This is a genomic window from Escherichia sp. AM3, from assembly GCF_032029835.1.
GTDB lineage: Bacteria > Pseudomonadota > Gammaproteobacteria > Enterobacterales > Enterobacteriaceae > Escherichia > Escherichia coli.
The window spans coordinates 54,175-111,845 of record NZ_JAVUPQ010000005.1; the positions used below are offsets into that span (position 1 = coordinate 54,175).

Annotated in this window: 58 protein-coding genes and 1 pseudogene (2 of these 59 only partly in view); 17 read left to right on the forward strand and 42 right to left on the reverse strand. The window is 51.9% G+C overall.

Annotation, left to right across the window (positions count from 1 at the left end):
• The 3 genes in view from lolE to lolC are tightly spaced (each overlapping or abutting the next) and all read right to left on the reverse strand, a layout consistent with a single transcriptional unit that may run on beyond the window.
• Positions 1-638: the 5' portion of a lipoprotein-releasing ABC transporter permease subunit LolE gene (gene lolE, locus RTW80_RS04015; RefSeq protein WP_001251348.1), read on the reverse strand. It extends 607 nt beyond the left edge of the window; the window shows 638 of its 1,245 coding nt (coding positions 1-638); it begins with the start codon at positions 636-638; its stop codon lies off the left edge, out of view.
• Positions 638-1,339: a lipoprotein-releasing ABC transporter ATP-binding protein LolD gene (gene lolD, locus RTW80_RS04020; RefSeq protein WP_001033694.1), complete on the reverse strand. Its 702-nt coding sequence runs from the start codon at positions 1,337-1,339 to the stop codon at positions 638-640. Before lolD ends, lolE begins: the two co-directional genes overlap by 1 nt.
• On the reverse strand, positions 1,332-2,531 hold the full coding sequence (lolC, locus tag RTW80_RS04025) for a lipoprotein-releasing ABC transporter permease subunit LolC (protein ID WP_001300689.1): 1,200 nt from the start codon (positions 2,529-2,531) through the stop codon (positions 1,332-1,334). The genes lolD and lolC overlap by 8 nt, the downstream gene beginning before the upstream one ends.
• A 261-nt stretch (positions 2,532-2,792) precedes the next feature.
• On the opposite strand from lolC, the gene RTW80_RS04030 reads away from it, so the two are divergent.
• The 3 genes from RTW80_RS04030 (at position 2,793) to ldtC (ending at position 8,546) form a co-directional block, all read left to right on the forward strand.
• On the forward strand, positions 2,793-3,866 hold the full coding sequence (locus RTW80_RS04030) for an acyltransferase family protein (RefSeq protein WP_000810274.1): 1,074 nt from the start codon (positions 2,793-2,795) through the stop codon (positions 3,864-3,866).
• 127 nt (positions 3,867-3,993) lie between these two features.
• Positions 3,994-7,440, forward strand: coding sequence for a transcription-repair coupling factor (gene mfd, locus RTW80_RS04035; RefSeq protein ID WP_032247664.1), 3,447 nt, complete (start codon positions 3,994-3,996; stop codon positions 7,438-7,440).
• A 143-nt stretch (positions 7,441-7,583) separates the two neighbouring features.
• Entirely contained in the window at positions 7,584-8,546 is a 963-nt protein-coding gene (ldtC, locus tag RTW80_RS04040) for a L,D-transpeptidase LdtC (protein WP_074152929.1), read from the forward strand.
• Positions 8,547-8,628: 82 nt separating this feature from the next.
• On the opposite strand, the gene bhsA is transcribed toward ldtC, so the two are convergent.
• Positions 8,629-8,886, reverse strand: coding sequence for a multiple stress resistance protein BhsA (gene bhsA, locus RTW80_RS04045; protein WP_000800153.1), 258 nt, complete (start codon positions 8,884-8,886; stop codon positions 8,629-8,631).
• A gap of 240 nt (positions 8,887-9,126) precedes the next feature.
• Between bhsA and comR the strand changes: the two genes are divergently transcribed.
• A complete protein-coding gene (gene comR, locus RTW80_RS04050) occupies positions 9,127-9,759 on the forward strand; it encodes a TetR family copper-responsive transcriptional repressor ComR (RefSeq protein WP_000179805.1) in 633 nt (210 codons plus the stop codon).
• 61 nt (positions 9,760-9,820) lie between these two features.
• Here comR and RTW80_RS04055 read toward each other — a convergent pair whose 3' ends face one another.
• The 8 genes from RTW80_RS04055 to hinT all read right to left on the reverse strand — a co-directional run bounded on the left by RTW80_RS04055 (position 9,821) and on the right by hinT (position 16,099).
• Positions 9,821-10,360, reverse strand: a complete 540-nt coding sequence (locus RTW80_RS04055; RefSeq protein WP_001043459.1) for a glycine zipper 2TM domain-containing protein — start codon at positions 10,358-10,360, stop codon at positions 9,821-9,823.
• 226 nt (positions 10,361-10,586) lie between these two features.
• Positions 10,587-11,891, reverse strand: coding sequence for an NADH-quinone dehydrogenase (ndh, locus tag RTW80_RS04060; protein WP_000211045.1), 1,305 nt, complete (start codon positions 11,889-11,891; stop codon positions 10,587-10,589).
• A 407-nt stretch (positions 11,892-12,298) separates the two neighbouring features.
• Positions 12,299-12,841 carry an alpha/beta hydrolase YcfP gene (gene ycfP / locus RTW80_RS04065; RefSeq protein WP_000587930.1) on the reverse strand — a complete coding sequence of 181 codons (543 nt, stop codon included), beginning with the start codon at positions 12,839-12,841 and terminating at the stop codon, positions 12,299-12,301.
• A 22-nt stretch (positions 12,842-12,863) separates the two neighbouring features.
• Complete coding sequence (gene nagZ / locus RTW80_RS04070; RefSeq protein WP_063119297.1) at positions 12,864-13,889, reverse strand: beta-N-acetylhexosaminidase; 1,026 nt, start codon at positions 13,887-13,889, stop codon at positions 12,864-12,866.
• A 10-nt stretch (positions 13,890-13,899) separates the two neighbouring features.
• A complete protein-coding gene (gene thiK, locus RTW80_RS04075) occupies positions 13,900-14,724 on the reverse strand; it encodes a thiamine kinase (RefSeq protein WP_001116565.1) in 825 nt (274 codons plus the stop codon).
• A complete protein-coding gene (gene lpoB, locus RTW80_RS04080) occupies positions 14,705-15,346 on the reverse strand; it encodes a penicillin-binding protein activator LpoB (RefSeq protein ID WP_000164439.1) in 642 nt (213 codons plus the stop codon). The genes thiK and lpoB overlap by 20 nt, the downstream gene beginning before the upstream one ends.
• Positions 15,347-15,359: 13 nt before the next feature.
• Positions 15,360-15,737 (reverse strand): YcfL family protein, encoded by a 378-nt coding sequence (locus RTW80_RS04085; RefSeq protein ID WP_001225276.1) that lies wholly within the window; start codon positions 15,735-15,737, stop codon positions 15,360-15,362.
• Positions 15,738-15,739: 2 nt separating this feature from the next.
• Positions 15,740-16,099: a purine nucleoside phosphoramidase gene (hinT, locus tag RTW80_RS04090; RefSeq protein ID WP_000807125.1), complete on the reverse strand. Its 360-nt coding sequence runs from the start codon at positions 16,097-16,099 to the stop codon at positions 15,740-15,742.
• A gap of 333 nt (positions 16,100-16,432) precedes the next feature.
• On the opposite strand from hinT, the gene fhuE reads away from it, so the two are divergent.
• The gene (fhuE, locus tag RTW80_RS04095) at positions 16,433-18,622 is read left to right on the forward strand and encodes a ferric-rhodotorulic acid/ferric-coprogen receptor FhuE (protein ID WP_000953449.1); all 2,190 of its coding nucleotides are present in this window, start codon (positions 16,433-16,435) and stop codon (positions 18,620-18,622) included.
• A gap of 59 nt (positions 18,623-18,681) precedes the next feature.
• Here fhuE and ptsG read toward each other — a convergent pair whose 3' ends face one another.
• The 14 genes from ptsG to yceD all read right to left on the reverse strand — a co-directional run bounded on the left by ptsG (position 18,682) and on the right by yceD (position 31,190).
• Entirely contained in the window at positions 18,682-20,115 is a 1,434-nt protein-coding gene (gene ptsG, locus RTW80_RS04100; RefSeq protein WP_000475719.1) for a PTS glucose transporter subunit IIBC, read from the reverse strand.
• A 294-nt stretch (positions 20,116-20,409) separates the two neighbouring features.
• Positions 20,410-21,207, reverse strand: coding sequence for a metal-dependent hydrolase (locus RTW80_RS04105; protein ID WP_000480255.1), 798 nt, complete (start codon positions 21,205-21,207; stop codon positions 20,410-20,412).
• Positions 21,208-21,217: 10 nt separating this feature from the next.
• A complete protein-coding gene (gene holB, locus RTW80_RS04110) occupies positions 21,218-22,222 on the reverse strand; it encodes a DNA polymerase III subunit delta' (protein ID WP_001267920.1) in 1,005 nt (334 codons plus the stop codon).
• Positions 22,219-22,860 (reverse strand): dTMP kinase, encoded by a 642-nt coding sequence (gene tmk / locus RTW80_RS04115; RefSeq protein WP_001257000.1) that lies wholly within the window; start codon positions 22,858-22,860, stop codon positions 22,219-22,221. Before tmk ends, holB begins: the two co-directional genes overlap by 4 nt.
• A complete protein-coding gene (gene yceG / locus RTW80_RS04120) occupies positions 22,850-23,872 on the reverse strand; it encodes a cell division protein YceG (RefSeq protein ID WP_000756838.1) in 1,023 nt (340 codons plus the stop codon). Before yceG ends, tmk begins: the two co-directional genes overlap by 11 nt.
• A 2-nt stretch (positions 23,873-23,874) precedes the next feature.
• Positions 23,875-24,684 carry an aminodeoxychorismate lyase gene (gene pabC, locus RTW80_RS04125; RefSeq protein ID WP_000478709.1) on the reverse strand — a complete coding sequence of 270 codons (810 nt, stop codon included), beginning with the start codon at positions 24,682-24,684 and terminating at the stop codon, positions 23,875-23,877.
• A gap of 119 nt (positions 24,685-24,803) precedes the next feature.
• A complete protein-coding gene (fabF, locus tag RTW80_RS04130) occupies positions 24,804-26,045 on the reverse strand; it encodes a beta-ketoacyl-ACP synthase II (RefSeq protein ID WP_000044677.1) in 1,242 nt (413 codons plus the stop codon).
• Positions 26,046-26,132: 87 nt separating this feature from the next.
• Positions 26,133-26,369, reverse strand: a complete 237-nt coding sequence (gene acpP / locus RTW80_RS04135; RefSeq protein ID WP_000103754.1) for an acyl carrier protein — start codon at positions 26,367-26,369, stop codon at positions 26,133-26,135.
• Positions 26,370-26,579: 210 nt separating this feature from the next.
• Entirely contained in the window at positions 26,580-27,314 is a 735-nt protein-coding gene (gene fabG / locus RTW80_RS04140) for a 3-oxoacyl-ACP reductase FabG (protein ID WP_001008535.1), read from the reverse strand.
• 12 nt (positions 27,315-27,326) lie between these two features.
• Positions 27,327-28,256, reverse strand: a complete 930-nt coding sequence (fabD, locus tag RTW80_RS04145; RefSeq protein WP_000191372.1) for an ACP S-malonyltransferase — start codon at positions 28,254-28,256, stop codon at positions 27,327-27,329.
• Positions 28,257-28,271: 15 nt separating this feature from the next.
• The gene (fabH, locus tag RTW80_RS04150; RefSeq protein WP_000288146.1) at positions 28,272-29,225 is read right to left on the reverse strand and encodes a beta-ketoacyl-ACP synthase III; all 954 of its coding nucleotides are present in this window, start codon (positions 29,223-29,225) and stop codon (positions 28,272-28,274) included.
• 67 nt (positions 29,226-29,292) lie between these two features.
• Positions 29,293-30,363 carry a phosphate acyltransferase PlsX gene (gene plsX, locus RTW80_RS04155; protein ID WP_000197578.1) on the reverse strand — a complete coding sequence of 357 codons (1,071 nt, stop codon included), beginning with the start codon at positions 30,361-30,363 and terminating at the stop codon, positions 29,293-29,295.
• A gap of 80 nt (positions 30,364-30,443) precedes the next feature.
• The gene (gene rpmF, locus RTW80_RS04160; RefSeq protein WP_000290727.1) at positions 30,444-30,617 is read right to left on the reverse strand and encodes a 50S ribosomal protein L32; all 174 of its coding nucleotides are present in this window, start codon (positions 30,615-30,617) and stop codon (positions 30,444-30,446) included.
• Between the two features lie 51 nt (positions 30,618-30,668).
• Positions 30,669-31,190 (reverse strand): 23S rRNA accumulation protein YceD, encoded by a 522-nt coding sequence (gene yceD / locus RTW80_RS04165; RefSeq protein ID WP_001174482.1) that lies wholly within the window; start codon positions 31,188-31,190, stop codon positions 30,669-30,671.
• A gap of 198 nt (positions 31,191-31,388) precedes the next feature.
• On the opposite strand from yceD, the gene yceF reads away from it, so the two are divergent.
• Positions 31,389-31,973, forward strand: a complete 585-nt coding sequence (gene yceF / locus RTW80_RS04170; protein ID WP_001125202.1) for a 7-methyl-GTP pyrophosphatase — start codon at positions 31,389-31,391, stop codon at positions 31,971-31,973.
• Between the two features lie 111 nt (positions 31,974-32,084).
• Here the strand turns inward: yceF and rluC are convergent, their stop codons facing one another.
• Positions 32,085-33,044: a 23S rRNA pseudouridine(955/2504/2580) synthase RluC gene (gene rluC / locus RTW80_RS04175; protein ID WP_032247668.1), complete on the reverse strand. Its 960-nt coding sequence runs from the start codon at positions 33,042-33,044 to the stop codon at positions 32,085-32,087.
• Positions 33,045-33,616: 572 nt separating this feature from the next.
• Here rluC and rne point away from each other — a divergent pair.
• Complete coding sequence (rne, locus tag RTW80_RS04180; RefSeq protein WP_063119298.1) at positions 33,617-36,802, forward strand: ribonuclease E; 3,186 nt, start codon at positions 33,617-33,619, stop codon at positions 36,800-36,802.
• Between the two features lie 195 nt (positions 36,803-36,997).
• Here the strand turns inward: rne and flgL are convergent, their stop codons facing one another.
• The 11 genes from flgL to flgB form a co-directional block, all read right to left on the reverse strand.
• On the reverse strand, positions 36,998-37,951 hold the full coding sequence (gene flgL / locus RTW80_RS04185) for a flagellar hook-associated protein FlgL (RefSeq protein ID WP_001212781.1): 954 nt from the start codon (positions 37,949-37,951) through the stop codon (positions 36,998-37,000).
• Positions 37,952-37,962: 11 nt separating this feature from the next.
• Entirely contained in the window at positions 37,963-39,606 is a 1,644-nt protein-coding gene (flgK, locus tag RTW80_RS04190; protein WP_000096472.1) for a flagellar hook-associated protein FlgK, read from the reverse strand.
• A 65-nt stretch (positions 39,607-39,671) separates the two neighbouring features.
• Positions 39,672-40,613 carry a flagellar assembly peptidoglycan hydrolase FlgJ gene (gene flgJ, locus RTW80_RS04195; protein ID WP_001295441.1) on the reverse strand — a complete coding sequence of 314 codons (942 nt, stop codon included), beginning with the start codon at positions 40,611-40,613 and terminating at the stop codon, positions 39,672-39,674.
• Positions 40,613-41,710, reverse strand: coding sequence for a flagellar basal body P-ring protein FlgI (flgI, locus tag RTW80_RS04200; RefSeq protein WP_000589315.1), 1,098 nt, complete (start codon positions 41,708-41,710; stop codon positions 40,613-40,615). The genes flgJ and flgI overlap by 1 nt, the downstream gene beginning before the upstream one ends.
• An 11-nt stretch (positions 41,711-41,721) precedes the next feature.
• Entirely contained in the window at positions 41,722-42,420 is a 699-nt protein-coding gene (gene flgH, locus RTW80_RS04205) for a flagellar basal body L-ring protein FlgH (protein ID WP_001295442.1), read from the reverse strand.
• A 52-nt stretch (positions 42,421-42,472) separates the two neighbouring features.
• Positions 42,473-43,255: a flagellar basal-body rod protein FlgG gene (flgG, locus tag RTW80_RS04210; RefSeq protein WP_000625860.1), complete on the reverse strand. Its 783-nt coding sequence runs from the start codon at positions 43,253-43,255 to the stop codon at positions 42,473-42,475.
• Positions 43,256-43,426: 171 nt separating this feature from the next.
• A complete protein-coding gene (gene flgF, locus RTW80_RS04215) occupies positions 43,427-44,182 on the reverse strand; it encodes a flagellar basal-body rod protein FlgF (protein WP_000349309.1) in 756 nt (251 codons plus the stop codon).
• 19 nt (positions 44,183-44,201) lie between these two features.
• Positions 44,202-45,410: a flagellar hook protein FlgE gene (gene flgE / locus RTW80_RS04220; RefSeq protein ID WP_312718488.1), complete on the reverse strand. Its 1,209-nt coding sequence runs from the start codon at positions 45,408-45,410 to the stop codon at positions 44,202-44,204.
• 24 nt (positions 45,411-45,434) lie between these two features.
• Positions 45,435-46,130: a flagellar hook assembly protein FlgD gene (gene flgD / locus RTW80_RS04225; protein ID WP_000020484.1), complete on the reverse strand. Its 696-nt coding sequence runs from the start codon at positions 46,128-46,130 to the stop codon at positions 45,435-45,437.
• A gap of 11 nt (positions 46,131-46,141) precedes the next feature.
• The gene (gene flgC / locus RTW80_RS04230) at positions 46,142-46,546 is read right to left on the reverse strand and encodes a flagellar basal body rod protein FlgC (RefSeq protein WP_001196460.1); all 405 of its coding nucleotides are present in this window, start codon (positions 46,544-46,546) and stop codon (positions 46,142-46,144) included.
• A gap of 3 nt (positions 46,547-46,549) precedes the next feature.
• Positions 46,550-46,966: a flagellar basal body rod protein FlgB gene (flgB, locus tag RTW80_RS04235; RefSeq protein ID WP_000884702.1), complete on the reverse strand. Its 417-nt coding sequence runs from the start codon at positions 46,964-46,966 to the stop codon at positions 46,550-46,552.
• Between the two features lie 155 nt (positions 46,967-47,121).
• Here flgB and flgA point away from each other — a divergent pair, with 155 nt between their 5' ends.
• From flgA to flgN, 3 genes and pseudogenes are all read left to right on the forward strand, one after another.
• The gene (gene flgA / locus RTW80_RS04240) at positions 47,122-47,781 is read left to right on the forward strand and encodes a flagellar basal body P-ring formation chaperone FlgA (protein WP_000879704.1); all 660 of its coding nucleotides are present in this window, start codon (positions 47,122-47,124) and stop codon (positions 47,779-47,781) included.
• 75 nt (positions 47,782-47,856) lie between these two features.
• The gene (gene flgM / locus RTW80_RS04245) at positions 47,857-48,150 is read left to right on the forward strand and encodes a flagellar biosynthesis anti-sigma factor FlgM (RefSeq protein ID WP_000020880.1); all 294 of its coding nucleotides are present in this window, start codon (positions 47,857-47,859) and stop codon (positions 48,148-48,150) included.
• A 4-nt stretch (positions 48,151-48,154) separates the two neighbouring features.
• A pseudogene (flgN, locus tag RTW80_RS04250) lies at positions 48,155-48,571 on the forward strand (flagella biosynthesis chaperone FlgN).
• A 39-nt stretch (positions 48,572-48,610) separates the two neighbouring features.
• Here flgN and murJ read toward each other — a convergent pair.
• The 4 genes from murJ to rimJ form a co-directional block, all read right to left on the reverse strand.
• On the reverse strand, positions 48,611-50,146 hold the full coding sequence (gene murJ / locus RTW80_RS04255) for a murein biosynthesis integral membrane protein MurJ (RefSeq protein WP_001050672.1): 1,536 nt from the start codon (positions 50,144-50,146) through the stop codon (positions 48,611-48,613).
• 109 nt (positions 50,147-50,255) lie between these two features.
• Positions 50,256-51,179, reverse strand: a complete 924-nt coding sequence (locus tag RTW80_RS04260; protein WP_000736129.1) for a Gfo/Idh/MocA family protein — start codon at positions 51,177-51,179, stop codon at positions 50,256-50,258.
• Between the two features lies 1 nt (position 51,180).
• A complete protein-coding gene (locus RTW80_RS04265) occupies positions 51,181-51,828 on the reverse strand; it encodes a YceH family protein (RefSeq protein ID WP_000877116.1) in 648 nt (215 codons plus the stop codon).
• A 10-nt stretch (positions 51,829-51,838) separates the two neighbouring features.
• Positions 51,839-52,423 (reverse strand): ribosomal protein S5-alanine N-acetyltransferase, encoded by a 585-nt coding sequence (gene rimJ, locus RTW80_RS04270; protein ID WP_000468186.1) that lies wholly within the window; start codon positions 52,421-52,423, stop codon positions 51,839-51,841.
• A gap of 235 nt (positions 52,424-52,658) precedes the next feature.
• On the opposite strand from rimJ, the gene mdtH reads away from it, so the two are divergent.
• The 7 genes from mdtH to solA form a co-directional block, all read left to right on the forward strand.
• Positions 52,659-53,867, forward strand: coding sequence for a multidrug efflux MFS transporter MdtH (gene mdtH / locus RTW80_RS04275; protein ID WP_000092199.1), 1,209 nt, complete (start codon positions 52,659-52,661; stop codon positions 53,865-53,867).
• A gap of 63 nt (positions 53,868-53,930) precedes the next feature.
• On the forward strand, positions 53,931-54,578 hold the full coding sequence (gene grxB / locus RTW80_RS04280) for a glutaredoxin 2 (protein WP_000780912.1): 648 nt from the start codon (positions 53,931-53,933) through the stop codon (positions 54,576-54,578).
• Between the two features lie 133 nt (positions 54,579-54,711).
• A complete protein-coding gene (locus RTW80_RS04285; protein WP_001295443.1) occupies positions 54,712-55,272 on the forward strand; it encodes a lipoprotein in 561 nt (186 codons plus the stop codon).
• Positions 55,273-55,377: 105 nt separating this feature from the next.
• Complete coding sequence (gene pyrC, locus RTW80_RS04290) at positions 55,378-56,424, forward strand: dihydroorotase (protein WP_000126543.1); 1,047 nt, start codon at positions 55,378-55,380, stop codon at positions 56,422-56,424.
• A gap of 73 nt (positions 56,425-56,497) precedes the next feature.
• A complete protein-coding gene (gene dinI / locus RTW80_RS04295) occupies positions 56,498-56,743 on the forward strand; it encodes a DNA damage-inducible protein I (protein WP_001217754.1) in 246 nt (81 codons plus the stop codon).
• A 289-nt stretch (positions 56,744-57,032) separates the two neighbouring features.
• Positions 57,033-57,287: a biofilm formation regulator BssS gene (bssS, locus tag RTW80_RS04300; RefSeq protein ID WP_000414437.1), complete on the forward strand. Its 255-nt coding sequence runs from the start codon at positions 57,033-57,035 to the stop codon at positions 57,285-57,287.
• A 114-nt stretch (positions 57,288-57,401) separates the two neighbouring features.
• Positions 57,402-57,671: the beginning of an N-methyl-L-tryptophan oxidase gene (gene solA, locus RTW80_RS04305; protein ID WP_000872811.1), read on the forward strand. The gene runs 849 nt beyond the window's last position; the window shows 270 of its 1,119 coding nt (coding positions 1-270); its start codon is at positions 57,402-57,404; its stop codon lies off the right edge, out of view.

The window sequence follows — 57,671 nt, forward strand, 5'->3', positions numbered from 1 at the left end:
TGTTGGGCATCTGCCAGCGGGATCATGGCAAAACTGTGATCGAGTTGACCACTCAACTGCAAAATACCGGCAACGTGCAAACGCACACGTTTTGGCTGCATCAGTTTATGCTCGGGATTCGAGTTGGGGATCATAATCGACACCCAATCCCCCTGCTTCACTTTCAGCGCATCCGCCACGCCTTTGCCGATGATAATTTGCTGTTCGCCCGCTTTAAAATTGCGCCACGCATCGCCCTGGACAAACGAGGGTAATGCGCTCAGACGCTGTTCCTGTTGCGGGTTAACGCCCTTCACCTGGATTGCGCGAAGATTCGCGCCACTTTCCACCAGCCCGGTGAAATTGATATACGGCGCGGCAGCGGCAATACCCGGCACTTTTTGCACGTGATCCAGTGCTTCCTGCCAGTTAGTCCACGGCTGATCCACCGCCTCGATTTCACCATGCGGCACCACCGCCAGAATACGGTTGTTCAGTTCGCGTTCAAAGCCGTTCATCGCGCTTAAGCCGACGATCAATACCGCCACGCCGAGGGCAATGCCAATGGTAGAAATGACGGAGATCAGCGACACCATGCCGCCGCGCCGCCGTCCGCGACTAAAACGCAGGCCAATTAATAACGATAAAGGCATCGCCATTACTCCGCCCCCATCAGGCTCAGTTCCGCCGTCAGACGACCATCACGCATTTCTAACTGGCGGCTCATACGTTTCGCCAGTTGCAGGTCGTGAGTAACCACCAGGAAGGCGGTGCCCTGCAAGCGATTCAATTCCCCAAGCAACTGGAAGATGCTGTCGGCGTTACGCGCATCGAGGTTACCGGTAGGTTCATCCGCCAGTACCAGGCGCGGGTTATTCACCAGCGCACGGGCAATCGCCACACGCTGGCGTTCGCCGCCAGAAAGTTCAGATGGGCGGTGATTCGCACGATGATCCAGCCCCACCGCTTTTAACATCTCAAGTGCACGGCTGTTGATTTCAGCGGGCTTTTTCTTGCCAATCAGCAGCGGCATAGCCACGTTTTCCAGGGCGGTAAAATCCGGCAGCAGGTGGTGAAACTGATAAATAAAGCCCAGCTTCTGGTTGCGCAGTTCAGCTTTCGCTGCCGACGACAGTTTGCTCATTGGCTGACCATTAAAAATCACATCGCCGGAGGTTGGCGTATCCAGCCCGCCCAGCAGGTGCAGCAAGGTACTTTTACCGGAACCAGAGCTACCGACGATCGCCATCATTTCACCTTCGCCGACGCTGAAACTGACATTGTGCAGCACATCGGTTTGCACACTGCCTTCCTGATAGCGTTTGCACAGGTTGTCGCATTGCAACAGGATCTTATTCATAACGTAAAGCCTCAGCGGGTTGAGTGGCGGCAGCGCGCCATGAAGGGTAAAGCGTAGACAGCAGCGCGATAGCCATCGCCACCAGCGCAATAACAATGACCTGTAAAGGTTCGATAGCCACCGGCAGCGCCGCGCCATCAAGCAGGACGCCGATTATCGGCATCAGATTATTTAACTGGCTGGCAAGCAGGGCGCCAAGCGCCGCTCCGAGGATCGCACCGATAATCCCGGCGCTGGCCCCTTGCACCATAAAGACCATCATGATTTGTCGCGGAGTTAAGCCTTGCGTTTGCAGGATCGCTACTTCGCCCTGCTTCTCCATTACCATCAGCCCTAGTGAGGTAATAATGTTAAACGCCGCAACGGCGACAATCAGGCTCAGCAGTAAACCCATCATATTTTTTTCCATGCGTACGGCCTGGAACAACTCGCCTTTACGATCACGCCAGTCCTGCCATTTGCTGCCTTCAGGCAGTTTTTGCTGACTTAATGAGTCGACTTTCAGCGGCTCATCCAGCCACAAACGCCAGCCGGTAATATTGCCTGCCGGATAACGCATCAGACGCGAGGCATCCTCAATATTCACCAGCATTTCATTGCCATCGACTTCACTGTTGGCGGCGAAAGTGCCAATCACATTGAATAGGCGCTGACTTGGAATACGCCCCATCGGCGTGAACTGGCTGGCAGATGGTACCATCACGCGGATTTGATCACCGCGATTAACGCCTAGCTGTGAGGCAAGTTGTTCGCCGAGGATGACATTATATTTCCCCGGCTCGAGGTCAGTTTGTTTCACATTGACCAGATACGGTGTAAGTGGATCTTTTTGCGCCGGGTCGATACCGAGCATCACCCCGACCGCCACGCTGCGCGCGCTTTGCAGTACCACATCACCGGTAGTAATAGGTGCGACGCGATTAACGCCGTCCAGTTTGACTGCCGTTTCCGGGAGTTGCTGCGGGTTAAGAGAGCCATGCTCAGAAGAGAGAATTGCCTGTGGCATCAGGCCAAGGATGTTGTTTTGCAGCTCGCGCTCAAAGCCGTTCATCACTGACAATACTGTGACCAGCGCCATCACCCCGAGGGTAATGCCGATGGTAGAAAGCCAGGAGACGAAACGACCGAAGCGATCCGCTGCACGCCCACGCATGTAACGCAGGCCAATAAATAGAGCGACAGGTTGGTACATGAAATCCGTCTGGTTGCTGTAGCAAAGACACGAGTATATAAGCGAAAGCAAGATGGGTAAACGTCTGAACTGTAAGTGATCGTCAGGGCTAATCTGAAAAGCCCCCGTAAATCAATCGGCTAAATTGCCATGTTTTATCATCAATCTTGCCGCCTGATCTTAATCTGAAAAATCATCCAATACAGACAGATACCCATTACACATAGGGTCATAACCCGCAGGATCAACCGCATGTAAATTAAAAAAGAGCGTGTTGTCCTGATGAAACAAAAAGAGCTATGGATTAACCAGATCAAAGGGTTATGTATTTGTCTGGTGGTGATTTATCACTCGGTCATTACCTTTTATCCGCATCTGACCACTTTTCAGCATCCGTTATCGGAAGTCCTGAGCAAATGCTGGATCTATTTCAATCTTTACCTTGCACCCTTTCGTATGCCGGTTTTTTTCTTTATTTCCGGCTATTTGATTCGCCGCTATATCGACAGCGTACCGTGGGGAAATTGTCTCGATAAACGCATCTGGAGCATCTTTTGGGTGCTGGCGCTTTGGGGCGTGGTGCAGTGGCTGGCGTTAAGTGCGCTGAACCAGTGGCTGGCACCTGAGCGCGATTTAAGCAATGCCTCCAATGCCGCTTATGCCGATTCCACCGGTGAGTTCCTGCACGGGATGATCACCGCCAGCACCAGCTTGTGGTATCTGTATGCGTTAATTGTCTATTTCGTGGTATGTAAAATTTTTAGCCGTCTGGCGCTGCTACTATTCGCCTTGTTTGTACTGCTGAGTGTGGCGGTTAATTTCGTTCCCACGCCGTGGTGGGGAATGAACAGTGTGATCCGCAATTTGCCTTATTACAGCCTTGGCGCATGGTTTGGCGCAACAATAATGACCTGTGTTAAAGAGGTGCCGTTGCGCCGCCATCTGCTAATGGCTTCTTTGCTTACCGTTCTGGCGGTCGGTGCCTGGTTGTTTACTATCTCGCTGCTGTTGTCGCTGGTATCGATTGTGGTGATCATGAAGCTGTTTTATCAATACGAGCAACGATTCGGTATGCGCTCCACCAGCCTGCTGAATGTGATTGGCTCCAACACCATTGCTATCTACACCACCCATCGCATTCTGGTTGAAATATTCAGCTTAACTCTGCTTGCGCAAATGAACGCAGCACGCTGGTCGCCGCAAGTCGAACTGACACTCCTGCTGGTTTATCCCTTTGTCAGTTTGTTCATCTGTACTGTTGCGGGCTTGCTGGTAAGAAAACTTTCACAGCGTGCATTCAGCGATCTGTTGTTCTCCCCGCCTTCACTGCCCGCTGCCGTCAGTTACTCCCGCTAAGCCATCGCCCCAGCCGGGGCGATTCAATTTGCTAAACCATGTCGATTACGGATAATGAACAGCATTGCTTATCAGAGATATGCCCCCATATGTTGAGGCATATCCTAACGAGAATCTGACAACCGTTATGCCTGAACAATATCGTTATACGCTGCCCGTCAAAGCGGGTGAGCAGCGTCTGCTGGGCGAGTTAACCGGCGCAGCCTGTGCAACGCTGGTAGCGGAAATTGCCGAACGTCACGCCGGTCCGGTGGTACTCATTGCACCAGATATGCAAAATGCTCTGCGTTTGCATGATGAAATCAGCCAGTTCACCGATCAGATGGTGATGAATCTGGCGGACTGGGAAACTCTTCCCTACGACAGTTTTTCGCCTCATCAGGACATTATCTCCTCGCGCCTTTCCACCCTTTACCAGCTACCGACGATGCAGCGTGGCGTACTGATTGTTCCGGTGAATACGCTTATGCAGCGCGTTTGCCCACACAGTTTTCTCCACGGTCATGCGCTGGTGATGAAAAAAGGTCAGCGCCTGTCACGAGATGCATTACGAACCCAACTGGACAGCGCCGGTTATCGCCATGTTGACCAGGTGATGGAGCACGGCGAATACGCCACGCGCGGCGCGTTGCTGGATCTCTTCCCGATGGGGAGTGAGCTGCCTTATCGTCTTGATTTCTTTGATGATGAAATCGACAGCCTGCGGGTGTTTGACGTCGACAGCCAGCGCACGCTGGAGGAAGTAGAAGCGATCAATCTGCTGCCCGCGCACGAATTTCCGACCGATAAAGCGGCAATTGAACTGTTCCGCAGCCAGTGGCGCGATACCTTCGAAGTGAAGCGCGATCCGGAACATATTTACCAGCAAGTGAGTAAAGGCACATTACCTGCCGGGATCGAGTACTGGCAGCCATTGTTCTTCAGCGAACCACTGCCGCCGCTGTTCAGTTATTTCCCTGCCAATACCTTGCTGGTGAATACTGGCGATCTGGAAACCAGTGCCGAACGTTTCCAGGCTGACACGCTGGCGCGTTTTGAGAATCGCGGCGTCGATCCGATGCGCCCGCTGTTGCCACCACAATCGCTCTGGCTGCGGGTGGACGAGCTCTTCTCAGAGCTGAAAAACTGGCCCCGGGTGCAGCTAAAAACTGAACATTTACCGACAAAAGCCGCGAATGCCAATTTAGGTTTCCAGAAACTGCCAGACCTGGCCGTTCAGGCGCAACAAAAAGCGCCGCTGGATGCGCTGCATAAGTTCCTCGAGACTTTCGACGGTCCGGTGGTGTTCTCGGTAGAAAGTGAAGGTCGCCGTGAAGCGCTGGGTGAACTGCTCGCACGAATTAAAATTGCTCCGCAACGCATTATGCGTCTTGATGAAGCCAGCGACCGTGGGCGTTATCTGATGATTGGCGCTGCCGAACATGGTTTTGTCGATACGGTGCGTAATCTGGCGCTGATCTGCGAAAGCGATCTGCTCGGTGAACGTGTTGCCCGCCGTCGTCAGGATTCTCGCCGCACCATCAACCCCGATACACTGATCCGTAACCTTGCGGAGCTGCATATTGGTCAGCCGGTGGTCCATCTGGAGCACGGTGTCGGGCGCTATGCCGGAATGACCACGCTCGAAGCGGGCGGCATTACTGGCGAGTATTTGATGCTCACCTATGCCAACGACGCCAAACTGTATGTTCCGGTGTCGTCACTGCATCTGATTAGCCGTTACGCAGGTGGCGCGGAAGAAAACGCCCCGCTGCATAAACTTGGCGGCGATGCGTGGTCACGCGCGCGGCAGAAAGCGGCGGAAAAAGTGCGTGATGTGGCGGCGGAATTGCTGGATATCTACGCGCAACGCGCCGCCAAAGAGGGCTTCGCGTTTAAACACGATCGTGAGCAGTATCAGTTGTTCTGCGACAGCTTCCCGTTTGAAACCACGCCGGATCAGGCGCAGGCCATTAATGCGGTACTTAGCGACATGTGTCAGCCGCTGGCAATGGATCGTCTGGTGTGCGGCGATGTTGGCTTTGGTAAAACAGAAGTGGCGATGCGCGCCGCTTTCCTGGCAGTAGATAACCACAAGCAGGTAGCGGTGTTGGTGCCTACCACCCTTCTTGCGCAGCAGCATTACGACAACTTCCGCGACCGTTTCGCCAACTGGCCGGTACGTATCGAAATGATCTCCCGTTTCCGCAGCGCCAAAGAGCAGACGCAAATCCTTGCGGAAGTGGCGGAAGGGAAAATCGATATTCTGATCGGTACGCACAAACTGCTGCAAAGTGACGTCAAGTTTAAAGATTTAGGCCTGCTGATTGTCGATGAAGAACACCGCTTCGGGGTGCGTCATAAAGAGCGCATTAAAGCGATGCGCGCGAACGTGGATATTCTGACGCTTACTGCAACGCCGATCCCACGCACGCTGAATATGGCAATGAGCGGAATGCGTGACCTGTCGATTATCGCCACGCCGCCCGCCCGTCGTCTGGCAGTTAAAACCTTTGTCCGTGAGTATGACAGCCTGGTGGTCCGGGAGGCGATCCTGCGTGAAATTTTGCGCGGGGGGCAGGTTTATTATCTCTACAATGATGTGGAAAACATCCAGAAAGCTGCCGAACGGCTGGCAGAACTGGTGCCTGAAGCACGGATTGCCATCGGTCACGGGCAGATGCGCGAGCGCGAACTGGAACGGGTGATGAATGATTTCCATCATCAACGTTTCAACGTGCTGGTTTGTACCACCATTATCGAAACCGGGATCGACATCCCGACAGCCAACACCATTATCATTGAACGTGCGGATCACTTCGGTCTGGCGCAGCTGCACCAGTTACGCGGTCGCGTCGGACGTTCACATCATCAGGCATATGCATGGCTGCTGACGCCGCATCCAAAAGCGATGACTACCGATGCACAAAAACGTCTTGAAGCGATTGCCTCGCTGGAAGATCTCGGTGCAGGCTTTGCGCTGGCAACGCACGATCTGGAGATCCGCGGCGCGGGTGAACTGCTTGGCGAAGAACAAAGTGGCTCAATGGAAACCATCGGTTTCTCGCTGTATATGGAGTTGCTGGAAAACGCCGTCGATGCACTGAAAGCCGGACGCGAGCCGTCGCTGGAAGATCTCACCAGCCAGCAAACAGAAGTCGAGCTGCGGATGCCGTCGCTATTGCCAGATGATTTCATTCCTGACGTGAATACGCGTTTGTCGTTCTATAAACGTATTGCCAGCGCCAAAACGGAAAACGAACTGGAAGAGATCAAAGTCGAGCTTATCGATCGCTTCGGCCTGCTGCCGGATCCGGCGCGTACCCTGCTGGATGTTGCCCGTCTGCGCCAGCAAGCGCAGAAACTGGGGATCAGGAAGCTGGAAGGTAATGAGAAAGGCGGGGTGATCGAATTTGCCGAGAAGAATCACGTTAATCCGGCCTGGTTGATTGGTTTGCTACAAAAACAGCCGCAGCATTACCGCCTTGATGGTCCGACGCGCCTGAAATTTATTCAGGATTTGAGTGAGCGGAAAACGCGTATCGAATGGGTACGCCAGTTTATGCGTGAACTGGAAGAGAACGCGATCGCTTAATGGTAAATCGGGGGCGTTTCTGCGCCCCCATCTGCAACATTTACAAATTCTTTGCACTTCCCTGCACTATCCGACACTGTCACCATCCATAATTCAGGCTTATCTGTTTATTACAATAACCTTATATTTATTATGGATTTTTGGTGATGATCAAAACGCGTTTTTCTCGCTGGCTAACGTTTTTTACGTTCGCCGCTGCCGTGGCGCTGGCGCTACCGGCAAAAGCCAACACCTGGCCGCTGCCGCCAGCGGGCAGTCGTCTGGTTGGCGAAAACAAATTTCATGTGGTGGAAAATGACGGTGGTTCTCTGGAAGCCACCGCCAAAAAATATAACGTCGGCTTTCTCGCTCTGTTACAGGCTAACCCTGGCGTTGATCCTTACGTACCGCGCGCGGGTAGCGTGTTAACGATCCCGTTGCAAACCCTACTTCCAGATGCGCCGCGCGAAGGCATTGTGATCAATATTGCGGAGCTGCGTCTCTATTACTACCCGCCGGGTAAAAATTCGGTAACCGTGTATCCAATAGGTATTGGTCAGTTAGGTGGTGACACGCTGACACCGACAATGGTGACCACCGTTTCAGACAAACGTGCAAACCCAACCTGGACGCCAACGGCAAACATCCGCGCCCGTTATAAAGCACAGGGAATTGAGTTGCCTGCGGTAGTGCCGGCTGGACCGGATAACCCAATGGGCCATCATGCGATTCGTCTGGCGGCCTATGGCGGCGTTTATTTGCTTCACGGTACGAACGCCGATTTCGGCATTGGCATGCGGGTAAGTTCTGGCTGTATTCGTCTGCGGGATGACGATATCAAAACACTCTTTAGCCAGGTCACCCCAGGCACCAAAGTGAATATCATCAACACTCCGATAAAAGTCTCTGCCGAACCAAACGGTGCGCGTCTGGTTGAAGTACATCAGCCGCTGTCAGAGAAGATTGATGACGATCCGCAGCTGCTGCCAATTACGCTGAATAGCGCAATGCAATCATTTAAAGATGCAGCACAAACTGACGCTGAAGTGATGCAACATGTGATGGATGTCCGTTCCGGGATGCCGGTGGATGTCCGCCGTCATCAAGTGAGCCCACAAACTCTGTAAATCCTGGATAAAAAAAATCCCCGCGACACGGCATGTCGCGGGGAAAAAATCAGCAGTAGCAGGCATTAATGAGGGTTAATGCTTATTTATAAATTACTGCTGTTCCATGGAGGGTATTCGGACCGGTTACAGAAGTAATACGGAAAGATTTTGCGCCCATCTCATCCGCTTTTTGCGCCAGCTGCTCTTCCAGCGATCCCAGATTTGTCCCCGCGTTAGCACTGATTGTACCGACTTTTTGTTGGCCTTCTGGCGTTGACTGAACTTCGACAGCCGCAAAGCTGGCAAATGACATGGAGCTTAAAATCGCCGCAGCGATGAGGGTTTTTACGTTTTTCATAATAGTGGCCTTATGCAGATGAATGACGTCGCAAGCAATTACTTAACGATCGATAACTAAATGATAGATGTGATCTGGATCACATACAAGATATTTTTTATAACAATCATTAATTAATTTAAAAATCTTTAAATTTCAGTTAAATAGAAAGCAATTATTTTTATGGGATCTGGACTGGTGAACGGAGGTGATTATTTTTATAATAACCTTTCATTCACAGTCACCAGGTACAACGGCATCATGGCAACTGACTCAACACAATGTGTAAAAAAAAGCCGTGGCCGCCCAAAAGTGTTCGACAGGGATGCCGCGCTTGATAAGGCCATGAAATTGTTCTGGCAACACGGTTATGAAGCGACTTCTCTTGCGGACCTCGTCGAAGCGACCGGAGCCAAAGCGCCCACGCTATACGCGGAATTTACCAACAAAGAGGGGTTATTTCGTGCCGTTCTCGACCGCTATATCGATCGTTTTGCCGCTAAGCATGAAGCACAGCTGTTTTGTGAAGAGAAAAGCGTGGAGTCTGCGCTGGCTGACTATTTTGCTGCCATCGCCAACTGCTTTACCAGCAAAGACACCCCGGCAGGCTGCTTCATGATCAACAACTGCACCACCCTCTCCCCAGATTCAGGAGATATCGCCAATACGTTGAAATCACGCCATGCGATGCAAGAGCGCACTTTGCAGCAGTTTTTATGTCAACGACAAGCGCGCGGGGAAATCCCGACCCACTGTGACGTGACACATCTGGCAGAATTCCTTAATTGTATTATTCAGGGGATGTCGATCAGCGCACGCGAAGGTGCATCGCTGGAAAAACTAATGCAGATTGCCGGAACGACTTTGCGTTTATGGCCCGAACTGGTGAAATAAGTCGCAAAAAAAGCCCCTCAGCCTGAGCGAATGAGGGGCCAAATTGCAGAGTACAGCCTTGTTATACTTTGTTATTCAAAATCAGTTGCCCATTACTATCTAGCGGGATCTGCGTACCCGGATCGCGGTCCATGCGGATTTTGCCCTGCTGATCGCCAATCTTATAGGTCACATCATAACCGAGCATTTTTTCTGACTTGTCATACACCGTTTTACAACGCTGTTGCGTAGTCGTGTAAGTATCGCTTTCCTGGAGAGAGCCCTGGATCTGGTTACCGGCATATCCACCACCCAGCGCCCCCACAACAGTGGCGACATCTTTACCGCGACCACCGCCAAACTGATGCCCTATCACGCCGCCAGCAACAGCGCCGAGCACCGACCCGGTAATGCGATTTTCATCCTGCACCGGTCGACGATGGGTCACTGTGACGTTGCGACACTCCTGACGCGGTGTTTTAACCGTTTCCTTGATTGGGGTTGCAGAAACAACCTGAGCGTATTGCGGGCCACGTTCAAACACGTTCAGACTGGCCACTGCCGCTACGCCCAGCGCAGCTGCGACACCAATCCCGATACCCGCCAACATTGATTTATTCACGGGAACACCTCCTTCTTTGCAGTTATGCCAATCATGCAAGCGAAGGAGAAAAGCAGCTATCAGACAGAAGATGAAAAGCGCGGGAATGGCTGGAAATACTTAATGATTCGGAGGAGTCTGAAGGAATGCCTGATGCGACGCTTAACGCGTCTTATCAGACCTACCGCTCGAACCATTTGTCCAGGGCGGATGAGGCGTTTATGCCACATCCGCCAGTGTACGTCGATTAATGCAACTTCAAACGCGGACGGATAACGCGGTTAATACTCCCCACCAGCATCATTAATCCGGTTTTAAAGTAACCATGCAGCGCAATCTGATGCATTCGGTATAGCGAGATATATACAAAGCGCGCAATTCGTCCTTCAATCATCATTGAGCCGCGCGTCAGGTTACCCATCAGGCTACCAACGGTGGAGAAGTTCGACAGCGATACCAGCGAACCATGATCTTTATACTGATAATTTTTCAGCGGCTTACCGTTCATCTGCGCCAGAATGTTGTTCATTGCGCAAGTCGCCATCTGGTGTGCAGCCTGAGCACGCGGCGGAACAAAGCCCCCTTCCGGACGCGGGCATGACGCGCAGTCGCCAATAGCGTAAATGTCTGGATCGCGAGTGGTTTGCAGCGTCGGTTCCACCACCAGCTGGTTGATACGGTTAGTTTCAAGACCACCGATATCTTTCAGGAAGTCTGGCGCTTTGATCCCGGCTGCCCATACCATCAGATCCGCCTCAATATATTCGCCATCTTTAGTGTGCAGGCCGCCTTCATCAGCACTGGTGACCATGGTTTGCGTCAGCACGCGAACGCCAAGTTTCGTTAGCTCGTTGTGGGCCGCAGCAGAGATACGTGGCGGTAACGCAGGCAAAATACGTTCTCCCGCTTCTACCAGCGTTACGTTCAGGGCTTCGTTGGTCAGGCCTTTGTAACCGTAGCTGTGCAGTTGCTTGACCGCGTTGTGCAATTCAGCGGAGAGTTCTACACCCGTCGCGCCGCCGCCGACAATCGCAATGTTCACTTTGCCATTCGCGCCCAGGTTGGCGGAGTATTTCAGGAAGAGATTCAGCATCTCCTGGTGAAAGCGACGCGCCTGGTGCGGGTTATCGAGGAAAATGCAGTTCTCTTTGACACCCGGCGTATTGAAATCGTTAGAGGTGCTACCCAGCGCCATTACCAGGGTGTCATAGGCGATTTTACGTTCCGGAACCAGCAGTTCACCTTTCTCATCGCGCAGTTCTGCAATAGTGATTGTTTTCGCTTCACGATCAATATCAATGACGGAACCCAGCTGGAACTGGAAACCATGATTGCGCGCATGGGCCAGATAGCTCAACGCATCGACGCCTTCATCAAGCGAGCCAGTCGCCACTTCGTGCAGCAGCGGTTTCCACAGGTGGCTGTGGTTACGATCGACCAGCGTAATTTTGGCTTTTTTCTTGCGTCCCAGCTTATGCCCCAGCTGTGTTGCCATTTCCAGCCCACCAGCACCGCCGCCGACAATCACAATTTTTTTCAATGGCGTAGTCAACGTGACCCCCTTAAATTTATTAACCAATTGTTAATTAATGGTTATTAACATAGCTCTTAATTAACAACAGGTTACAGCAATGAAAATGTTCTTCGCTATTGAGAATAACATGAATGGTGCATTGGTCATACCAAAATTGATGTTAATCAAGTTTTGTTGCTGAAAAGATAGGCGACTTTACCGGGTGAGATCAAAAAACAGAGTTTATTGTTTATTATTTGAGCGAATCCGAAAGGGCGATATAGGGTGAAGCGTATATCGAGGGCGTTTGGTCGTCCTGATAAGATGCGCAGCATCGCATCAGGCATTGATGCTCGACTGTCGGATGCGGCGTGAACGCCTTATCCGACTTACAGAATTCGGAGTGCATCAGGTACCGGCAAGGTTACCTGATGCGACGAGGGCATTTACCCGAGGGTTTTGAACGCTTTAATGCGCTGCAAATGCGGGGAGATATTCTTGAATTTGTGCGACTGCTCTTCGTCCCAGACAATCTCGTAATAATGATGCAGCTCTTCAGATGTCCGCTGGCTGTTAAGCGCTTCATCATTACGCGACAAAATCACCAGGCAACGATCGCGATTCTTCTCACGGAAGTTGGTCACACACTTAGTGGCAATATCGGCATACTCTTCCGGGCGATCAATCTTGCCTTCCATGTTCTCATAAGGGAACAAATTAGGGTTGAAGATCACCTGGCGGATGTCGCAAAGAAAACCAATCCGTTCCGCCCAGTATCCGCCCAGGCCAACGCCGCAAATTAGCGGACGCTCGTCAACGTTCAGTTGCAACATTTTGTCCACTTCTTTGAGCAGATGCTGCATATCATGTTTCGGATGCCGCGTACTGTAGCTTATCAAGCGTACATCCGGGTCAATAAACTGCAATTGTAAGACTTTCTCGTGGTTACCCGGACTGTTAGAGTCAAAACCGTGTAAATAGATAATCATCGCTTCCTCACATAAGCCAGGGTTAGTGACCTGCTTTCTCTTCCTGCCAGCGTTCATGTAACTGATTCAGACGGGCGCTGATCGCTTTCCAGCGAGCCGAGTCCATCAGTTCCTGTCGCGAAAATGAACCTTTATGATACAAACGTGTAACACGTTCTGCCTTGATCGGTGACAGATTATCTAACACGCTGACGGCCCCTTTACGATTATTGCAGACCAGGATCATATCGCAACCCGCATCCAGTGATGCCTGCCCGCGTTCGGCATAACTGCCCATAATCACGGCACCTTCCATCGATAAATCGTCAGAGAAAATCACGCCGTCAAAACCCAGTTCCTGACGCAAAACGGTTTTCAGCCAGTAGGGAGAACCGCTCGCCGGACGCGGATCAACATCACTGTAGATCACATGCGCAGGCATAATGGCGTCGAGTTTATTTTCGCGGATTAAGGAACTGAAGACCGACATATCTTTAGCGCGAATCTCCGCTTGTGGACGTGGATCGCACGGTGTTTCTTTGTGTGAGTCTGCCGTTACTGCACCGTGTCCTGGGAAGTGTTTCCCGGTCGTTTTCATTCCGGCTTCATGCATACCATCAATAAACCGGCTGGCAATTGCCAGGGCTTTTTGTGGATCGGCATGATAAGAACGCTCGCCAACCGCCGCGCTGATATGCCCGACATCCAGCACAGGCGCAAAGCTGATATCAATATCCATAGCGATCATTTCGCTGGCCATCAACCAACCTGCCTCCTGCGCCAGTTTGCCACCCTCTTCCATTCCTGACAGCGCAGCGAATGATTGCGCCGCTGGCAAGCGGGTAAAACCTTCACGAAAACGCTGCACGCGTCCACCTTCCTGATCAACCGCCACCACCAGATGATTGCGCGAAGCTGCGCGGATCTGGCGCACCAGTTCACGTAACTGGGCAGGATCATGATAGTTACGCGTAAAGAGAATCAGCCCTCCCACCAGCGGATGCGCCAGTATTTCACGCTCTTCCGCGTCCAGTTCGTAACCTTCGACATCCAACATTACTGGACCCACACTGCTCTCCTTATTGTTTTATTAATAGCTGCCGCCAGGTGTCATCGGCCAGCCTGATAAATTGTTGATCGCCGGTTTGTCGCCAGCGGTACTCAAACCACCCTGCTTTGAGCATCAGCAGCCAGGGAAACCATCGCCTGACCTGACGCCATAATTGCGCCGGATAAATCTTCGCGCGAGTGGCATAGTCATTGACCAATTGCAGGTGCTGTTCAGTATTTTCCACCCACACCGCCGCCAGTTCCAGCGCGATATCACCATCTCCTGCATACTCCCAGTCGATGAGTTTTAACCCTGACGCGCTATGCACTAAATTTCCGGCGTGGACATCCATATGCAATGGACTTAAGCGTAAAGGCCGTGGTTCCCGCGCTTTGCGCAGACGTTTTAACATTCGCAGCCAACCCACTGTCCGCCGCGCCGGATCGCTTTGCTGCCAGTACAGTTCCAGTAACGGCAACAGCGTTATTCGCCAGCCAAAACGTGGTTGTTGATGTAGATAATACAGCAAGCCTGCCAGTTCGTTGGTATCCGGCAAATACGTTTTTACCGCGCCGGGCAGATAGTCGACTACCATCCAGTCACGGAGATATAAATGCGGCTTCGGTGCAATGCATGCGGGTAGTTGTGATAAAGCCCGATACTGGCGCAAGAACGCGGACTGCGGCGCATCAGGATCGTGCGGCTGACGCACAACAAAACGCTGGCCCTGGTGTTCAATGAGAAAACTCCCGCCACTAAGCCCACTATTAAACGTCGTGACGGGATGAAACTGCGGGAAAAAGCGCGACAGCAATTCGTCGCGCGTGATGGGATTATTGCTGCGAAACGGCACCTTTACCTGACCAGATAATTTCGCCCGTCTGCACCAGCATCAGCTGCATTTGTAGGGTCGGAGCGTTAACGTTGCCAGAGGCGCTGGAGTATAGCACGTAATGAGCGCCGACATTGCGGGCAATGCCTATGGCTTTACTACGGGTACCTAAACTGTCCTGCGGCGACAAACCTAACTGTTGCTTAGCCATCGACAGCTGCTGGGCGGAAACCAGGGTAAATTTACCGTTATTAGCCAGCGCATTTCGCAGCGTTTCGGTCGCTTCTGCGGCATTCAGCGAACCGTTAGTACGGTTGTTAACGCTATCAACCAGCAGGACGCTACCCGCAGTCACCCCGTCAGCCCCAAGCATCTTACTGACCATCGGCTGCATTGCGCCATTCCAGTCATAATGGCGAATATGCGGCGCAGGCGGTGCAGTTTGATCTTCGTGCTCAATTGGGCCTGGCTGCTGCGGGATCGTCGGCACCGAGGGCACTGTGGGGACAGGCTGTTGTGGCTCGGCTGGTTGTTCCGGCGCTGGTTTCACTTCTTCTACCGGTGCAGGTTCACGTTGCCCCACACACCCGGCGAGAAACATCGCCAGCGCGGTAATCAAGGCGTAGCGACTCATTTTTGTCATCAAGATTCACCCCTTACAAATATAGATAAAGTCTGACTTTGTGCGCCCCCAGAAAATTGGCGCTGCCGTACAGCGTTACCGCCGAATGTGCGGGAATGGTAACGCTGCGTGGCCTTTCCAGAGGATGCATCTCCAGCCCTCTGGCGTCATACCAGTAAAAACGATAATGAACGGTAATGGGTTCTTGCCTTTCGTTATAAAGCGTTGAGGATGCTGAAGGTTGAATATCAGACGTCGAAAGGACGGGCTTTTCTGCACTGATGCCCGCAGCCAATAAAGATGACTCCATCACCAGCGATTGCTCATCATTCACCGGAATTTCCGGATGTGAACGACAGCCCACCAGCAGTAACAACGCCAGAGACACCAGCCCAAAGCATCCTTTTCTCATCGTTACAGACCTTTATGCGCCAGCATTGGTCCCAGCGGACGGCCACCCAACAAGTGCATATGGATGTGGTAAACCTCTTGTCCGCCATGGCGGTTGGTGTTCATGATCAGACGATAGCCATCTTCGGCAATACCTTCTTGCTCAGCAATTTTTGCCGCTACGGTGATCATGCGTCCCAGCGCCTGCTCATGCTCAGCTGACACGTCGTTCACAGTCGGTATGAGGATATTCGGAATGATCAGAATATGCGTTGGCGCTTGCGGCGAAATATCGCGAAACGCCGTTACCAGATCATCCTGGTAGACGATATCGGAGGGGATCTCACGACGAATAATTTTGCTGAATATAGTTTCTTCTGCCACGACATTTTCCTTTTTCAAATAGCCATGCGTTGCGCCATGCTACGCCGCGCCACACTGCGAGTATAGAGTATGGTCGAGTTAAACCTGCTCTTTCAACCTTAACTCACGATTTCTTAAGCAAAAAATCGTTTTGCTGCCGTATATATCGCCATTATTCCCATTTCTGCCTGCGAATGCGCTGAAAAGACATTCTCTGTTTGGTTTACACGACAAATATGAATGCGTATATTTCTCATTTGCATTTACAAACAAAATTATTCGCACACTAAATATAACCGCTCATCACCCTCCTCCGGCATGAGCCTGACGACAACATAAACCAAGAGATTTCAAATGCTTTCAACACAATTTAACAGGGATAATCAATATCAAGCCATCACCAAACCGTCACTACTTGCCGGTTGCATAGCACTGGCACTATTACCTTCTGCCGCTTTTGCTGCACCAGCCACTGAAGAAACGGTGATTGTTGAGGGTTCAGCCACAGCTCCAGATGATGGCGAAAATGATTACAGCGTAACGTCTACCTCTGCGGGTACCAAAATGCAGATGACTCAACGTGATATTCCTCAGTCGGTCACTATTGTTAGCCAGCAGCGGATGGAAGATCAGCAGTTACAAACGCTGGGCGAAGTGATGGAAAACACGCTGGGGATCAGCAAAAGTCAGGCGGATTCCGATCGTGCTCTTTATTATTCCCGCGGATTCCAGATCGATAACTATATGGTTGATGGTATCCCCACCTATTTTGAATCGCGCTGGAATCTGGGCGACGCACTTTCTGATATGGCACTCTTTGAACGCGTAGAAGTAGTGCGTGGCGCGACAGGACTCATGACCGGGACGGGTAATCCATCTGCGGCAATTAATATGGTTCGAAAACACGCGACCAGTCGTGAATTTAAAGGCGATGTCTCGGCGGAATACGGTAGCTGGAACAAAGAACGGTATGTGGCGGATTTACAAAGCCCACTCACCGAAGACGGTAAAATCCGCGCGCGAATTGTCGGCGGCTACCAGAATAACGACTCATGGCTGGACCGCTACAACAGTGAAAAGACCTTCTTCTCGGGCATTGTCGATGCTGATTTAGGCGATCTTACGACGCTTTCAGCCGGTTACGAATATCAGCGCATTGATGTTAATAGCCCTACCTGGGGCGGTTTACCGCGCTGGAATACTGATGGCAGCAGCAACAGTTACGATCGTGCACGCAGCACCGCACCTGACTGGGCGTACAACGATAAAGAGATCAACAAGGTCTTTATGACCCTGAAGCAGCGGTTTGCTGATACCTGGCAAGCGACACTGAATGCCACCCACTCTGAAGTCGAATTTGACAGCAAAATGATGTATGTCGATGCCTATGTAAACAAAGCGGATGGTATGCTGGTTGGGCCATACAGTAATTATGGACCTGGCTTTGATTATGTCGGCGGCACCGGTTGGAACAGTGGCAAACGTAAAGTTGATGCGCTGGATTTGTTCGCTGACGGTATTTATGAATTGTTTGGTCGTCAGCACAATCTAATGTTTGGTGGCAGTTACAGCAAACAAAACAATCGTTACTTCAGTTCATGGGCCAACATCTTCCCGGATGAAATTGGCAGTTTCTACAACTTTAATGGCAATTTCCCACAAACCGACTGGTCACCACAGAGCCTGGCACAGGACGATACCACACATATGAAATCGTTATATGCTGCCACTCGAGTCACCCTTGCCGATCCGCTGCATCTGATCCTCGGCGCACGTTATACCAACTGGCGGGTTGATACGCTGACTTACAGCATGGAGAAAAACCACACCACGCCTTACGCTGGTCTGGTGTTTGACATCAATGACAACTGGTCGACCTACGCCAGCTATACCTCTATTTTCCAGCCGCAAAATGATCGTGACAGTTCAGGCAAATATCTGGCTCCAATCACCGGTAACAACTACGAGCTGGGTCTGAAATCGGACTGGATGAATAGCCGTCTGACCACCACGTTAGCCATCTTCCGTATTGAGCAGGATAATGTCGCTCAGTCCACCGGTACACCTATCCCCGGCAGCAACGGCGAAACCGCCTATAAAGCGGTGGATGGGACAGTCAGTAAAGGGGTGGAATTTGAACTCAACGGCGCAATTACCGACAACTGGCAGCTGACATTTGGCGCAACGCGCTATATTGCAGAGGATAACGAAGGAAACGCCGTTAATCCTAATCTGCCACGCACCACGGTTAAAATGTTCACCAGCTATCGGTTGCCTGTCATGCCAGAGTTGACAGTCGGCGGTGGTGTTAACTGGCAAAATCGCGTGTATACCGACACCGTGACACCGTATGGCACCTTCCGCGCCGAGCAAGGTAGCTACGCGCTGGTGGATCTCTTCACCCGCTACCAGGTGACGAAAAACTTCTCGTTACAGGGGAACGTCAATAACCTGTTCGACAAAACCTACGATACCAACGTGGAAGGTTCTATCGTCTACGGCGCACCGCGTAATTTCAGCATTACCGGCACGTATCAATTCTGAATAACACCTGTAAAAAAGGCAGCCATCTGGCTGCCTTAGTCTCCCCAACGTCTTACAGATTAGTGGTTACGGATGTACTCATCCATCTCGGTTTTCAGGTTGTCGGATTTAGTACCGAAAATCGCCTGAACACCAGAACCAGCAACCACTACGCCCGCTGCGCCCAGTTTCTTCAGGCCGGCCTGATCCACTTTAGACACATCAGCAACGCTGACGCGCAGACGGGTAATACATGCGTCGAGGTTAGTAATGTTTTCTTTACCACCAAATGCAGCAACCAGAGCCGGTGCCATTTCGCTGGTACCTGTCGCTTTTGCATCTTCAGTCGCGTCTTCACGACCCGGCGTTTTCAGATCCAGTGCTTTAATCAGCACGCGGAAGATGGTGTAGTAAACAATCGCATAACCGATACCGACGATCGGGAACAGCCACAGTTTGCTGCTGTTACCAGACAGAACGATGAAGTCGATCAGACCGTGCGAGAACGACGTACCGTCACGCATCCCCAGAAGAATACAGATTGGGAATGCCAGGCCTGCCAGAATCGCGTGGATGATGTACAGGATCGGCGCAACGAACATGAAGGAGAACTCGATCGGCTCGGTGATACCGGTCAGGAACGAGGTCAGCGCCGCGGAGATCATAATACCGCCCACTTTCGCGCGGTTTTCTGGTTTAGCAGAGTGCCAGATAGCAATTGCGGCAGCTGGCAGACCGTACATTTTGAACAGGAAGCCACCAGACAGTTTACCCGCAGTCGGGTCACCCGCCATATAACGCGGAATGTCGCCGTGGAAAACCTGACCTGCTGCGTTGGTGTATTCACCAATCTGCATCTGGAAAGGTACGTTCCAGATGTGGTGCAGACCAAACGGTACCAGGCAACGTTCGATGAAACCGTAAATGCCAAACGCAACTACCGGGTTCTGGTAAGCAGCCCACTGAGAGAAGGTCTGGATTGCAGAACCAATCGGCGGCCAAATGAAGGACAGCACAACGCCAGTAAAGATGGCAGCCAGGCCAGAAATGATCGGCACAAAGCGTTTACCGGCAAAGAAGCCAAGATACTCAGGCAGCTTAATACGGTAGAAACGGTTAAACATGTACGCTGCGATCGCACCGGAGATAATCCCTCCGAGTACGCCAGTATCCGCCAGGTGTTTAGAGGCGATTTCTTCAGCAGGTAAATGCAGTACCAGTGGCGCAACCACGGCCATGGTTTTAACCATGATGCCATAGGCAACAACTGCGGCCAGCGCGGATACGCCATCGTTATTGGTAAAGCCGAGGGCGACACCGATCGCAAAAATCAGTGGCATGTTTGCAAAGACGGAACCGCCTGCTTCTGCCATAACATGCGATACAACGGCGGGCAGCCAGCTGAAATTCGCGGAACCGACGCCCAGCAGAATACCTGCGATAGGCAGTACGGATACCGGCAGCATCAGCGATTTACCGACCTTTTGCAGGTTAGCAAATGCATTCTTAAACATAATTGAGAGTGCTCCTGAGTATGGGTGCTTTTTTTACGTTCTCACGCGTGGCAAGGGGGGAGAGCCTCGCCGTGTACAGGGCATCTAAGCGCCCTTTATTTATTACACAGAGTAAAATAATTCAGTGCCAATTTGTTTGACGACTATCACGTTTCAACTTCAGATCATTGGAGAAGTTGCACATTTTGACAAAACATATGTCACAATATTTCAAACGTGGTTATTCACCGCCAAATTTTCGGCGGTGAACTTTACTCGTTTTAGCCATTAATTACGAGCTTTAAAAAAACTCATTCAACGGATGGATTGAAGGCGGGAAGCGTCGATGTGAAACAGACGGGCGAAGTTATCGGTGGTTACCTGCGCCAGTTCTTCAACGGCAACACCTTTCAACACAGCCATGTATTCTGCAACGTCACGAACCATCGCAGGTTGATTCTCTTTTCCTCGATGCGGTACCGGCGCAAGGTAAGGTGAGTCAGTTTCCACCAGTAACCGATCCAGGGGGACATAACGCGCAGCATCGCGCAGTTGCTCCGCATTACGGAAGGTCACAATGCCGGAAAAGGAGATGTAAAATCCGAGATCCAGTAATTTGCCCGCCGTTTCTCTGTCCTCTGTAAAACAGTGTAGTACGCCACCGCAATCCGTCACTTTTTCTTCGCGCAGAATTGCCAGCGTATCGGCGCGGGCGTCACGGGTATGGACGATAACCGGCTTGTTCAGTTCACGACCAATCTGGATATGATGGATGAAGGACTCTTGCTGACGAACTTTAGTTTCCGGTGTGTAATAATAATCCAGCCCGGTTTCTCCCAGCGCTACAACACCCTCTTCTGCCGCCAGACGGCGTAAATCTTCTACATCGTAGGGATCATTCTGGTTGAGTGGATGCACGCCACAAGAAAATACGACGTTGTCACGTTCGCCTACCAGCTCCCGCATATGTAAATAACCCGGTAATGTTGTGGCGACTGCTAGACAAAATTTCACATCGCGTGCGGCGGCTTTCGCCAGAACGTCATCCACGTCCTTATGCAAAGATTCATAATCCAGACCATCGAGATGGCAGTGTGAGTCGACTAAAAACATGATGTCTCTCTTAAAGATGAGGAACCGGTAGCACAACGCCCGGTTGCAGGTAATGCTCAATACGCAGTAAAAGATCGGTGATGAGAAGCTCGCGGTTGATGCCTGTGACAGACATTAACTGTTCACGAATGTGGCAAACATCCCCCAGTATAGCCTGCAGGCGCGAGGGAGAAAGATGGTTTGCCAGTTCGGCGACCAGACCCGGCACATCAACATTGGTCACCTGCGCAGCGCCATGATGGCGTTTTAGCGCATCCATCAGCAACGTTGCCAGCCAGTGTAAACGCGCCGGAGCTTGTTCATGATTAAGGGCCGCCAGCAGCGAATACCAGTCGCCCGATGGTACGCTATATGCCAACGCCTGACACAATGTTTCACGAGCCTGCCAGTTATCTCCCTGAAACAACGCCAGTGCCGCGCCAGGCGAACCGGCGCTTAAGCGCAATGCGGCAAGTAATGCATCCTGTGACATTGTCACTTCGCGTGAAAGCCAGGTCACGGCGTACTGTTCCGGCGGCGGCGCAAGGTAATGTAACCGACAACGACTACGTAATGTTGCCAGTAAACGTTCAGGCTCGCGGGTAGCCAGGAAAAACCAGGTTTCTGCTGGTGGCTCTTCAAGCGTTTTCAGCAATGCGTTAGCCGCGGCGTCGGTTAGTAAGGCAGCATCGGTTACCCAGACAACTTTCGCACCACCTAAGCGTGCGTGCTCATTCAGCTTTTCGGTGACCTCACGTACCGCATCAATGCCCAACGCATTTTTCCCTTTTTCGGGAGCCAGGGTGTAGTAATCGGGATGCGTGCCAGCCTGCATCAACTGACATCCACGACAGTGACCGCAACTTTTGTGACCCTGCGGTTGTTGGCAGAGTAAATAACGGCTCAGGGCGTAGATTAAAGCATCATCGCCCATGCCCGGTAACGCCTGAATGAGCAGCGCATGGTGACCTCTTCCGGCCTGATAGCTGGCTACCAGTTTTTCGAAATCAGGTCGTAACCATGGATACCATCTCATGCGTCCAACTCCTTCACCCAGTGGGTCACGGTAGTGCGGATTGCATCCATCACGGCCTCCAGCGGCTGGGTGGCATCAATGGTATGAATGCTTTTATCTTGTGCTGCCAGTTCCAGATAGCGGGCGCGGGTGCGATTAAAGAAATCGAAAGACTCTTGCTCAATACGATCCAGCTCGCCGCGCGCACGCGCGCGTTTTAAGCCAACTTCCGGGGTAACATCGAGATAGAGCGTTAAGTCGGGGCGAAAATCACCGAGAACAGCATCACGCAGTGTTGCCAGCATATGTTGGTCAATACCACGTCCGCCGCCCTGATACGCCTGAGTGGAGAGATCGTGGCGATCGCCAATCACCCAGGTGCCGTTAGCCAGCGCAGGTTTGATGACTGTTTCTACCAGTTGAACGCGCGCGGCATAAAACATCAGAACTTCGGCTTTATCGGTAATGACTTCATCGCCTACCGATTTGATATCCAGCACCAGGCTTCTTAACTTTTCGGCAAGTTGCGTACCGCCAGGTTCCCGAGTGAAAACCATGTCGCGGATACCCAGTTGCTCGAGCGTCTCAACCACCACATTACGCGCGGTAGTTTTGCCTGCGCCTTCCAGCCCCTCAATGACGATATACTTACTGCGCATTTTTTTCCTTAAGCACTTTCAGATAATCCTGCACAGACTTGTTATGACTGGCAAGATTGGTATTAAACGTGTGACCACCTTTACCATCGGCCACAAAATAGAGATACGGCGTTTTTGCCGGATGCGCAGCAGCCTTCAGCGAATCCGCCCCCGGCGTAGCTATCGCACCCGGCGGCAAACCGGTAATGGTATAGGTGTTATACGCTGTCGGCGTTTCCAGGTCTGCACGAGAAAGTTTGCCATTATAACGCTCTCCCATCCCGTAAATCACGGTTGGGTCGGTCTGCAAGCGCATACCAATGCGTAAACGGTTGATAAATACCGAGGCAACCTGATCGCGTTCACTGGCAACGGCGGTTTCTTTTTCGATAATTGATGCCATCGTCACCAGCTGATTTTTATCTTTATAAGGCAGACCGTCCGCACGCCCTTCCCAGGCGCTATCGACCGCTTTCACCATTTTCTTGTGCGCTCGCTTGAGTAACGCGACATCGGTGGTATTGGCGGTATACATCCAGGTGTCTGGCCAGAACCAACCTTCAATCCACTCCGGGTTTTCCAGTTCAAGTGCCTGCGCTACGGTGGCGTACTTATCGTCACTCAGCGTGTGCTTGATATACGGAGCCTCACGCAATTGCTTGAGGTAGTCGCTCAGACGCATCCCTTCTACCAGTCGCAGCGGGAACTGTGCTTCTTTACCGCTTTCCAACAATTTCAGCATCTCGCGCACGGTCATCTGCGGTGTAAAGCGGTAAGTCCCGGCTTTAAAGTGAGAAAGATCCGGTTCGATACGCAGCAGCCATTGAAAAACCCGTGGGCGATTGATGATCTTATCAGCATAAAGCTGTTCACCGAGCGCCAGACGTCCGGTCCCTGGCTTCAGGGTAAATATCGTCTCTTCTTTGATAAGCAATTTGCTGTCGGCAAGATGGCGAACCTTCCAGACGCCCACACCAGCGGCGATACCCAGTACCACCAGCAATAACAAGATTATCAATAACACTTTTTTCATGACTAATTCGGGCGCTCACAAAGTGGGGCTAAATATTCATATAACGTTGCTGACGAAAAGGAGACATCGCCACAGGCACGTACGGGCATCACTGGCATTAACGCATTACAAATAACCATCTCATCTGCCTGCAACGCCTCTTCCAGAGAAGCTTGCACTTCGACAAGCTGATAAGAGGATTGTGCCAGCAAACGGATACAGAATTGTCGCATAATGCCGTTAACACCTGCCTGATCCAGTCGCGGCGTATAAACTACGTTGCCCTTCCGCCAGAACAAATTAGCCGCACAGCATTCCGTAACCCACCCTTCGCTGTCAAGGACCAGCGCCTCATCAGCGTTTGTCTGCTCAAGATGAGAGCGAATCAATACTTGCTCAAGCCGATTAAGATGTTTAATACCTGCAAGATGAGGATTGCGCCCCAGCCGCACCGGGCTTAGCACCAACGTCATCCCCTCGTTACGCAAACGGTCGTAATGTGCAGGATAAGCCGTAACGGAGAGAATCCGCGTTGCTGGTCCGCTGTTCAATGTGCTGTACCCTCGCCCGCCACTACCGCGACTGATCACGACTTTCAGTACACCATTTTGCTGTTCTGCTGCCAGCGTTTTCATCTCTTGTTCAAGCTGAGGCCAGAAGTCACAGGAAATCATCAACCGCTGACAAGCATCCTGTAGTCGCTGGATATGCGCCGATAACAAACTGACTTTACCGTCGATAACTCTGGCAGTGGTAAAACAACCATCACCAAACTGCGTTGCCCGATCGCTTACTGCCAGCGATTCCTGCTTATAACCGTTAATTAAGAACATACCGGCTCCTTATCAGAGAATTGTTAGTGTGGCAGCATGTTCACTACGGAACAAGTCGGAATAAAAGCTAAGAAAAAAGGCCCGCAAGCGGACCTTTTATATGGGTGGGAAATGACAACTTAGATCTTTTTAAAGATCAAAGAACCATTAGTGCCACCGAAGCCGAAGGAGTTACACAGCGTGTATTCCATTCCGCTGACCTGACGTGCTTCATGCGGTACGAAATCCAGATCGCAACCTTCATCCGGGTTATCCAGGTTGATGGTTGGCGGAACAGCCTGATCGCGCAGCGCCAGGATGGAGTAGATAGACTCTACTGCCCCCGCCGCACCTAACAGGTGACCGGTCATAGATTTCGTGGAGCTTACCAACACACGGCTTGCAGCTTCACCGAAGATGGCTTTCACCGCCTGCGCTTCAGCTTTATCGCCAGCCGGCGTAGAAGTACCGTGCGCGTTAACGTAGCCAATCTGACTCGCTTCAATGCCTGCATCACGCAGAGCATTTGCCATTGCCAGAGCTGCGCCTGCGCCATTTTCTGGCGGTGACGTCATATGATAAGCATCGCTGCTCATACCAAAGCCGACGAGTTCAGCGTAAATTTTCGCACCGCGTTTTTTCGCGTGTTCGTACTCTTCAAGTACCAGCATACCGGCACCATCGCCCAGTACGAAGCCATCACGCTCTTTATCCCACGGGCGGCTCGCCGCTTGCGGGTTATCATTGCGGGTAGATAATGCACGTGCCGCGCCAAAACCACCAACACCCAGCGGCGTACTGGCTTTCTCTGCGCCACCTGCAACCATCACGTCAGCATCGCCATACGCGATAATACGCGCAGCATGGCCAATGTTGTGCACGCCGGAAGTACAGGCGGTCGCGATAGAGATGCTTGGGCCACGCAGGCCATACATGATAGTCAGATGACCTGCCACCATGTTCACAATCGTTGACGGAACGAAGAATGGGCTGATCTTACGTGGACCACCGTTCATCAGAGATGTGTGGTTTTCTTCGATCAGTCCGAGGCCGCCAATCCCGGAGCCAATTGCGGCACCAATGCGGGTTGCGTTCTCTTCCGTTATTTCAAGGCCAGAATCCTGCATGGCCTGAACGCCAGCGACAATTCCATATTGAATGAAGGCATCCATCTTGCGCTGTTCTTTGCGCGAGATAATGTCCTCACAGTTAAAATCCTTTACTAAGCCAGCAAATTTCGTTGCATAGGCGCTAGTATCGAAATGGTCGATTAGGCTGATGCCACTCTGACCGGCAAGCAGAGCTTTCCAGGTAGACTCTACGGTATTGCCGACAGGAGACAACATGCCCAGTCCGGTCACAACTACACGACGCTTAGACACGTTTGTCCTCCAGGGAGGGAAAAAATGATTCTAGTGGGACAAAAAGATAAAACTCAGGCGGTCGAACGACCGCCTGGAGATGTTCACTTACGCCTGGTGGCCGTTGATGTAATCAATGGCAGCCTGAACGGTGGTGATTTTCTCAGCTTCTTCGTCCGGAATCTCAGTATCAAACTCTTCTTCCAGAGCCATTACCAGCTCAACGGTGTCAAGAGAATCCGCGCCCAGGTCTTCAACGAAAGAAGCATTGTTGGTAACTTCTTCCTGCTTAACGCCCAGCTGTTCGCCGATAATTTTCTTAACGCGTTCTTCGATAGTGCTCATACTCTTAAATTTCCTATCAAAACTCGCTTTCGCGATGGTTTTCGTAGTGTATAAAATGTTGAAAAATTTGCAACTAAATCCCGGCAGGTCTTACCACGATTTTACGTTATTTTGAGGCCTTACCCCCCAATAACGCAAATCATTTTGCACTAATTATTACTCATAACCACGCAGACTGCGCGCAACATGAGCATTTTGTGCAAATCGCGGTCAGACCATGTACATCCCGCCGTTCACATGCAAAGTTTCACCCGTGATGTAAGCTGCTTCGTCGGATGCCAGGAATGCAACCGCGTTGGCGATTTCCTGTGCGCCGCCGAGGCGACCCGCAGGAACCTGCGCCAGGATACCCGCACGCTGGTCATCGCTCAGCGCACGTGTCATGTCCGTTTCAATAAAGCCCGGAGCAACAACGTTTACAGTAATACCGCGTGACGCAACTTCGCGCGCCAGTGATTTACTGAAGCCGATCAAGCCCGCTTTCGCCGCAGCGTAGTTGGCCTGACCGCCATTTCCCATGGTACCAACCACAGAACCGATAGTGATAATACGACCATGACGCTTTTTCATCATAGCGCGCATTACCGCTTTTGACAGACGGAAAACAGATGAAAGGTTGGTTTCGATAATATCGTTCCACTCTTCATCTTTCATTCGCATTAACAGGTTATCACGAGTGATACCGGCATTATTGACCAGGATATCCACTTCACCAAATTCCGCGCGAATTTTTTCCAGAACAGATTCGATAGATGCCGGGTCGGTCACATTCAACATCAGACCTTTGCCGTTAGCACCTAAATAATCACTGATCGCCTGAGCGCCATTTTCACTGGTCGCAGTGCCAATAACTTTCGCGCCACGGGCTGCGAGCGTTTCAGCAATTGCGCGGCCAATTCCGCGGCTTGCACCGGTTACCAGTGCGATTTTTCCTTCAAAATTCATGATTTTCCTCTTTTAAAGCTCGAGCGCCGCTGCCATCGCTGAAGGTTCGTTCAGCGCCGAGGCGGTCAGGGTGTCGACAATGCGTTTCGTCAGGCCAGTAAGCACTTTGCCCGGGCCGACTTCATAGAGATGTTCTACGCCTTGCGCTGCCATGTACTCAACAGACTTCGTCCACTGAACCGGGTTATACAACTGACGTACCAGTGCGTCACGGATGGCATCACCATTGGTTTCGCATTTCACATCAACGTTATTCACAACAGGAACTGTTGGTGCGTTAAAGGTGATTTTCGCTAATTCTACTGCCAGTTTGTCGGCTGCTGGTTTCATCAGCGCACAGTGAGACGGTACGCTCACTGGTAACGGCAGAGCGCGTTTTGCGCCCGCAGCTTTACAGGCAGCGCCAGCACGCTCAACCGCTTCTTTATGACCGGCAATAACCACCTGTCCCGGAGAGTTAAAGTTTACCGGAGAAACGACCTGACCTTCTGCAGCTTCTTCACACGCTTTCGCAATAGACGCATCATCCAGACCGATGATTGCCGCCATAGCGCCCGTGCCTTCCGGTACGGCTTCTTGCATGAACTTGCCGCGCATCTCAACCAGACGCACCGCATCAGCGAAATCAATCACACCAGCGCAAACCAGCGCGGAGTATTCCCCCAGGCTGTGACCGGCCATCATTGCCGGTGCTTTACCGCCCTGCTGCTGCCATACGCGGTACAGCGCAACAGATGCAGTCAACAGCGCTGGCTGGGTTTGCCAGGTTTTATTCAGTTCTTCAGCTGGCCCCTGCTGGGTCAGCGCCCACAGGTCGTAGCCCAGCGCCGCAGAAGCTTCAGCAAACGTTTCTTCGACAATTGGATAGCTCGCCGCCATATCAGCCAGCATTCCAACGGTTTGAGAACCCTGTCCAGGGAACACAAATGCAAATTGCGTCATGTTTTAATCCTTATCCTAGAAACGAACCAGCGCGGAGCCCCAGGTGAATCCACCGCCAAAGGCTTCAAGCAGAACCAACTGCCCCGGCTTAATGCGCCCGTCGCGTACAGCTTCATCCAGCGCGCACGGGACAGAGGCCGCAGAGGTATTACCGTGGCGATCCAGCGTCACCACGACATTGTCCATAGACATACCGAGTTTTTTCGCCGTTGCACTGATAATACGCAGGTTAGCCTGATGCGGAACCAGCCAGTCCAGTTGAGAACGGTCAAGATTATTTGCCGCCAGCGTCTCATCAACGATGTGCGCCAGTTCCGTTACCGCAACCTTGAAGACTTCGTTGCCCGCCATCGTCAGATGAATTGAATTCTCTGGATTCACACGGTCAGCATTAGGCAGCGTCAGCAACTCACCATAGCTACCGTCGGCATGCAGATGGGTGGAGATGATTCCCGGCTCTTCAGAGGCAGCCAGCACCGCAGCGCCCGCGCCATCGCCAAAAATAATAATAGTCCCACGATCGGTTGGATCGCAGGTGCGCGCCAGTACATCGGAACCGACGACCAGAGCATACTTCACCGCCCCAGATTTCACGTATTGATCGGCTACGCTTAATGCATAGGTGAAACCTGCGCAGGCTGCTGCAACGTCAAATGCCGGGCAACCTTTAATGCCCAGCATGCTTTGAATCTGACAAGCTGCGCTCGGGAAAGCGTGCGTAGCAGAAGTCGTTGCCACAACGATCAGGCCAATCTGGTCTTTCTCAATGCCCGCCATCTCAATTGCGCGTGTCGCCGCTTCAAAGCCCATGGTTGAAACGGTTTCGTTTTGCGCGGCAATGTGGCGTTCGCGGATACCGGTACGAGTGACAATCCACTCGTCAGAGGTGTCCACCATTTTTTCCAAATCGGCGTTTGTCCGCACTTGTTCGGGCAGATAGCTGCCAGTACCAATAATCTTCGTATACATGTACGCTCAGTCACTTTTCGGTTATATACCGTCACTTGCAAACTGCGAGTTCGCTGGCAGCGTCCTGCTACCGCAGAGTTCCGCTTTTGCCACCGTCCAGCAGCTCAAAACCAGCTGGGTATACAGATTCCAGGCGAGCGGCAATTCGCTGAGGAACTTGTCGCTGCACCGCCTGCACTGCCTGTTCAATCGCGACCGCAAAAGCTCGCTGATTGGCTGCACCATGACTTTTTATCACCGTGCCGCGCAATCCTAACAGACAGGCGCCGTTATACTGGTCGGGGTTGAGGTGACTGAATCGCCTCGTCAGGCTCTTTTGTAGCCAACGCTTTAATAACAGTAGCCACCACGACCGTTTTTTCCCTTCACCCTGAGATTTCAGCAGAGAAAGGAACATCCTGACAACACCTTCCATCGTCTTTAATGTGACATTTCCTGTAAAGCCGTCACAAACCAGCACATCTGTCTTGCCAGTTAACAACTCATTGGCTTCAAGATAGCCGATATAATTGATAGAAGGGATTGTTTTAAGCACCGCTGAGGCATCCCGAATACTGTCGAGACCCTTTACTTCTTCTTCACCAATATTGAGCAACGCCACGCGAGGATTGGGAATTTCCACCACCTCTTCAGCCAGAACTGAGCCCATAATGGCAAATTGCACCAACATTGTACTGTCACAATCGACGTTGGCCCCTAAGTCAAGGACCACCGTTTTGCCCTTTTGCTGATGTGGTAATACCGTCACCAGCGCCGGACGCTCAATCCCCTCCAGGGGCTTGAGTAATAATTTTGCCAGCCCCATCAGTGCCCCGGTATTACCGGCACTGACACAGGCTTGCGCTCGACCTTCTTTCACCAGCTCCAGGGCCACGCGCATTGAACTCCCACGACTGGCGCGGATAGCTTGCGAAGGCCGGGCATCACTGGCGATAACTGACTGCGCAGGAATAATCTGCAGACGCGAACGTTGTTCAAAGTCAGCTTTAGCAAGTAATGGCGTGATGGCGTCGGGATTGCCGACTAAAAGAAGAGTGAGTTGCGAATTAGAATTCAGTGCCTGCAATGCTGCAGGCACTGTCACGGAAGGGCCAAAATCCCCTCCCATGACATCTAACGCCAGGGTTAGACGTGTCAAGGTATCGTCGCCGCCCGGTTTGGTCTTTCCCCAGTTGCCTGGGGAAAATCCTCACTAAGCTTCATCACGCAGACGCGTGATTACTTAGCGATGACCTTGCGGCCGCGGTAGTAACCGTCGGCAGTGATGTGGTGACGCAGGTGTTTTTCACCAGAAGTTTTGTCTACAGACAGGCTGGTGACTGCGGTCAGCGCGTCATGGGAACGACGCATGCCACGTTTGGAACGGGTTGGTTTATTCTGTTGTACGGCCATGGACCTTACTCCTCAATTACGGTTTATCCCCGATCCAACGGGGAGCACCAATTACTTACGCTTTAAGCTGGCTAATACGGCAAATGGGTTTGGCTTTTGCACTTCTTCAGGCAGTTCACCAAAGACCATGTCCGCTTCGGACACTTCACAGTGTTCAGAATCATGCACCGGAACTACCGGCAAGGCGAGGATGATTTCATCTTCAACCATTGCAAGCAGATCGATTTCACCGAATTCGTTAACCTCAATCGGTTCATACGCTTCCGGCAGTGCTTCAGCCTGTTCGTCTGAACGCACAGGACTAAAACAATACGTTGTGTAGACCTGATGAGTAAACGGCTTCCCGCAACGCTGACACTCGAGCGTTACCGTCACCTTCGCATCGCCGTTTAACACTGCGAGACGTTGGTTATCGATAGCGAACGACATGGAGCATTCCACATCACTGTCCACACTGACTACGGATTCGGCGACGCGCTCAACCTGATCAGGGGTATAGATACCCTGGTAATCAAGGCGTTTTTGAGCCGTACGAACCGGATCGAGAGTCAGGGGTAATTTTACCTTTTGCATAGGGCGCGCATATTAACTTTGTAACGTCATAGAGTCAAAGAAAAAGGCAGCCTGTGGTTGCCTTTTGCCAATAATTCGCACACATTGCGGGTTACTGCTTTATTTTCGTTCAGTGCTGATAACGAACATCAACCTGCAAAACGAAGCGCATAGTTTAAAATGGCTATCATCAATACGCTATATCTGATGGAAAAAAATATGCCTAAACTTATTTTAGCCTCCACCTCGCCATGGCGTCGCGCTCTTCTGGAAAAACTGCAAATCTCTTTTGAATGTGCAGCACCAGAGGTCGACGAAACCCCACGCAGCGACGAATCACCGCGACAGTTGGTGCTTCGACTGGCACAAGAAAAAGCGCAATCTCTGGCGTCACGTTATCCGGATCATTTAATTATTGGTTCAGACCAGGTATGTGTTCTTGATGGCGAAATCACCGGTAAACCGTTAACGGAAGAAAATGCCCGTCTGCAATTACGCAAAGCCAGCGGCAATATCGTCACCTTCTATACTGGACTGGCGTTGTTTAATTCGGCGAATGGGCATCTGCAAACAGAAGTGGAGCCTTTTGACGTCCATTTCCGTCACCTGAGCGAGGCGGAGATTGATAATTACGTGCGTAAGGAGCATCCCCTGCACTGCGCGGGTAGCTTTAAGAGTGAAGGATTTGGCATTACGCTGTTTGAGCGTTTAGAGGGACGTGACCCTAACACGCTGGTTGGTTTACCGCTAATCGCGCTGTGTCAGATGTTACGTCGGGAAGGGAAAAACCCGCTGATGGGATAGTTGTTTGCGCCGGATGCGGTTACGTCGCATCCGGCAATCGGTGCAGGCGGCCTGATGCGGCGTAAACGCCTTATCAGGCCAACCGCCCATTATCAGGCTTATATGCTTGTATTAGCGCGCGTTACGCAGCTTTTGCAAACAACGCTTCAAACCTTCATCCATCGGCGCTTCGATACGCATCACCTCACCGGTCCCCGGATGGGTAAACTTCAACGCTGCGGCGTGCAGGAACAGACGATTTAATCCCGTGCCTGCTTCAGTGAGCTGTCTGTCAAATTCACGGTCACCGTAGCGATCGTCAAAGGCAATCGGATGACCCGCATACTGTGTATGCACACGGATCTGATGAGTACGTCCGGTTACCGGGCTACAACGCACCAGGGTGGCAAATGCATAGCGTTCTTCCACTTTAAAGCGTGTTTCCGACGGTTTGCCTTCCTGACTGACACGCACGATACGTTCGCCGCTTTGCAGAATATTTTTCAATAACGGCGCTTGAACGCTCTTCACATGCGACTGCCACTGACCGCGCACCAGCGCCAGGTAATCTTTTTGCATCCCTTTTTCACGTAATTGCTCATGCAGAGAACGCAACGCCGAGCGTTTTTTCGCTACCAGCAAAACACCTGAGGTGTCCCGGTCAAGACGATGAACCAGTTCAAGGAACCGCGCTTCCGGGCGCAACGCCCGCAAACCTTCAATAACGCCGAAGCTTAAACCACTGCCGCCATGTACCGCCGTACCGGAAGGTTTATTCAGCGCCAGGATGTGATCATCTTCATATAAGATGACGTCCGCCAGCGCCGCCACCTTTTGCAGATGTGGCGAAACCGCCTCTTCTTCCCGCTCAGCAACGCGAACCGGTGGAATACGCACCTCATCACCCGCTTCGAGTTTATATTCAGGCTTAATACGTTTTTTGTTCACCCGCACTTCGCCTTTACGCAAAATACGGTAAATCATACTTTTTGGTACGCCTTTCAATTGGGTACGCAAAAAGTTATCGATACGTTGCCCCGCTTCGTCAGCGGTGATAGCAACAATTTTTACGGATGGAGTCTCTGTTTTCATGGTTGGCGATTCTAATTAGCCAACAGGATTCGCGCCACTCATTTTTCTATGCTTATATTTACTTTTGCACCTTATTACTTCACTGCGTGATCACTTTATTGATGGTTATTAAACCAATCACCAGCAAGAAGTGAAAAAACTGTGAGTAAGCGGGTGATAAATGGTAAAAGTCATCTTGCTATAACAAGGCTTGCAGTGGAATAATGAGGCCGTTTCCGTGTCCATCCTTGTTAAAACAAGAAATTTTACGGAATAACCCATTTTGCCCGACCGATCATCCACGCAGCAATGGCGTAAGACGTATTGATCTTTCAGGCAGTTAGCGGGCTGCGGGTTGCAGTCCTTACCGGTAGATGGAAATATTTCTGGAGAGTAATACCCAGTCTGTTTCTTTGATAATTGCGCTGTTTTTCCGCATGAAAAACGGGCAACCGACACTCTGCGCCTCTTTGAGCTGACGATAACCGTGAGGTTGGCGACGCGACTAGACACGAGGCCATCGGTTCACACCCGGAAAGGCGTTACTTTGCCCGCAGCTTAGTCGTCAATGTAAGAATAATGAGTAAGTTACGATGAAAAGAATGTTAATCAACGCAACTCAGCAGGAAGAGTTGCGCGTTGCCCTTGTAGATGGGCAGCGTCTGTATGACCTGGATATCGAAAGTCCAGGGCACGAGCAGAAAAAGGCAAACATCTACAAAGGTAAAATCACCCGCATTGAACCGAGTCTGGAAGCTGCTTTTGTTGATTACGGCGCTGAACGTCACGGTTTCCTCCCACTAAAAGAAATTGCCCGCGAATATTTCCCTGCTAACTACAGTGCTCATGGTCGTCCCAACATTAAAGATGTGTTGCGTGAAGGTCAGGAAGTCATTGTTCAGATCGATAAAGAAGAGCGCGGCAACAAAGGCGCGGCATTAACCACCTTTATCAGTCTGGCGGGTAGCTATCTGGTTCTGATGCCGAACAACCCGCGCGCGGGTGGCATTTCTCGCCGTATCGAAGGCGACGACCGTACCGAATTAAAAGAAGCACTGGCAAGCCTTGAACTGCCGGAAGGCATGGGGCTTATCGTGCGCACCGCTGGCGTCGGCAAATCTGCTGAGGCACTGCAATGGGATTTAAGCTTCCGTCTGAAACACTGGGAAGCCATCAAAAAAGCCGCTGAAAGCCGCCCGGCCCCGTTCCTGATTCATCAGGAGAGCAACGTAATCGTTCGCGCTTTCCGCGATTACTTACGCCAGGACATCGGCGAAATCCTTATCGATAACCCGAAAGTGCTCGAACTGGCACGTCAGCATATCGCTGCATTAGGTCGCCCGGATTTCAGCAGCAAAATCAAACTGTACACCGGCGAGATCCCGCTGTTCAGCCACTACCAGATCGAGTCGCAGATCGAGTCCGCCTTCCAGCGTGAAGTCCGTCTGCCATCCGGTGGTTCGATTGTTATCGACAGTACCGAAGCGTTAACTGCCATCGACATCAACTCCGCACGCGCGACCCGCGGCGGCGATATCGAAGAAACCGCGTTTAACACCAACCTCGAAGCTGCCGATGAGATTGCTCGTCAGCTGCGCCTGCGTGACCTCGGCGGCCTGATTGTTATCGACTTCATCGACATGACGCCTGTACGCCACCAGCGTGCGGTAGAAAACCGTCTGCGTGAAGCGGTGCGTCAGGACCGTGCGCGTATTCAAATCAGCCATATTTCTCGCTTTGGCCTGCTGGAAATGTCCCGTCAGCGCCTGAGCCCATCACTGGGTGAATCCAGTCATCACGTTTGTCCGCGTTGTTCTGGTACTGGCACCGTGCGTGACAACGAATCGCTGTCGCTCTCTATTCTGCGTCTGATCGAAGAAGAAGCGCTGAAAGAGAACACCCAGGAAGTTCACGCCATTGTTCCTGTGCCAATCGCTTCTTACCTGCTGAATGAAAAACGTTCTGCGGTGAATGCGATTGAAACGCGTCAGGACGGTGTTCGCTGCGTGATTGTGCCAAACGATCAGATGGAAACCCCGCACTACCACGTGTTGCGCGTGCGCAAAGGGGAAGAAACGCCGACCTTAAGCTACATGCTGCCGAAACTGCATGAAGAAGCGATGGCGCTGCCGTCTGAAGAAGAGTTCGCTGAACGTAAGCGTCCTGAACAACCTGCACTGGCAACCTTTGCCATGCCGGATGTGCCGCCAGCGCCAACCCCAGCTGAACCTGCCGCGACTGTCGTAGCCCCAGCACCGAAAGCTGCAACGGCAACACCAGCAGCTCCTGCACAACCTGGGCTATTAAGCCGCTTCTTCGGCGCACTGAAAGCGCTGTTCAGCGGTGGTGAAGAAGCCAAACCGACCGAGCAACCAACACCGAAAGCAGAAGCGAAACCGGAACGTCAACAGGATCGTCGCAAGCCTCGTCAGAACAACCGCCGTGACCGTAATGAGCGCCGCGACACCCGTAGCGAACGTACTGAAGGCAGCGATAATCGCGAAGAAAACCGTCGTAATCGTCGCCAGGCACAGCAGCAGACTGCCGAGACGCGTGAGAGCCGTCAGCAAGCTGAGGTAACGGAAAAAGCACGTACCACCGACGAGCAGCAAGCGCCGCGTCGTGAACGTAGCCGCCGCCGTAACGATGATAAACGTCAGGCGCAACAAGAAGCGAAGGCGCTGAATGTTGAAGAGCAATCTGTTCAGGAAACCGAACAGGAAGAACGTGTACGTCCGGTTCAGCCGCGTCGTAAACAGCGTCAGCTCAATCAGAAAGTGCGTTACGAGCAAAGCGTAGCCGAAGAAGCGGTAGTCGCACCGGTGGTTGAAGAAACTGCCGCTGCCGAACCAATTGTTCAGGAAGCTCCAGCTCCACGCACAGAACTGGTGAAAGTCCCGCTGCCAGTCGTAGCGCAAACTGCACCAGAACAGCAAGAAGAGAACAATGCTGATAACCGTGACAACGGTGGCATGCCGCGTCGTTCTCGCCGCTCGCCTCGTCACCTGCGCGTGAGTGGTCAGCGTCGTCGTCGCTATCGTGACGAGCGTTATCCAACCCAGTCGCCAATGCCGTTGACCGTAGCGTGCGCGTCTCCGGAACTGGCCTCTGGCAAAGTCTGGATCCGCTATCCAATTGTACGTCCACAAGATGTACTGGTTGAAGAGCAGCGCGAACAGGAAGAAGTACATGTGCAGCCGATGGTGACTGAGGTCCCTGTCGCCGCCGCTATCGAACCGGTTGTTAGCGCGCCAGTTGTTGAAGAAGTGGCCGGTTTCGTAGAAGCCCCCGTTCAGGTTGCCGAACCGCAACCGGAAGTGGTTGAAACGACGCATCCTGAAGTGATTGCTGCCGCGGTAACTGAACAGCCGCAGGTGATTACCGAGTCTGATGTTGCCGTAGCCCAGGAAGTTGCAGAACAAGCAGAACCGGTGGTTGAACCGCAGGAAGAGACGGCAGATATTGAAGAAGTTGTCGAAACTGCTGAGGTTGTAGTTGCTGAACCTGAAGTTGTTGCTCAACCTGCCGCGCCAGTAGTCGCTGAAGTCGCAGCAGAAGTTGAAACGGTAGCTGCGGTCGAACCTGAGGTCACCGTTGAGCATAACCACGCTACCGCGCCAATGACGCGCGCTCCGGCACCGGAATATGTTCCGGAGGCACCGCGTCACAGTGACTGGCAGCGCCCTACTTTTGCCTTCGAAGGTAAAGGTGCCGCAGGTGGTCATACGGCAACACATCATGCCTCTGCCGCTCCTGCGCGTCCGCAACCTGTTGAGTAATAATTAGCTCAAAGTAATCAAGCCCTGGTAACTGCCAGGGCTTTTTTATTTCATCTTTGAATCAACATATTAAAATTCATCGAATGGCATCCTTGCTAACCAACAATGCAAAATAGGCAAAAAAATGCCCGCCCCAGCGATCCCAGAGCAGGCAGACAAAACATACCCAGTTTCATGATATGTTTTAAAGCGAAATTATTTGTTGAGCTGGAAGAGCGACAATCCCTGCATATCGGTAAATGCTTTATACGATGCCTGCAATGCCGTTTGCTGCATGATGTAAGATGAAATAGTTGCATTCCAGTCCACATCAACCAGATCGCTCATCTGCTGCGTTTGCCCTAAAGCGCGATCGCTACCTAATGAATCCAGCGACTCCAGTTCGTTCAGCTGCGTGCCTAATTCCGCGCGAACAGTCAGCACATTGTTCAGCGAGTTTTTCAGTCCGCGGTTGGTTTTATCTAACGCCGCAGCGGCGGTTTCTTTATCCGCTTCGCTATCCGCGACCGGCGTTTTCAGGGCTGCGATGGCACTATCCAGCATGGCAAAAAGATTGGTTTCAGAAGCGCTACCGTCTGGTTCCGCTACCGCGTTGCTGGTAATACTGTCGAAAATTTTGTCACCCGTGTGCCCTATCACCATCGAACGCGAAGCATCGACCTGTTGTTTAATACTTTCTGCTCCACCGACGTATTTCCCTTTCTCTTCGCTAAACGGCGCAGTCTCTGTTTTATAACCGGCAAAAATGTAGCGCCCGTTACCGTCAGTGGTGTTCGCCAGATTCAGCAACTGGTCACGAAGCCCCTGAATATCCGTAGCCAGCGAGGCCCGGTCATCGTCACTCAAAGTGCCATTGCTGGCATAGACAATTTTTTCCTGAGCATTCTGGATAGCAGTGGTGACCTGGCTAAGTACACTCTCTTCCAGTGACACTTTTTGAGTGGCGAAAGTTCGCGCCAGCGTGTACTGGCTGTTTTGCGCCTGTGCCTGGGAGAGAACTACCGCTTGTGATGCTGCAATGGGATCGTCAGAAGGGTTAACGACTCGCTTACCCGTCGACATCTGCTCGCCGTACTTCATCCATTCTGCCTGAGAATTGGTGATGCCGCGCATGTTTTGCTGGTACATCATCTGGGTACTGAAACGCATTTTATCTCCCCTTAGCGAATGTTAATCAGCGCATCAAAAATCGCGTTTGCCGTCTGCAGAACCTGCGCATTCGCCAGGTAATACTGCTGAAAACGTTGCAGATTTCCGTACTCCTCATCGAGATTGACACCGGAAATCGACTGCTGCTGATTGGAAAGCTGCGTCACCACATTACCTTGCGTGGTGCTACTGGTTTTCAACGTCGCGGTTTTATTACCGATATCACTCACTAACGAGGCATAAGCGTCGTTAAAGGATTTCGCTCCGCCCACCGTTTTACTGTTGCTTTGCAGATCCAGCAGGGCCTGACCGTTGCGGTTGTCGCTATCACCCGCATCTTCTTCGCTCGCCATCGCGATTTTCGCTTCGTCGGTGATTAATACATCCATGTTGACGATGGCGTCACTTACTGGTTTCAGCGTGAAGCTGTCGTTAACGGCAGGCGTTCCTGTAAACGTCAACTCCAGACCATCAAATGCCACTTTACCGTTGGCATCTGGTGTCACCGTAAAAGTGGTATTGCTGGCAAGGCGGGTGACCTGCCACTGATTATTATCGAACGAGATTTTGTAATCTGTCGCCAGTACCACGGAGGCATCAGTTACCGTGGCACCGATCGCAACGTTACCGTTGTTTTTAGTGTTTTGCAGAACCGCGGGCTTACCGATAGCAAAGAAATCTTCACCCTCATCGCCGTTGGCATCAAATCCGGCTTTGTGTTGGCTGTTGAAAGCCTCGGCAAATGCCAGCGCCAGTTGTCCAAGCGTATTACGCGTCTGGTCCAGATCCTGAGAACGGAATGTCAGAATGCCGCCCAGCGACCCGGTATTCAGTAATTTCTCCGGGATCTCAATATTGCCTGCCGTCCCATCAACGTAAGCGACAGTCGTACGAGAAGGGTCGGCGCTGGAAGGAACTGCCGCCAGTTGCCGCGCCGTACTTCCCTGAACCAGTGAGTAACCATTGGCCATCGTGATGTTATAAGTACCGCCATCCTGAACGCTGACTTCTACGCCAACAATCTGGTTTAATTCGCTCACCAGTTGATCGCGTTGATCCAGCAGATTGTTAGGTGAGGCCCCTGCCCCCACGCCTGTCAGGCGCGAGATTTGATCGTTCAGGCTGGCAATTTGTTTAGCGTAATTGTTGATCTGATCAACGCTGGCACCTATCGCGATATTGACCTGTTTGTCCTGGTCGCGCAGATATTGATCGGTGGTTTTAAACTGATTCACCAACCCTTCTGATTTCCCAATCAGCGCCTGGCGCGCTGCCGGGTCTTCCGCGTTACTCACCAGCGTTTGCAGGCTGGTGAAGAAATCCTGCATCTGTGTTGCCAGCGAAGAGGTACTGGTGGAGAGCATATTGTCGATTTTCGACATCTGCTCATAGCGGGCAGTCAGGCCGCTACTTTGCGTCTGCGCCGCACGTAACTGGTTGGTAATAAAAGCATCATACTCACGCTGCACACCAGAAACGTAGACACCATTGCCAACCCAGCCGCCAGCGCCCAACGTGCTATTGGCCTGCGCCATAATAGTGGTTTGGCGGGTATATCCGGCAACGTTATAGCTGGAGATATTATTACTTGCCGTATTTAACGCCGCCTGGGCCGCGTTCAGTCCGCTCATGGCGTTATTGATCAAGCTGGACATGGAGGTTCCTTATAAGCCTTCAATTACAGAGTATTATCGGCAGCGACCCGCCGGACTTGAGTTATTCAGAACAGATTATCAATGTTCATGCTGTAGGTTTTGCTCACCTTGTCGCTTATCGATTTCATCTGCTGGATCATGTTGGTGAGTTTACGGGCATAGTGAGGATCGGTAGCATACCCCGCGTCCTGTAGGGCCTGCGCCCCCTGCTCCGCACTCGCGGCGGTCGTCACGGCGGCGTAGCGCGGGTTACGTGTTAACAGCCCAACGTAATCCGACAATGCTTCCAGATACGAGCTGTAGACCCGAAACTTCGCTTTTACTTTCTTCGCTTCGCCGTTTTCATATTCAGTCGTGGTGATTTCAGTAACTGGCCCTTTCCAGTTGCCAGAGGCTTTGACACCAAACAGGTTATAGCTCGGCTCGCCGTTTTCGCGGCGGATTTGCCGTTGCCCCCAACCAGATTCCAGTGCCGCCTGAGCGAGGATCAAATGATGTGGCACACCGCTTTGCTGGCTTGCCAGTTGGGCGGGCAGCGAGAGTTGCGCGAGGAATGCTTTACTGTCACCCGGCAGCGAATCATCGTAGTTACGTGGCACGGCCTTTTGCACCAGCTGCGAAAGCGCCTGATTTTGATAACGCACCACAGTTTCGAGCGGGAATTTCATCGGTGCTGCTGGCGTAGACTCCTCTGGCAATGGTTGTTCTGGCGTCATCTGTTTAACCATCATCTCTGCAAGCCCCAGACCTTTGCCCGCCGTCATCTGTTGGGCAATCTGCTGGTCATACATACTGGTATACAGGCGAGTGTGCTCGCTGCTGAACAGGCCATCTTTTGGTAAAGCGTCGCGCATGCTTTTCAACATCATCTGCACGAACATCCCTTCCACCTGACGGGCCACCGGACGGATATTTGCCGCCGGATCTTCGCCCGCTTTCGCCTTTAGTTCGTTGAGTGATTGCGCATCCCAGGCCGCACTTGCCAGTAGTTTGCTGTCGCTGATCATCAGATGATTTCCAGTTTTGCCCGCAGACATCCCGCACTTTGCATTGATTGCAGTATGGACATCAGATCCATCGGCGTAGCGCCCAGCGCATTGAGCGCGCGCACCACGTTATTGAGGCTGGCGCTGGAACGTACGCTTTGCAGCGAACCGCCGCTCTGGCGTAAATCGATCTGCGTTTGTGGAGTAACCACAGTCTGTCCACCACCAAACGGTGTATCTGGCTGGCTGACATTGGCCTGACGATTAACTGTTACTGAGAGATTCCCCTGCGCTACCGCGCAGCTGTCGAGGGTCACTTCGCGATTCATCACCACCGAACCGGTGCGCGAGTTAATCACTACTTTAGCGTCCTGCGGGGTGACATTAACATGCATATTCTGAATATCGGCAAGGAAGCGGACCTGGGAACTGTTGCCACTCGGTACGCGCACCTGAATAGTCCGCGCATCTAACGCGGTGGCGCTGCCATATCCACGCACGCGGTTGATGGTATCAGCGATTTGCTGCGCCATGCTGAAATCTTCGTCGTTAAGTTGCAAATTAAGGGTATTCCCGACGCCAAACTGGCTGGGCAATTCACGTTCAATAACCGCACCATTGGTGATCCGTCCACCGTTCAGTTGGTTAACCTGAACACTGCTACCGCCAGCGGAGGCTCCTGCGCCGCCAACCAGAATATTGCCCTGCGCCAGCGCATACACCTGACTGTCAACGCCCTTAAGCGGTGTCATCAACAACGTACCTCCACGCAAGCTTTTGGCATTACCCATGGAAGAAACCACCACATCGATGGTTTGCCCCTGACGTCCAAACGGAGGAAGTGACGCTGTCACCATTACCGCAGCGACGTTTTTTAGCTGCATATTGGTGCCCGTCGGAACGGTAATTCCCAGCTGTGAGAGCATGTTATTAAGCGTTTGTGTGGTAAACGGCGTCTGGGTTGTCTGGTCACCGGTGCCATCCAGCCCCACCACCAGACCATAGCCAATCAGTGAGTTTTGCCTTACCCCCTGAACACTGGTGAGATCGCGAATACGCTCAGCCTGAGCCGCCGTCGTGACCAGTAGAAGAATTAATGCAGAGAGAAATTTAATCACCACAGCCTCACTTACATTGGCGACAGGTTAAGGAAGAAACGCTGCAACCAGCCCATATTTTGCGCTTCGTTAATGTAGCCATTGCCTACGTATTCAATGCGCGCATCCGCCACCTGAGTAGACGGTACGGTATTGCTGCCGCTGATAGTGCGTGGATTAACCACGCCAGAGAAGCGAATAAATTCGGTACCCTGATTAATGGCAATCTGTTTTTCACCCACCACATGCAGGTTGCCGTTGACCAGTACCTGGTCAACCGTCACCGTCAACGTGCCGCTAAAGGTATTGCTGGCATTGGCCCCGCCCTTTCCGTTGAACGTGTTACCACCGGAGGCTTCGACATCGGCACGAGCGTTACCAAACAGCCCCTGCAAATAGCGCGGCACAGTATCAAAGCCAAAATTAGTTTTACCGTCACGGCTGGCATTCGCAGAGGAGCTTTTGCTGGCGCTGACGTTCTCCTGCAACACGATGGTCAGCGTATCGCCAATATTGCGTGGTCGACGATCTTCAAACAGCGGTTGATAGCCATAGTTAATCGGCTGAGCAGACTGGAAAATAGAACCGTTGGCGACGGGCGTCGGACCGGGAACCGGTTGTGCACTGGTCGCCCCCTGCACCAGCGGCGTGGAGGGTATCCAGGCGCAGCCGGTTAGTGAAAGCACCAACAAGCTGGAAATGGCATAAGTATGCGCAGCGTTTTTTTGCATGGCTATCATCTTCAAAAAACAGTAAACCGGTGAACCTGCCACCGGTTAAGCCTTAGAGTTGCGTCAGTTTTTGCAGCATCTGATCGGTGGTGGACACCGCTTTACTGTTGATTTCGTAAGCGCGTTGCACCTGAATCATATTGACCAGTTCTTCCGCCACGTTGACGTTAGACGTTTCAACATACCCTTGATACAGCAGTCCCGCGCCGTTCAGGCCCGGCGTGCTTTCGTTCGGTGCACCGGAGGATTGCGTTTCGGTGTAGAGGTTTTCGCCAATGCTCTCCAGCCCGGTATCATTCATAAAGGTGGTGAGATTGAGCTGCCCAACCTGAACCGGAGCTGCCTGGCCTTGTTGGGTTACGCTGACCACGCCATCACGACCGATGGTGATACTTAACGCATTCGCCGGAATGGTGATCGCTGGCTGTACCTGAAAACCACCAGCCGTCACCAGCTGCCCGTTCTGATCCACCTGGAAAGAGCCGTCACGGGTATAGGCTGATGAGCCATCTGGCAACATCACCTGGAAAAAGCCCTGCCCTTTAATCGCGACATCTTTGCTGTTGTTGGTCTGCGACAGGTTTCCCTGGCTGTGTAAGCGTTCAGTGGCGACCGGGCGTACCCCCGTGCCGATTTGTAATCCGGAGGGTAAGGTGGTTTGTTCGGAAGACTGTGCCCCCGGCTGGCGAATGGTTTGATAAAGCAGATCTTCAAACACCGCGCGCTGACGCTTATAACCGTTAGTACTGACGTTTGCCAGGTTGTTGGCAATGACGTCCATATTGGTTTGCTGGGCGTCAAGGCCCGTTTTGGCGATCCATAATGAACTGATCATAAAATGTCCTGTAGTGGATTAGTGACAAAGTGCATATGTCTTCTTGCCGGATGCGGCGTAAACGCCTTATCCGGCCTACAAGTGCTCGCAAAATCGATAAATTGCGATTGCCCCCATAGACCCGATAAACTTGCGCATCGGGCAACTTATACTTGTCATGTATCCTTTCAATTAACTCATCGACAGCAGTTGGTTGGCACGGCCTGCGTTATCATCGACGCTGCTGATCACCTTCATCTGCATTTCAAAACGCCGCGCGCTGGCAATCATGTCGCTCATTGCCGCAACGGCATTGACGTTACTGCCTTCCAGAACCCCCGACATCACACGCAAGGTTGGATCTGCCTGCAGTATCGGCCCACGCGTGGCCTGGCTTTCTGCGCTTAAACGAAAAATGCCGTCGTCACCGCGTTGCACTTCGCTGCCCGTGGCTTTCACCAGTTTCAGACGCCCCACTGGCGCAACCGTATTTGCCGGATCGCCCGGATTGAGCGCCGAGATTGTGCCATCGGCAGCAATAGTGATTTCCGCCCCTTCCGGCACAGCAATTGGCCCCGCCTCGCCTATCACCGGATGCCCCTGAATTGTCAGTTGCCCGGTGGGATCAACCTGAATGCTGCCATTACGCGTATACCCTTCGCTGCCGTCAGCGGTCTGCACGGCCAGCCAGCCATCCTGCTGCAACGCAACGTCCAACGGGCGCGAGGTGTAATCCATCTTGCCGGGCGTCATGTCTGCACCCGGTGTTGACGCCGTTACCAGCGTGCGCGTAGGCAGTGAAAGCCCTTCCACCGGCACTGCACGCAAGGCGTTTAACTGCGCGCGAAAACCGGGCGTTGAGGCATTGGCCAGATTACTGGCGGTTACCGCCTGTTGATTCAGCGTCTGGCTGGCTGCTCCCATCGCGGTATAAATTGCGTGATCCATTGAGCTATCCCGTCAGCGATTAGCGTAAGTTAACCAGCGTGTTGAGGATCTGGTCCTGGGTTTTGATGGTCTGGGCGTTAGACTGATAGTTACGCTGGGCAACGATCATATTGACCAGTTCTTTACTGAGATCGACGTTGGACGCTTCCAGCGCACCGTTGGTCAGGGTGCCAAAGTTGCCCGTCCCGGCTGTCCCCAACAGCGCCACGCCAGAAGATTGCGTCGCAGACCAGACGTTGTCGCCTTCGGATGCCAGACCTTCGTTGTTGGCAAAGTTCGCCAGTACAATCTGCCCCAGCAGTTGGGTTTGTTCGTTGGAATAGTTGCCGACAACCGTACCGTCATCATTGATTTGATAACTCACCAGATCGCCCGGTTTGTAGCCATTCTGGGTGGTTGCCACAATGTTGTTAGCGCCGGTATTTTGCTGCATGGAGTTGAGGAAGCTCAGGCTAAACGTGGCGGGTTCTGCGCCGTTAATTGCGCCGGTTGCGATATTATTCGCCATCGCACCATCCACTAATGTGCCATTAGCATTAAATTTCAGTGTTGTCGCTGTCTTCGCAATGCTGTTTGGATCACTGCTATCCTGGGTGTAGACCTGCCAGTTATTATCCCCGGTCTTCACAAAGTAGACGCTCATGTCATGAGCATTACCCTGACTGTCGAAAACAGTCACCGAACCTTTTTTGTTATAGCTATCCGCATTGCTGGCATCAAATGCGTTAACAGAGGGAAGCGGATCGCTGGAATTCAGGTTGATCTGCATCGACGCCGTAGTGGTAGTTTTCGCTGCCATCAGGGTATTCGGGATCGTAATATTAGTCGGATTCGCCCCTTGCTGAATAGTCGGCGGCGTACCGGTTGCCGGGTAACCCGTCAGCTGTAAACCTTGCATATTCACCAGGTTACGGTTTTCATCCAGCTTAAATTGTCCGTTACGGCTGTAGAACACCGAACCGTTGCTATCTACCAGACGGAAAAAACCGTTCTGGCTGATAGCAACGTCCAGACCGCGCCCGGTGTTGGTGGTCGTGCCATCGGTAAAGTCCTGAGTGATACCGGCAACTTTTACCCCCAGTCCCACTTTCGAACTGGCAAACATATCGGCAAAAGAGGCCGTGCCTGATTTAAAGCCGTAGGTGGCGGAGTTGGCGATATTGTTGCCAATAACATCGAGGTTGGTGGCGGCAGCGTTTAATCCGCTAACCGCTTGAGAAAAGGCCATGACTGACTCCTGAAATGTGAAGGCTTAAATTATCTGCCGTACTTCGTCGAGGGTGGTGGTGCCGTAAGTGCCGAGATCCAGCGTATTACCGTTGTTGCCGCGGATCACACCCTGCACCAGAGCAAACTGCAGCGGCTGGGCAACCAATTGTGTACCACCGTTACTGGCGCTAATCGCTACGTTGTAAGAACCGTTCGGCGCAGTGCTGCCGTCAGTCAACGTACCGTCCCAAGTGAAACTGTGGACTCCGGCGGTCAGTTCACCAATATCAATGGTGCGCACAACCGCGCCATTTTTATCGGTGATGGTGGCCGTAACTTTGTCTGCCGCCTGTTGCAGCTCAACACCAAACGGCGTGGTCGTGGTCACAGCCCCTTCTTCACTACCGGTTCCCGCAAGAACAGTGGTGCCGGGGATCATCACGCCGTGACCGATCAGGTTACTGGCCTGTAACGACTGGCTGTTATCAATCTGTCCGGAAATAGAGCCGAGCGTGGTATTGAGTTTTTCAATCCCGCTGACCGTGCTGATTTGTGCCAATTGCGACGTCAGCTCGTTGTTTTCCATTGGATTGGTCGGGTCCTGGTTTTTCAGCTGCGCCACCAGCAAAGTCAGAAAACTGCTTTGTAAATCTGCGGCGTTGCTGCCCGTGAGCGAACTACTGCTGGTGGTACTGACGCCGGTATTTGTCGGATCGGTGGTGGTTACCGCAATGGACATAGCTTTCTCCTTTATTGACCGAGCGTAAGGGTTTTCAGCATCATGCTTTTCACCGTGTTGAGCACTTCAACATTGGCCTGATAGCTGCGTGACGCCGACATGGTGTTAACCATCTCCCCGACGACATCAACGTTCGGCATTTTTACATAGCCCTTTGCATCTGCCAGCGGATTACCCGGTTCATAAACCAGTTTGTCCGGGGCCTGACTTTCTATAACATCGGCAACCTTTACGCCGCCTGTCGCAGCACCTGGTGCAGCGTTAACCTGGAATACCACCTGTTTTGCCCGATATGGCTGTCCATCAGGACCGGTCACGCTATCAGCATTTGCCAGATTACTGGCCGCCACGTTCAGGCGCTGGGACTGGGCAGTTAACGCCGACCCGGCGATATCAAAAATATTCAGCAGTGCCATCCGTTAATTTCCGCTCTGTAAAACGTTCATCATGCCTTTGATTTGCCCGCTCAACGCGCTAAGGCTCATCTGGTATTGCAGGCTGTTATCGGCAAACTGGGTGCGTTCGCGATCCATATCGACGGTATTACCGTCAAGCGAAGGCTGGTCCGGAATACGGTATTGCAGTTCTGCGGTAGGAGGCGTCAGCGCCTGCGCCGGGATGTGTTGCGTTGAGGTCATCGTCAGTGCAACCACACTGGTTGCATCCCGTCCACGTTGCATGACTTTTTTAAGTTCACTGGCAAAATCGATATCGCGCGCCTGATAACCAGGGGTATCGGCATTGGCGATGTTTGCTGCCAGCACTTCCTGACGCTGGGCGCGCAGATTGAGCGCCTCTTGTTGAAAACGTAAGGCGGCGTCGAGCTTATCGAGCATATCTCCTCCGCAGGTATCAAAATTCTGCCATCAGCTTAAATGCCTTTACGCGCGCGTTATCGGCGGAATAAACGCAAAATGGGTCGCTATTTATGCCGTTGATGACCATTGCGGACAGGTACAATTCACGTTGTAGAAATGGCTGGGGGGCGAAAATGCTGGCAATAAAACGTAGCGTGGCGATCATTGCGATACTGTTCAGTCCGTTAAGTGCGGCGAGCAATCTCACATCGCAATTGCAAACCTTTTTTAGCGCCCAGCTCGCGGGGGTAAGTGATGAGGTTCGTGTTTCTATTCGTACAGCGCCCAATCTACTACCGCCGTGCGAGCAGCCATTGCTTTCGATGAGCAATAATTCCCGCCTGTGGGGCAATGTGAATGTGTTGGCACGCTGCGGTAACGACAAACGATATTTACAGGTTAATGTACAGGCCACAGGAAATTATGTGGTTGCCGCGATGCCCATTGCGCGGGGAGGAAAGCTGGAAGCTGGCAATGTCAAACTGAAACGCGGACGGCTGGATACCCTGCCACCGCGTACGGTGCTGGATATCAATCAACTTGTTGATGCCATTAGCCTGCGCGATCTATCACCCGATCAACCTATCCAGTTAACCCAGTTTCGCCAGGCATGGCGGGTAAAAGCGGGACAACGCGTCAACGTGATCGCCAGCGGTGATGGGTTTAGCGCCAACGCAGAAGGTCAGGCGCTGAACAATGCAGCCGTCGCACAGAATGCGCGGGTGCGCATGGTATCGGGACAGGTAGTCAGCGGCGTTGTTGATGCAGATGGGAATATTCTTATAAACCTGTAAGCTGTTAAAGATTACCCGTCCCTTGCCGATAAATAAGCAACACATGATAAAAGCGCCCTCAATGAGGAATAAACCATGAGTATTGATCGCACTTCGCCTCTGAAGCCTGTAAGCACCGTTCAACCGCGCGAAACCACTGACGCGCCGGTAACGAACAGCCGGGCGGCAAAAACAACCGCCTCCACCAGCACCAGTGTGACGTTAAGCGACGCGCAAGCAAAACTGATGCAACCCGGCAGCAGTGATATCAATCTTGAACGTGTCGAAGCGTTAAAACTGGCGATTCGTAACGGTGAACTAAAAATGGACACCGGCAAAATTGCCGATGCGCTGATCAACGAAGCTCAGCAAGATTTGCAGAGTAACTGATCGTATGACACGTCTTGCAGAGATCCTCGACCAGATGTCCGCTGTGCTTAACGATCTCAAAACGGTAATGGATCAAGAGCAGTAACATCTCTCTATGGGGCAGATCAACGGCAGCCAGTTGCAATGGATTACAGAACAAAAAAGCTCACTGCTGGCGACGCTGGATTACCTCGAACAGTTACGCAAGAAAGAACCCAATACAGCAAATAGCGTTGATATTAGTCAACGCTGGCAGGAAATTACTGTGAAAACGCAGCAACTACGCCAAATGAATCAACATAACGGCTGGTTACTGGAAGGACAGATTGAGCGCAATCAACAGGCGCTGGAAATGTTGAAACCGCATCAGGAACCGACGCTATATGGGGCGAACGGTCAGACCTCAACAACCCATCGCGGCGGTAAAAAGATTTCGATCTGAATATTATCTCCGGCCTGCACTGCAGGCCGGAATGCATTGTTACACCGTCCGGCGGGCAAATTCTTTAACTTTGAAGCCCAGTACCGCCAGTGCAGCGAAGTACGCGGCAATCCCCGCCAGCACGACCGCCATTAAACGCAGTAAGCGCCAGGGCATGGTACCCAATGACCACTCCGGCATGATATGTAACATACCTAAAAGCACGCCAGACATCACCAGTACCGCCACCACCAGACGCAACAGAAACGCCATCCAGCCGGGTTGCGGAGTAAAGATTTTCTGCTTACGCAACTGCCAGTAAAGCAGCGAAGCATTCAGACACGCCGCCAGACCAATAGAAAGTGACAGCCCGGCATGTTTCAACGGACCAATAAACGCCAGGTTCATCAATTGCGTTAAAATCAGCGTAACGATGGCAATTTTCACTGGCGTTTTAATGTCCTGGCGGGAATAAAAGCCAGGAGCCAACACTTTCACTACAATCAGGCCAATCAAACCCACCGAGTAGGCAATTAACGCCCGCTGGGTCATCAGCGCATCAAACGCGGTAAATTTACCGTACTGGAACAGCGAAACGGTTAACGGACCTGAAAGAATGCCCAACGCAACCGCACTCGGCAGCGCCAACAGGAAACAAAGACGCAACCCCCAGTCCATCAAACGGTTGTATTCATCATGATTGCCACTGGCAAAACTTTTCGACAGCGATGGCAGCAAAATGGTGCCAAGCGCCACGCCCAGCACACCGGAGGGAAACTCCATTAAGCGGTCGGCGTAATACATCCAAGACACCGAACCGGAGGCAAGAAACGAGGCAAAAATGGTGTTGATGATTAAGGAGATCTGGCTCACAGAGACGCCAAGGATCGCCGGTCCCATCTGTTTCACCACGCGCATTGCTCCGGCATCGTGGAAGTTAATGCGCGGCAGGACCAGCATGCCGATCTTCTTCAGGTGCGGTAGCTGATACACCAACTGCAGGATGCCGCCGACCGTAACAGCCCACGCCAGCGCCAGCACCGGTGGGTTAAAGTACGGTGCGGCAAACAGCGCGAAACCAATCATGCTGATGTTAAGCAGTGTTGGCGCAAACGCCGGAATCGAGAAGCGGTTCCACGTATTCAGAATCGCTCCCACCAGCGACGCCAGGGAGATAAGCAAGATATAGGGAAAGGTAATCTTTAGTAGCTGGCTGGTCAGGGCAAATTTGTCAGCTGTGTCAGCGAAGCCTGGCGCGGTCACCATGATCACCCACGGTGCGGCGAGCATGCCAGCGACCGTCACAACCGCCAGCGCAAGTGTCAGCAGGCCAGAAACATAAGAGACAAAGACCCGCGTGGCGTCTTCACCCTGCTTACTTTTATATTCCGCCAGAATCGGTACAAATGCCTGGGAAAATGCCCCTTCGGCAAAGATACGGCGTAACAAGTTAGGAAGTTTAAAAGCGACGAAAAAGGCGTCGGTTGCCATCCCTGCGCCAAAGATTCTGGCGACAATTGCGTCTCGTGCGAAGCCAAGCACACGCGAAAACATGGTCATCGAGCTGACGGCGGCCAGCGATTTTAATAAATTCATCGGTGTTCTAATCCAGACCCACGGGCAAAACGCCTGCAAGGCAGGCGCTGAAAGAGGCGAATAGTCTACCTGGATTATGGTGAATTGCTACCGCCAGATGTTACAGGGTTTATTCACTCATCGCATCGCGCCAGATCTTGTCAACGATACGTTGCGCCCGCACTGCCTGTTCGCCGGCGGTTTGCGGAACTGTCTGATTTTGCACACATTCAATGAAGTGCCGCGCACAGCCGACAAATCCACGTTGCTCAAGAGTGCTCTGCCAACCAGGAATCGGTTTATTCACTACGCCCTGCCCACGCTCCTCACGCCATTCGCGCATATCCGTAATGTCGATGAGCGCACCGTCAGTCACGGCCTGCACGGTTTCACGCTGGCTTCCGGCACGGCGATGCATACAGGTGGTGATCTGCAAAGGACCGGCCGAAAAATGGTGCTCGGCAAACAGCATTTCGCCAGCGTCGTTAGTCAGTAGCGTACCGCCATCCATAGAGGCTTTGCCGCCCGACAACCACAGCGCGGTATCCACCACATGCAGATAATCATCCAGCAACGTGAAATAAAGATCGTGTGGCCCGACGCTATTGCTACGATGTTTATCCATTCTTAGCGAGGCTGCGGTGGCGAGTTGCGTTTTTAACTCACCGTAGAGTGGTGCGAAACGACGGTTAAAACCGACCATCAACGTCAATTTTTTCCGCGCCGCCAGTTCCACCAGCCGTTCAGCATCGCGCAGATTTTCTGCCAGCGGTTTATCGACACAGACATGTACCCCCGCATTGAGTAACGTACTAACCACGTCAAAGTGGCTGGCGGTGCTGGAATGCACAAAAACCGCATCGCAACTGGCGGCAAGGCTGGATAACGAATCGGCATAAGGAATGCGCCAGCTTTCACAAATTGGCAGGGCTTTCGCGCGCGTAGGCGACCAGGCTCCTTGTAACATCCAGTCAGACGCTGCCGCCAGCACCGGTAACCACGCTTTTTGCGCAATGCCGCCTAATCCCACTACGCCGATACGTAATTTTTTCACTTTAATCTCCCAGATGGGCCAGCAACGAATCAAGACGCTGTTTCAGTTCTGCCACTTCGATTTCCAGAGCTTCGACGCGGGCCTGTAAATCACCGTCAACCGCGTTCGACATATCCGTTACCGCCGGCTGATCTTCAACCTCACCACTGAAAAGATGCATGTAGCGGCTTTCACGTTTACCCGGTTCGCGGGCCAGACGCACCACAAAAGGACCATCTTCGCGATTTGCCAGTTGTTCCAGCGTCGACTCAACTTCCGCCATATCGCTGAATTCATACATTCGCGCGGCGCGGCTGCGCAGTTCACCCGGCGTCTGGGCACCACGCAATAACAACGTGGTGATTAACGCCACTTCTGCGGCGCTCAGTTTCAGATCGCCAAATTCTGAATTACAAAAACGTTGTTCATATTTGGTGACCCGATTACCAAAGCCACTCACCGTGCGCAGATAATGGCGTTTGACCAGATTATCCAGTTGCTCCTGCACCTCGGATTCACTCAGATTCATGACCGGTTCACGGTTCGTTTTCTGATTACAGGCCGTGACTACACCATTGACTGAGAGCGGGTATTGCTCCGGCGTGGTCACCTGCTTTTCCAGCAAGCAACCAATCACACGAGCTTCCAGGGCAGTAAGTTGATATTTCATGAGATTCTCCTTAGCGGCCGGGCGTCCAGTCTGGGGTAGTTAATGCCGTCAGTACGTGATCGCGCCATTGTCCATCAATCAACAGATAGTCTTTCGCATAGCCTTCTTTTTCAAAACCCAGTCGTGCCAGTAAATCACCGCTGCGTTTATTGTGCGGCATATAATTAGCCATAATGCGATGAATATGTTGGGTGCGCTGCATATAACGAATGGCTGCGGTCAGGGCTTCAAACATGAGTCCTTTGCCCTGCCATTTTTGCCCAATCGAATAACCGAGATAGCAGGCATGAAAAGAGCCGCGAACAACATTGGAAAAATTGGCAACGCCAATAATCTCTTTTTCGTCCGGGTCGAATAAGCCAAAGTAGAACGCTGAACCTTGTTTATGAAATTCGTTAATCATCCCCAGCCTGGCCTGCCAGCCTGATGGATAACAGTGGCTTTCGTCGCGCACTGGCTCCCAGGGCTTGAGGAAATGGCGATTCTCTGCGTAATAATCCGCAAGACGCCAGGCATCACGATCATGCACCAGACGCACGACCAGTCGGTCTGTGGTTAAGCGCACTTTTGGCACGTTACTGCGATAGCCAAACATTCTATACCTACTCCTTCCCGTAACGTCTTTAATACGCTGTAAGTATTACTATACCTGCGCAACCAGACCCTGTGAAAAGTCCAAAATGCCATTGTCTGCATTATTCACATATTTGATAAAAACTCTCTATCAAAGCGACGTTTTGATAAAAAAATATTGTCCCCGAAGTGATGGGAAAAGTCTTAGCGGCAATGCAGAATAGAAAGTGCTCATCTTTTATTTCCCGGGAGGGGAAATGTCCCGCGTATCGCAGGCGAGGAACCTGGGTAAATATTTCCTGCTCATCGATAATATGCTGGTCGTGCTGGGGTTCTTTGTTGTCTTCCCGCTGATCTCTATCCGCTTCGTTGATCAAATGGGCTGGGCCGCCGTCATGGTCGGTATTGCTCTCGGTCTACGCCAGTTTATTCAGCAAGGTCTGGGTATTTTCGGCGGCGCAATTGCCGACCGCTTTGGTGCCAAACCGATGATTGTTACCGGTATGCTGATGCGCGCCGCCGGATTCGCCACAATGGGTATCGCCCACGAACCGTGGCTATTGTGGTTTTCATGCCTGCTCTCGGGACTCGGCGGCACGTTGTTTGATCCGCCGCGTTCGGCGCTGGTGGTGAAACTAATCCGTCCACAACAACGTGGTCGTTTTTTCTCGCTGTTGATGATGCAGGACAGTGCCGGTGCGGTCATTGGCGCATTGTTGGGGAGCTGGCTGTTGCAATACGACTTTCGCCTGGTCTGCGCCACAGGGGCCGTTTTGTTTGTGCTGTGTGCGGCGTTCAATGCGTGGTTGTTACCGGCATGGAAACTCTCCACCGTACGCACGCCCGTTCGCGAAGGCATGACCCGCGTGATGCGCGACAAGCGTTTTGTCACCTATGTTCTGACGCTGGCGGGTTACTACATGCTGGCTGTACAAGTGATGCTGATGCTGCCAATTATGGTCAACGACGTGGCTGGCGCGCCCTCTGCCGTTAAATGGATGTATGCCATTGAAGCGTGTCTGTCGTTAACGTTGCTCTACCCTATCGCCCGCTGGAGTGAAAAGCATTTTCGTCTGGAACACCGGTTGATGGCTGGGCTGTTGATAATGTCATTAAGCATGATGCCGGTGGGCATGGTCAGCGGCCTGCAACAACTTTTCAACCTGATTTGTCTGTTTTATATCGGGTCGATCATTGCCGAGCCTGCGCGTGAAACCTTAAGTGCTTCGCTGGCGGACGCAAGAGCTCGCGGCAGCTATATGGGGTTTAGCCGTCTGGGTCTGGCGATTGGTGGCGCTATTGGTTATATCGGTGGCGGCTGGCTGTTTGACCTGGGCAAATCGGCGCACCAGCCAGAGCTTCCGTGGATGATGCTGGGAATTATTGGCATCTTCACTTTCCTTGCGCTGGGTTGGCAGTTCAGTCAAAAACGCGCCGCGCGTCGTTTGCTGGAACGCGACGCCTGATTTGATACTCCCCCCTGACTCCTCCATACTGAAAGTGAACTGACAGCCAAATGGAGGAGTCACGTGAAGCTATACATTTACGATCACTGCCCTTACTGCCTCAAAGCCCGCATGATTTTCGGCCTGAAAAATATCCCCGTCGAATTACATGTTCTGCTCAACGACGACGCAGAAACACCCACCCGGATGGTCGGTCAAAAACAGGTTCCCATTCTGCAAAAAGATGACAGCCGCTATATGCCAGAAAGCATGGATATCGTTCACTATGTCGATAAACTCGACGGCAAACCGTTACTGACCGGCAAACGTTCCCCTGCCATTGAAGAGTGGCTGCGCAAAGTCAATGGCTACGCCAACAAACTGCTGTTGCCGCGTTTTGCCAAATCGGCATTTGATGAGTTTTCTACTCCCGCCGCGCGCAAATATTTCGTCGACAAGAAAGAGGCCAGCGCGGGTAATTTTGCCGACCTGCTGGCCCACTCTGACGGTCTGATTAAGAATATCAGCGATGATTTGCGTGCGCTGGACAAACTGATCGTCAAACCGAACGCCGTGAATGGCGAACTTTCGGAAGATGATATTCAGCTATTTCCGCTACTGCGTAATCTGACGCTGGTAGCCGGAATCAACTGGCCAAGCCGCGTTGCTGATTACCGCGATAATATGGCGAAACAGACACAAATCAATTTGTTATCATCAATGGCGATTTAATCCTGACCCGCCGCGGCAGCCTGTATTCGCGGGTTGCCGCCGTTTTCAGTTTTTTCTGCTGGCGAGTTTATCGCTGGTGACACATGCTGCGTTGTGTCAGGATATTGACGCAGATTTCATGTCGAGGACTACCATGAACAAGTTTTTATTTGCCGCTGCATTGATCGTCAGTGGCCTGCTCGTTGGCTGTAATCAACTCACCCAATACACCATCACCGAACAAGAAATTAACCAGTCGCTTGCGAAACATAATAATTTCTCAAAAGATATCGGTTTACCCGGCGTGGCTGACGCCCATATTGTTCTGACAAACTTGACCAGCCAAATTGGTCGCGAAGAGCCGAATAAGGTTACCCTAACCGGAGACGCCAATCTGGACATGAACTCCCTGTTCGGTAGTCAGAAAGCGACCATGAAACTGAAGCTGAAAGCGCTGCCCGTGTTTGATAAAGAAAAAGGTGCGATCTTCCTGAAAGAGATGGAAGTGGTCGATGCGACGGTACAACCGGAAAAAATGCAAACGGTGATGCAAACGTTGCTTCCCTATTTGAACCAGGCATTACGCAATTACTTTAACCAGCAACCTGCTTACGTCCTGCGCGAAGATGGCAGTCAGGGCGAAGCAATGGCGAAAAAACTGGCGAAAGGCATTGAAGTGAAGCCAGGCGAAATTGTCATTCCGTTTACGGATTAATGACGAGGGCGCATTCGCGCCCTTTATTTTTCGTGCAAAGGAAAACGTTTCCGCTTATCCTTTGTGTCCGGCAAAAACATCCCTTCAGCCGGAGCATAGAGATTAATGACTGCACCATCCCAGGTATTAAAGATCCGCCGCCCAGACGACTGGCACCTTCACCTCCGCGATGGCGACATGTTAAAAACTGTCGTGCCGTATACCAGCGAAATTTATGGACGGGCTATCGTAATGCCCAATCTGGCTCCGCCCGTGACCACCGTTGAGGCTGCCGTGGCGTATCGCCAGCGTATTCTTGATGCCGTACCTGCCGGGCACGATTTCACCCCATTGATGACCTGTTATTTAACAGATTCGCTGGATCCTAATGAGCTGGAGCGCGGATTTAACGAAGGCGTGTTCACCGCTGCAAAACTTTACCCGGCAAACGCAACCACTAACTCCAGCCACGGCGTTACGTCAGTTGACGCAATCATGCCGGTACTTGAGCGCATGGAAAAAATCGGTATGCCGCTACTGGTGCATGGTGAAGTGACACATGCAGATATCGACATTTTTGATCGTGAAGCGCGCTTTATAGAAAGCGTGATGGAACCGCTGCGCCAGCGCCTGACTGCACTGAAAGTCGTTTTTGAACACATCACCACCAAAGACGCAGCCGACTATGTCCGTGACGGAAATGAACGGCTGGCTGCCACCATCACTCCGCAGCATCTGATGTTTAACCGCAACCATATGCTGGTTGGTGGCGTGCGTCCGCACCTGTATTGTTTACCCATCCTCAAACGCAATATTCACCAACAGGCATTGCGTGAACTGGTCGCCAGCGGTTTTAATCGAGTATTCCTCGGTACGGATTCTGCGCCACATGCACGTCATCGCAAAGAGAGCAGTTGCGGCTGCGCGGGCTGCTTCAACGCCCCAACCGCGCTGGGCAGTTACGCTACCGTCTTTGAAGAGATGAATGCTCTGCAGCACTTTGAAGCATTCTGTTCTGTAAACGGCCCGCAGTTCTATGGCTTGCCGGTCAACGACACATTCATCGAACTGGTACGTGAAGAGCAACAGGTTGCTGAAAGCATCGCACTGACTGATGACACCCTGGTGCCATTCCTCGCCGGGGAAACGGTACGCTGGTCCGTTAAACAATAAAAATCGTAGCTTCCTGTTGTCATTAGGTTATTTTACCTGTATAAATAACCAGTATATTCAACAGGGGGCTATTATGCGAATTGAAGTCACCATAGCGAAAACTTCTCCATTGCCAGCTGGGGCTATTGACGCCCTGGCTGGCGAACTTTCCCGCCGTATTCAGTATGCGTTTCCTGATAATGAAGGCCACGTATCGGTACGTTATGCCGCAGCGAATAATTTATCGGTTATTGGCGCAACAAAAGAAGATAAACAGCGCATTAGCGAAATTCTCCAGGAAACGTGGGAAAGCGCCGATGACTGGTTTGTCAGCGAATAATATGCAGTGATTTTTGTTTTTGCCGGGTCGCCCCGGCTTTTTTATTTTACTTACGAATTTTGAGTACAAAATTTCTACACTTCCTCAAAATAATTGCACAATATGCTAAAAAAATATGAATGACATGCTGTTTTATTGTTCATATAAATCTTAAAAGCAGAAATTTATCTGTTCCCCCCTTTAAAAATTCGGTGAATACCCTTACTTATTGGTATACTGAAGTTGCTTCAGATAAAAACGCATTGAACCTCGAATAACGTTGTCTAGTAACACGAATTAGGGGGCCATGATGGAAAAAAATAATGAAGTCATTCAGACTCATCCGCTCGTAGGGTGGGACATCAGCACCGTTGATAGCTATGATGCGCTGATGTTGCGTTTGCACTACCAGACCCCAAATAAGTCCGAGCAGGAAGGGACTGAAGTTGGTCAGACGCTCTGGTTAACCACTGATGTTGCCAGACAATTTATTTCGATATTAGAAGCAGGAATCGCCAAAATTGAATCCGGTGATTTCCCGGTAAACGAGTATCGGCGTCATTAACATGACATGACCATCCACCCAAAAGGCACCTCACCGGTGCCTTTACCATTTCTGGGTTGTATATCTGCATTCAGTTAATTACTCTGCTTAAACCATGAGAGCAGAGAGAAAAAAATGAAATACGATCTCATCATTATTGGCAGCGGTTCCGTAGGCGCTGCCGCCGGGTATTATGCAACCCGCGCCGGTTTAAACGTGCTAATGACCGACGCCCATATGCCACCGCATCAACACGGCAGCCACCACGGCGATACGCGATTAATTCGCCATGCTTATGGTGAAGGCGAAAAGTATGTCCCACTGGTACTCCGCGCGCAAACACTGTGGGATGAGCTCTCCCGCCACAACGAAGATGATCCCATTTTTGTACGCTCTGGTGTCATT

Excerpts from the sequence above, each read along its gene's own strand:
- rpmF (WP_000290727.1), bottom strand. The coding sequence starts at position 30,617 with ATGGCCGTACAACAGAATAAACCAACCCGTTCCAAACGTGGCATGCGT.
- flgJ (WP_001295441.1), bottom strand. The coding sequence starts at position 40,613 with ATGATCAGCGACAGCAAACTACTGGCAAGTGCGGCCTGGGATGCGCAA.
- flgC (WP_001196460.1), bottom strand. The coding sequence starts at position 46,546 with ATGGCACTGCTGAATATTTTTGATATCGCCGGGTCGGCGTTAACTGCC.
- yceD (WP_001174482.1), bottom strand. The coding sequence starts at position 31,190 with ATGCAAAAGGTAAAATTACCCCTGACTCTCGATCCGGTTCGTACGGCT.
- flgK (WP_000096472.1), bottom strand. The coding sequence starts at position 39,606 with ATGTCCAGCTTGATCAATAACGCCATGAGCGGACTGAACGCGGCCCAG.
- pyrC (WP_000126543.1), top strand. The coding sequence starts at position 55,378 with ATGACTGCACCATCCCAGGTATTAAAGATCCGCCGCCCAGACGACTGG.
- RTW80_RS04030 (WP_000810274.1), top strand. The coding sequence starts at position 2,793 with ATGAAACAAAAAGAGCTATGGATTAACCAGATCAAAGGGTTATGTATT.
- flgF (WP_000349309.1), bottom strand. The coding sequence starts at position 44,182 with ATGGATCACGCAATTTATACCGCGATGGGAGCAGCCAGCCAGACGCTG.
- yceG (WP_000756838.1), bottom strand. The coding sequence starts at position 23,872 with ATGAAAAAAGTGTTATTGATAATCTTGTTATTGCTGGTGGTACTGGGT.
- RTW80_RS04085 (WP_001225276.1), bottom strand. The coding sequence starts at position 15,737 with ATGAGAAAAGGATGCTTTGGGCTGGTGTCTCTGGCGTTGTTACTGCTG.
- lpoB (WP_000164439.1), bottom strand. The coding sequence starts at position 15,346 with ATGACAAAAATGAGTCGCTACGCCTTGATTACCGCGCTGGCGATGTTT.
- bssS (WP_000414437.1), top strand. The coding sequence starts at position 57,033 with ATGGAAAAAAATAATGAAGTCATTCAGACTCATCCGCTCGTAGGGTGG.
- mdtH (WP_000092199.1), top strand. The coding sequence starts at position 52,659 with ATGTCCCGCGTATCGCAGGCGAGGAACCTGGGTAAATATTTCCTGCTC.
- flgG (WP_000625860.1), bottom strand. The coding sequence starts at position 43,255 with ATGATCAGTTCATTATGGATCGCCAAAACGGGCCTTGACGCCCAGCAA.
- holB (WP_001267920.1), bottom strand. The coding sequence starts at position 22,222 with ATGAGATGGTATCCATGGTTACGACCTGATTTCGAAAAACTGGTAGCC.
- fabD (WP_000191372.1), bottom strand. The coding sequence starts at position 28,256 with ATGACGCAATTTGCATTTGTGTTCCCTGGACAGGGTTCTCAAACCGTT.
- fabG (WP_001008535.1), bottom strand. The coding sequence starts at position 27,314 with ATGAATTTTGAAGGAAAAATCGCACTGGTAACCGGTGCAAGCCGCGGA.
- flgM (WP_000020880.1), top strand. The coding sequence starts at position 47,857 with ATGAGTATTGATCGCACTTCGCCTCTGAAGCCTGTAAGCACCGTTCAA.
- RTW80_RS04285 (WP_001295443.1), top strand. The coding sequence starts at position 54,712 with ATGAACAAGTTTTTATTTGCCGCTGCATTGATCGTCAGTGGCCTGCTC.
- flgB (WP_000884702.1), bottom strand. The coding sequence starts at position 46,966 with ATGCTCGATAAGCTCGACGCCGCCTTACGTTTTCAACAAGAGGCGCTC.
- bhsA (WP_000800153.1), bottom strand. The coding sequence starts at position 8,886 with ATGAAAAACGTAAAAACCCTCATCGCTGCGGCGATTTTAAGCTCCATG.
- mfd (WP_032247664.1), top strand. The coding sequence starts at position 3,994 with ATGCCTGAACAATATCGTTATACGCTGCCCGTCAAAGCGGGTGAGCAG.
- acpP (WP_000103754.1), bottom strand. The coding sequence starts at position 26,369 with ATGAGCACTATCGAAGAACGCGTTAAGAAAATTATCGGCGAACAGCTG.
- pabC (WP_000478709.1), bottom strand. The coding sequence starts at position 24,684 with ATGTTCTTAATTAACGGTTATAAGCAGGAATCGCTGGCAGTAAGCGAT.
- flgA (WP_000879704.1), top strand. The coding sequence starts at position 47,122 with ATGCTGGCAATAAAACGTAGCGTGGCGATCATTGCGATACTGTTCAGT.
- flgE (WP_312718488.1), bottom strand. The coding sequence starts at position 45,410 with ATGGCCTTTTCTCAAGCGGTTAGCGGATTAAACGCTGCCGCCACCAAC.
- fhuE (WP_000953449.1), top strand. The coding sequence starts at position 16,433 with ATGCTTTCAACACAATTTAACAGGGATAATCAATATCAAGCCATCACC.
- rne (WP_063119298.1), top strand. The coding sequence starts at position 33,617 with ATGAAAAGAATGTTAATCAACGCAACTCAGCAGGAAGAGTTGCGCGTT.
- lolC (WP_001300689.1), bottom strand. The coding sequence starts at position 2,531 with ATGTACCAACCTGTCGCTCTATTTATTGGCCTGCGTTACATGCGTGGG.
- ptsG (WP_000475719.1), bottom strand. The coding sequence starts at position 20,115 with ATGTTTAAGAATGCATTTGCTAACCTGCAAAAGGTCGGTAAATCGCTG.
- fabH (WP_000288146.1), bottom strand. The coding sequence starts at position 29,225 with ATGTATACGAAGATTATTGGTACTGGCAGCTATCTGCCCGAACAAGTG.
- ycfP (WP_000587930.1), bottom strand. The coding sequence starts at position 12,841 with ATGATTATCTATTTACACGGTTTTGACTCTAACAGTCCGGGTAACCAC.
- RTW80_RS04265 (WP_000877116.1), bottom strand. The coding sequence starts at position 51,828 with ATGAAATATCAACTTACTGCCCTGGAAGCTCGTGTGATTGGTTGCTTG.
- comR (WP_000179805.1), top strand. The coding sequence starts at position 9,127 with ATGGCAACTGACTCAACACAATGTGTAAAAAAAAGCCGTGGCCGCCCA.
- flgH (WP_001295442.1), bottom strand. The coding sequence starts at position 42,420 with ATGCAAAAAAACGCTGCGCATACTTATGCCATTTCCAGCTTGTTGGTG.
- rimJ (WP_000468186.1), bottom strand. The coding sequence starts at position 52,423 with ATGTTTGGCTATCGCAGTAACGTGCCAAAAGTGCGCTTAACCACAGAC.
- RTW80_RS04105 (WP_000480255.1), bottom strand. The coding sequence starts at position 21,207 with ATGTTTTTAGTCGACTCACACTGCCATCTCGATGGTCTGGATTATGAA.
- yceF (WP_001125202.1), top strand. The coding sequence starts at position 31,389 with ATGCCTAAACTTATTTTAGCCTCCACCTCGCCATGGCGTCGCGCTCTT.
- dinI (WP_001217754.1), top strand. The coding sequence starts at position 56,498 with ATGCGAATTGAAGTCACCATAGCGAAAACTTCTCCATTGCCAGCTGGG.
- flgL (WP_001212781.1), bottom strand. The coding sequence starts at position 37,951 with ATGCGTTTCAGTACCCAGATGATGTACCAGCAAAACATGCGCGGCATC.
- lolD (WP_001033694.1), bottom strand. The coding sequence starts at position 1,339 with ATGAATAAGATCCTGTTGCAATGCGACAACCTGTGCAAACGCTATCAG.
- flgD (WP_000020484.1), bottom strand. The coding sequence starts at position 46,130 with ATGTCCATTGCGGTAACCACCACCGATCCGACAAATACCGGCGTCAGT.
- tmk (WP_001257000.1), bottom strand. The coding sequence starts at position 22,860 with ATGCGCAGTAAGTATATCGTCATTGAGGGGCTGGAAGGCGCAGGCAAA.
- rluC (WP_032247668.1), bottom strand. The coding sequence starts at position 33,044 with ATGAAAACAGAGACTCCATCCGTAAAAATTGTTGCTATCACCGCTGAC.
- murJ (WP_001050672.1), bottom strand. The coding sequence starts at position 50,146 with ATGAATTTATTAAAATCGCTGGCCGCCGTCAGCTCGATGACCATGTTT.